We start from the raw sequence: 55597 nt of genomic DNA, 5'->3' as shown, positions 1-55597 counted from the left end.
TGTGCGCGCCGCGCCCGACACATCTGGCTCCCGCGGCGCTCTGGTACCCGGCGAATTAACCCAAGGCTCAAAGGGTAATCCTCTGCAAGCTGCAGTGTTAAATGTGAAGGGCGAAGTTGATCCCGACATGCACCGCGTACCGCTGCCTGCTGGTCCGACCAGCGGGGGAGCGGCTGCCACCACGGCGCAGGCCGTACCGCCCGCCCTTGGAGAAACTGCTTCGCCGCAACCGCCCGCATCGCAACCGCCCGGATCGCAACCCCAGGCCGCCGTTGTGCCTGCTGCAACCCAACCCAATGCGCCAGCGCCCGTCACTGACACCGGCGCTGTTTTCCGGTCAACACCGCAGCTCGAGAGCGCGATCGAACAGCTTGCCGAAACCCGCAGCGCGGCGCAGGCGAACAAGCCCGAATTGACCGTTCGCCATCAGGAATTTGGCGCAATTACGATGAGGCTTGATACCACGGCGGGTGATCTACGCGCCACGCTATCCGCGCGCGATCCAGGCTTCGTCCCCGCAATTCAGGCAGCGCTTGCGGAACGCAGCATTGCCGCAAGCAGTGATGCTGCGACCAGTAATTCCAGCAAAGGCGGTGATCAAAACGGATCGGGTTCTGATCCGCGGGGCAACCAGCAATCCGGCTCCTTTGCCGGGTCGTATGGACAAAACCATGGCCAAGGGTGGGGTTTTGGCGCCGGCTACGGGTCTTCCACAGGGTCGGGTCAAGGAACGTCTCAACCATACCCGGGGCAAACCGGTGACCGAGACGAAGAATCCGGTTCTGACCTTGGCAATCGTGGGATGGGCCTCGGGAGGGGCAGGGGCGATGGACCGGAAGGAGAGGGCGAAATCTTCGCCTGACCCGCACCAACATCAAAGCAGGAAATGACCTTACATGGCTGACGCAAAACCTGAAGAAGACGGCGACGCCAAAAAAGGCGGGAGCGGTATGAAGATGATCATCGGGATTGTCGTTGCCCTCGGCGTTGGGGCAGGCGGTGCCTATGGCGCCTTTGCCGCAGGCCTGATCGGTGATGGCGGTGATGGCGGCCCCAACCACCCTGAACTGGTGCGCAAAGGGGACGCGGAACCCTATCCTGTGCCAGGCGGTGACAAGGACGAAGGCCCCATCGTTTATGGCGAGGGCGGCAACGAGTTTCGCACCGCCTATTACACTTTCGAAGACAGCTTCACCTCAAACCTGGCGGATTCGGCGGGGCTTATTCAGGTGGAACTGGCCGCCTCGACCCAGCGCGACGGGCGGGTCCTCCAATGGATTCACAATCACCAGCTGGCGATTCGCTCTGCTATTCTGGTGCAGCTTGCGGCAACCGCTGAACAGGACCTCTACACTCTTGAGGGCAAGGAGGCTCTGGCCAAGCGCCTGACCAAAGCCATCAACACCGTGCTTGAGGAAAAAGAGGGTTTTGGCGGCGTTGAAAACGTCCACTTCAAGGGGCTCCTTGTCCAATGAATATGGCAGGCACCTTTGCGGATGATTTTGCCTTTGCGCGTCCCGTTGCCCGGCACTGCAACGAGCTCACATGGCGTGGCCCGCGCCCGGGAGAACGCGACGGCGTGATTTCGGCGTGGGTGCGCGATCTTGCAGGTGAACTGGCTCAGGAACTGGGACAAATCCTCCAGGGTGACAAACTCGAAGCGACGATAAACGGTCCGCAAGAGATGACGGGTACCGAGGTGTTCGAGAAAATCGGGCCGGTTGCCGTCAACAGCCTGCTGCGCATCGGCTCGCGCGACAAAACCGTCTTGCTCAGCCTCGATTATGCCAATGCTATTGCCCTGACGGACCGTTCCTTTGGAGGCGAGGGTTCGCTGCCTGACAATCCGCCATCGCAATTGCCGCGTTCGGCGGGCCTTCTCATTGAACAATTGGGGGCTCAAATCGCGCAGGTTCTGGATATGGCACGCGGCACAGGCGAGCCTGCGCGCGGCGATGTTCTGGTGCGCAGTGAAAGCGTCGTGCGTCTCAAACCCTTTAACGCCGAAGCCGGGATTTCGGTTCTGGAACTAACTTTGGCTCAAGGTGCATTTGCCGAATGGAAGATGCTTCTGGCGCTTCCTGGCGAACGGCTTGACGAGCTGTTGCCCAAGACAAATTCCAACCGGTCGAAGTCTGATGAAAAATCCTCGGGAAGCGGCGATCCTTACAGCGGCGTCCCGTTGTCGGTTGAAGCGGTTTTGAGCGAGTTTGAAATGCCTCTGGCGCGGTTGCAATGCCTTGCTCCGGGCGACGAGATTTCGCTCAATATCCCGCGCGAATTGCAGCTGCGTATTGGCGCAGATGTCTTTGCCTTCGGAGTGCCGGGCACACGTGAAAACCAAATGGCGCTGCGCCTGACCAGCGTGCCTCACCGGCATGCCGGACCACGCGTCTCGTCGATGGAGAGCGGATCATGAGCGCGCTAAGCCATACACTTAATCCGGCGCTGCAACGTCTGGGCGAGGTTTCGGTGCGCCTGTCGGTAGAACTTGGCCGCACGCAGATGGCGCTTAAAGACGTGCTTTCGCTTGCTGAGGGGAGCATTGTGTCTCTCGACAAGCTCACCGATGAATTACTCGATATTACCGCCAATGGTCAGGTGATCGCGCATGGCGAAGTGATCGCGCAGGACGGCAAATTCGCGCTTCGTATCGTCAGCCTTGCGGGCGGGGACGAAGTTGTGCGCCCACGCCACGGAACATCAACGCCCCGACCTGCGCCGGCCAGCGCTTCGGCGCACGATGCTCCTGCCAACTTTGCACCCGAAGTATCCTCGTCCAGCGCGCCGCGTGCCGCGGCTGGCGCTGAAGAGTTCGCGACAGCAGCGAATGGCGAGACAGTGCCCGCCGGAGATCCATCGAGCGAGCCGGCCTCTGCCCCTACCTCTGCACCTGACGCTAACACATCTGATCCTGGGCCTGATTCCGGAAAAGCCGAAGTCGACCCGCTGCTTGATGCCCTGGATGAACTGACAGATACGGTTCCGCCTGGGGAAGACGGCGCGGTATGATGGTCGACTATCTCCTGCGCCTCGCGCTTCTCTTGCCGCTTCTGGGGTTGATGATCTGGGGCAGCTTGAAGCTTACCCGCTATCTGCAAACGCGGCTTGTCGGCATGGGTAGCGGTTCGGGCTCGCTCGAGCTGGTGGAGACCAGCCTGCTTGCGCCCGGCCTCAAACTGGCAGTGGTGCGGTTTCATGGCCGCGAAATCCTGCTGGGATGTTCGCGTAACGGCATCGTCCGCCTCGGCGAAGCGCACGCTTCTGAGCGATGCGAAACCGCGCGCCTCCCGCAGAAATCGGACGTTTAGTCATGCACGCTTTCGCTCGCATTATCGGCGTCTTGGGCGTTGCTGCGTTAACCATGTTTTTCGCAGGCCAGCCCGCGCTTGCCGCAGTGCCGCTGGCGGAACCCGATAGCGCAGGCATTGGCAGCGCGATTGAGCGCGCGCTTGGCGCAGACGGGGCGGGCGAGGACACTCCCTTAAGCTTCTCGATCCAGCTGCTCATGCTGATGAGCCTCCTCACGATCCTGCCTTCGATCGTTTTGATGATGACATCGTTCCTGCGCATCCTGATCGTGCTCTCGATCCTGCGTCAGGCTTTGGGTCTGCAAGGGTCGCCCCCGACACAGGTGTTGGTAGGTCTCTCGCTTTTCCTCTCGCTTTTCATCATGGCGCCAACACTAGACATGGTGAACACGGTTGCGATCGAACCCTATGCCAGCGGCGCGTTGGAAGCCGATGATGCGATTGCGGCGGCGGGCGAGGCTTTCCACGAATTCATGCTGCGCCAAACGCGCGAGGCGAACCTCTTGATGTTTGCCGATATCGCAGGGGTGGGACAGTTCGAAAACGCCAAGGATGTTCCCTTCTCGATCCTGCTTCCCTCGTTTGTGACAAGCGAGCTTGAGACCGCATTTCAGATCGGCTTTATGATCTTCCTGCCGTTCCTCGTGATCGACCTTGTGGTGGCAAGCGTCTTGATGAGCCTTGGCATGATGATGTTGTCGCCGACCATCATCTCGCTTCCTTTCAAGCTGCTTTTGTTTGTCCTTGTTGACGGCTGGTCGCTCTTGATGGGCAGCCTTGCGATGAGCTTTGGATAGGAGCGGGGAGCGATGCAGGAAGACGCGCAGCTTTTGGCTTTGGCCGACCGCACCTTGTGGGTGACCGCTTTGATCGTGGGACCGGTTCTCGTGGCTGCTCTGGTCGTGGGCCTGATTGTCGGAATCATTCAGGCGGCGACTTCGGTGAACGAGCAAACGCTCACCTTTGTGCCAAAGCTTGCGATTACCGCGCTTGTGTTTGTCGTTCTGGGCGGCACGATGATGGCGCTTTTGGGAGATTTCACGGTCGAAATCTTCGCTCAGGTCGCTGGCATGAGCGGATAGGGCGAAAAGCGGCCCATGACCTTTCTCGATCTCGGCTTTGATACGCTTCTGGAGCAGTTGTGGCAGCTTCTTTTCCTCTCGATCCGGTGCGGGGCGGCGATGCTGGCCGCTCCCATGGTTGGCGGCATGGTGGTCCCCGCCACCGCGCGCGCCATGGCCGCCTTCGTCATTGCGGTCTTCGTAGGGGTCTGGATACCGGTGCCGCAGCTTCCCGATATGCTCAGCTTTGCAGCGATCCTTGCGGTGATGCAGGAGGTTGTCATCGGGGCAGCCCTCGGCTTTGTCCTGCAAATCGCCTTTGCCGTTCCGCTTATCGCGGCAGAGCAAATCTCGGGCACGATGGGCCTTGCGATTGCGACCTCGATTGACCCCGCAAGCGGCGCGCAATCGGGCGCATTGGGCAGTTTCTTCGGGCTGATCCTCACTCTGCTATTCTACGTCATCGGCGGGCATCTTTTGTGGTTTCGCCTGATCATGGAAAGCTACCGCTTGTTACCTGCGGGCAGCGGGGGATTTGGCGCGGTCGAGGCGCAGAGCATTGTGCTTTTCGCGGGCTATTGCATCGCAACGGCGGCCGCGATTGCATTGCCGGTGATCCTCGTCCTGCTGTGCGTACAGGTCATCACCGGCACCATTTCGCGCGCCGCGCCAGCCCTGAACCTGTTCGCTCTTGGCCTGCCCGCAGGCACTCTTGCCGGGATCGCCGCGATGATCGTTGCAATGCCGATCTTCGTTGAGCAATTCACTCTCGTCCTTCAGGCAGCGCTTGAGCAAACGGCGGCCATTTTCACGCCCGGTTTAAGCGGTGTCGGGCAATAGCCGATGGCTGAGGAAACCCCGGGCGAAAAGAGGTTTGATCCCACCCCGAAGCGCAAAGCGGACGCGGCGCAAAATGGCGATGTCCTGCGCTCCAAAGAGGTGGCTACGGCTGTTGCCATGCTCACCGGTATCTTCATGATGGCAACTACGGGCCCGTGGCTGATGGACAGCGTCAGGGCGGTCGCGCTTGCCAGCTTTCGGTTCGAACTTGATCGCAGCGCCGAATTTGATCCCGGCATCATCGCCTGGAATGCAGGCGCCGCTGTCCTGCCCCCTATTCTGGTCATCGGATTGACAGTGATGATCGTAACCCTCGCCACCCAATTGCTGCTGGGCGAAGGGCGATTTGTGCCCAAGAACATGAAGCCAAAAGGACAGCGCATAAACCCGCTCAACGGCCTTAAACGCATGTTCGGGTCGCAAGGGCTGATCGAACTGGGCAAGTCGATCCTGAAGCTGGGGCTGCTCGGCACGATTGCCGCCTATTGGATCGTGACCACGCTTGAAAGCCTGCTTGGTCTGGGGCGAGGGTCATTGCAGGCGCAGCTGGCCTTTGCCTGGGAAGCGGGCGGCTCGTTGATCGGGCTGCTGGTCATGGGCCTCGTGATTATCGCCATGATTGATTATCCCATTCAGGCGTTTCAACGAAACAAGCGCCTCAAGATGAGTTTTGAGGACCTCAAGAACGAGAACAAGCAGGCGGAAGGTTCGCCCGAGATGAAAGCGGCGCGCCGTCAAAGGCAGCGCGATCTTTCGCGTGGCAGCGTTGGCAAGGCGATGAAAGATGCGCAATTTGTGGTCGTCAACCCGATGCATTTTGCGGTTGCCATGACCTATGACCCCGATCTTGCGCCTGCCCCTGTTGTCCTTGCCAAGGGGCGCGGGGAAACCGCCTTGGCGATGCGCGAGTTGGCGGGCGAAATGGGGCTTCCCGTGCTCGAATATCCGCAATTGGCGCGCGCTGTGTACTTCACCACGCGGGTGAACCAGATGGTGCGCGAGGAGCTTTATGTCGCCATCGCCGCCCTTGTTGCATTTGTGCTGTCGTTGAAGCGCGGAGAGCGTGTCCCCATGCCGCAAATTGCCGTGCCCGAAGAATTGCACTTCGACACCGATGGAAAGCGTGAAAATACGCCTTAAGCAATTTTTCAAATGGCCGTCCTTGGGCACATGGAAAACCAAGGTTCATCGATCATCACCGCGCTTGGCGCTGGCAGCGGCATTGACTTCATTCAGCTTGCATCGGACCTGTCCGAAGCATCGTTTGAGCCGCGCCGCGCCAATCTGGAAAGTCGCAATGCAACGCTTGAGGCGCAGATTTCCTCGGCGGCCTTGCTGCGTTCCTCGCTCAATGAACTAGCCAGCGCGCTTGGCGACCGGGTGCGCAATGGCGATCTTTCGCCTCGGCCCAGCCTTGGCAATCCGGCGATTGCCGATGTTTCGACCACCACCGGCATTGCGCCGCAAGGCAGCTATTCGCTCGAAGTGACGCAGCTTGCCCAAAGCCAGACGCTTGCCTCGCAAAGCTATGGCGCGGGCACCGACCTGGTGGGCGCAGGCACACTCAACATCCGTTTTGGCACTATCGACGGGGCGAGTTTCACGGCGGATACAGATCAGGACGTTCTGGCGATTGATGTGACAGCCGATGACACACTCAATTCAATCGCCGCCAAGATTTCCAGCGGCAGCGATGGCAAGCTCTTCGCTTATGTGGCGCAAGGCTCAAACGGCGCGCAATTGGTGATCAAAGGAGAGGACGGCGCGCAAAACGGCTTTGTGCTGGAGCCTGTCAGCACTGGCACAGCCCCGAGCGGTGCGCCGGGCAATCTTGACTATCTGGGATGGACCCCTGCGACAGACGCAGGCGAACTGCGTCAGGCGTCGCAAGATGCGATTTTCAGCCTGGATACGGTCGAACTGACCAGTGCGTCGAACACCGTCACCGGCCTGCCGGAGGGCATTGGCCTCACCTTGAACCAAACCAATGTCGGCAATCCGACAACGCTCAGCTTTGACACCAATGATGGCGCAATTTCTGCGGTCATGACCGATTTTGTCGCGGCGTTGAATGACATCGTGCTCTTGCTGAATGAGGAGGCATCGGGCCTTGGCAGCACGCTTGGCAATGATTCAGGGGCGCGCGGACTTCGCGCCGACCTCTCCTCTCTTGCAAGCGAGATTGTGATGCCGGGCGCTGACGAAGGCGAGCCGCGGACGCTGGGCGATCTTGGCCTGTCGATCACGCGCGAAGGGACATTTCAGCTTGATACCGAGCGGCTGAACGCAACGCTTGCTTCGTCGCCCGATGGGGCAGCGGCCATGTTCACAGCCGGCGCTTTCGGCGTTTTTGCAACCATTGACGGATTGGCGCGCGACAACACATTGTTCAGCGATCCCGGCTCTTTGGGCGGGTCGATCACGCGCTATGAAGCGCAGATTGGCCGCAATGAGGAACGGCTCGCGCGTGTGGCCGACAATCAGGAATCCTTGCGCAATCGCCTGACGCGAAGCTTTATCGCAGCGCAAAGCAATGTGACCCAATCGCAGTCGACGCTGAGCTTCCTGCAGCAGCAAATCGACGCCTTTAACTCGTCTAACTAAGGGGGAGCCACGCGATGATCCCTTTGTCACGAGAAGCGGCAAGCGCCTATCGCCGGGTTGATCTGGATGCGCGGATCGAAGCGTCGTCCGGCGAGGATCTGACGCGCATCTGTCTGGAAGAGGCGATCGGCGCCTTGGGTCAGGCTTTGGCGGCGATCGAGCAAAGGCCGGGGCAGGTGCCGCAAGAGCCGCTGTCCCGCGCCCATGGCATCGCGATCTGGCTTGCCAGAGGCGTTTCGAAGGATAACCCGTTAAGCGGTCCGCTCACACAGTTTTACGGCGGGGTGGCTGCAACAATTGCGCGCAATTTGACGCGCAGTTCTCCGCTCGACCTTGCGCGGGCCAGAAATGATCTGAGCGATGTTCTGCGTGCGGCACGCGAGGTTTAACGCTCTATTGCCTCACGGATAATGCGGGCTGCATCATCGGGGTCCTGGAAGGGGTGGAAATGGGTCATGTCTGACCTATCCATATCAATCCCTTTGGGCATGCTGTCAGCAAGGCCCGGCCAGGTAGGCGAGCCTTTGAAGTCGCGTTCTTTCAACCGCATTGCGCGAACCACTGTGGTGGGTATCTGAACGCGGGTTGCCGCGTCCAATGCGGGCGCGCCGGACAGGCTCGACATATACATGCTCGCCTCCATTTCGGGCGCGCAGGAAAGCTCGAAACCGCCGCCTTCGAGTGCGGTGAGGCCGTAGCGGCAGTAGTTTTCAAACACGTCGCGGCGAAAAAGATTATAGGGATCGCGCGTCTCGAACCGCTCGATCATCTCTTCTGGCGAGGCAAAATCGCGCTTGCGCCGTGCTGCGGGATGCATCTGCCCTGCGCCAAACCCCTCGACGTTCATGCCATAGAATTCCGGTGACAGAACCACCGGATCGAACAGGATCAGCGAACGGAACGCATCTGGACGCTCGGCAGCGGCGCGAAGGATGGCGTGGCCGCCCATGGAATGACCCATCGCCGTACCGCCTGAAAGCTCCAAATGGTCGATCAGGTCGGTGAGCTCATCAACGACGATTTGCCATTCATTGAGTGGGCCGCCGGTGGACTGCCCATGGCCGTGCATATCAACCGCGATGACCCGGTGATGGGGAAAATGCGCAGCGATGGCGTCATAACAGCGGCCATGAAAGCCTGTCGCATGCGCGATCAGCAAGGTGGGTGCGGCCTCATCAGCGCACGGCCATTCGTGATAGGCAAGGGTGATGTCGCCCGCCTTTATATGGCGGGTCTCGGGCTGTTGTAACTGGCTCATATGTTCAGGCGCTTTGCCCGCTTGCCGCCTCTTCTGGCAAGCTCTCATCAGCGGCTTTTTCATCGGGAAGCGCGGATTTGAGCATAAAGAACCCAGCGAATGCTGCGACCAGCGATCCGGACAACACGCCCACTTTCACCGCATCAATCAATGCAGGGTCGGTAAAGGCGAGGTTGCCGATAAACAGGCTCATGGTGAAGCCGATTGCCGCGAGCAGCGATAGCCCGTGGATCTTGCGCCAGCCAACGCCCTCGGGAAGTTTTGCAATGCCTGCTTTGACCGCGACCCATGCAAAGCCGACGATGCCGATCTGTTTGCCGATAAGTAGGCCAAGCGCAATGCCCAGTGGCAGCGGTTCAAGCAGGTCTGCGGGTGACAGACCGCCAAGGCTTACCCCTGCATTGGCAAAGCCGAAGATCGGGATGATCACAAAGGCGACCCATTTGTGGAGGCCATGCTCCATATGTTCGAGCAAATGCGATCCGTCGCGCGCGACCATTGGCACCATCATGGCAGCTGTCACCCCGGCAAGCGTTGCGTGGACGCCCGATTTCAGAACGAAAACCCACATGATCACGGTTAGCAGGACGTAAGGGATCGACGAGGAAATCTTGAGCCGCCCGAGGACGAAGAGCAGAGCCAGCATGGCACCGCCTGCGCCCAGCATAGCGACGTCAATTTCCTTGGTGTAGAACAGCGCAATAACGGTGATCGCGCCAATATCGTCGATCACTGCAATCGCCAGCAGCAAAGCCTTCATCGCGACGGGTACTCGGGGGCCCAGAAGCGACAGGATACCAAGCGCAAAGGCGATATCGGTCGCCGCCGGAATGGCCCAGCCGTTGATGCTGTCAGGCGAATTCCAGTTAATCCCGACAAAGATCAGCGCAGGGATCGCCATTCCGCCAACGGCGGCTGCAAGGGGGAGAGAGGCCTTGTCCCAGCTCGACAATTGGCCGGTCAAAATCTCGCGCTTCACTTCCAGTCCGATGAGGAAGAAGAAAATCGCCATCAGGCCGTCATTGATCCATAGAATCAGGCCCTTGTTAATCTCGAAATTGCCAAAGGAGACATTGAGCTTGGTCGAGAGGGTGCCGAAATAGGCATCGGCAAGGGGGCTGTTGGCGATCAACAGCGCAAGACCCGCTGCCACGATCAGCACAATGCCGCCGGCGCTCTCTTGCTTCAGGAAGTCCTTGAGAGCTGTGCTCACCCGGTCGATCATCAAACTGTCCCCAAATTCAGGTTACTTGCATTAAATGTAATCCTTGAAGGCCATCTCGGTTCCAGATCGGCAAAGACAATAGGCTGCACGGCCTAGGCTTGTCGAAACTCTCAGGCAATTAGGGCGGGAACGGGGAGGCTCGCTAAACATTGACATTGGCACAGCTTGCGCCGAACGCGCTTGCAAATGTCCTGGCGCTGGCGAGGACCGGATTTTTACCCATCGGAGCCATTCTTTGCGCGACGTTCAAAACCAGACGCCGCCCACTCCAGCGGACTTTCGCAAAGCCATGGGGCAGTTTCCCACGGGCGTCTGCGTGGTCGCGCTTGAAACTGTTGCTGGCGAAATTGCCGCTATGACGATCAATTCCTTTGTGTCGGTCTCGCTTGATCCCTTGCTGGTGTGCTGGAGCTTGCACAACAATTCGGGCCGGTTTGACCTGTTCGCAAAAGCACAGCGTTTTTCGATCAGTGTTCTGGCAGCAGACCAGGGCGAGCAAGCTGTCGCCTATGCATCGCGCGCCGATTACAGCCCGCGTGAAACCGATTTCGAACGCACCGCCGAAGGGCTGCCCGTGGTTGCAGGCGCGCTTGCCAGCTTTGAATGCAGCGCTCATGCCAATCACCCGGCAGGTGACCACACCATGATCCTTGGCGAAGTCACCCGGATATCGGGATCGGTGGATAATACCGCACAGGCCCTTGGTTTTCACCGGGGCGAGTTTGTCAGCGTCCCGAAGGCCTGATGGTTCGGGCGTTTCAGGCGGGCGCGCTCTAATACAAGATCATCTGGGTGCAGCGAAACAGGGCGCATTTGCGGCCCGTTTCCTTATGCGTCACCGTCGAGGTCCACACCTGCGTTGTTCGGCCAAGGTGATCTGCTTCGGCCCGCCCAATTAAAGTGCCTTCGCTTGCGGTCCCAAGGAAGTTCGATTTGAGTTCAATCGTGGTGTAGCCCTTCGCCCCTTGAGGAAGGACATTGCCCGCAGCAAATCCGCACACGCTGTCCGCCAGAGCGATCATGGAGGCGGCGTGCAGAGCGTTTGCCCCGGACCTCAAGTGGTGTTGCCCGATGACCATCTGCGCCTCGAGCCAGCCTTCGCCCTCGTCAATCAGCGTGATCCCCATATGTGGGACAAGGCCGCCTTTTTCCGGATGAAAGCGCGGATCGTTCTCGGGGTCGCCCATGCACATTCTCCAATCATACGGGTGCCAACTACCGATACGATGGAAGCGGCCCAATAGAAAGGACGCAAAGTCTTGGTAGTGCGTGTGAGGAAAGCCTCTGCGCCGCGCAAAGACTATCCCATCACCGGCGACAGCGTTCGCATCATGACTTCAAATTAACTCTCAGGTTAGCAGAATTTTTAGTCATTCCTCCTATTGCCCTTCGTAGTGATGCGTAACCACGCCGCAAGCCGGTGTGAACTATGTTGAGGAATTCGAAATGAACACAGCCAGTTTTGCCAAATCCGTGCTGCTCACCGGGAGCGCCAGCATTTGCCTCGCCTTGTCAGCCGCCCCTGCAGCGGCGCAATCCGAGTGCGTGGTCGACACCGACGGCGACGGGATCGCCGATGGCGTGAACGGCGCTGACGCAACCCAGCCAGAGGCATTGGCATGCGGTGAGAACGCGGTGGCAACAGGGTTTGGAGCGATTGCAATCGGGACCAATGCGGGCGCTGTTGACGAATCAACGGTGGCGATTGGCGGTGATCAGGACAGCGATGGAACCGGTGCACAGGCCACGCAAGTTGGCGCTGTAGCCATTGGTGCCAATGCAGAGGCGACTGGTTTTGTCTCTACCGCGGTTGGATTTGATGCAGATGCAACGGGTACGTTTTCTGCAGCGTATGGGTTTGACGCTTTTGCTGAAGGAAATCATGCGGTTGCATTCGGATATCGATCCGAAGCTACTGCCGCTCTCGCGATCGCTGTGGGGGATAGCGCAGCTGCCTCTGCCAGAAATGCCATCGCTCTAGGCGGATTTTCACAGGCGAGCGATGAAAGCGCCATCGCGCTTGGCGCAGACCAGGACGGTAATGGCACTGGCGCCCTTGCCAATCAAGTTGGCAGCATTGCCGTCGGTGCAGATGCAGCGGCAACCGGATTTGTCGCAACGGCTGTCGGTTTTGACGCAGATGCGACCGGGACTTTCTCCTCCGCTTATGGTTTTGACGCAGAGGCAAGTGGCAACCACGCAACAGCCATTGGTTACAACGCGGCAGCGTCGGAATCTCTCACAACCGCAGTGGGCGAAAACGCCAACGCAGCCTTCCGTGGCTCCACAGCTATCGGTTCAAACGCAACAACGACCCGCGACAATCAGGTTGTCCTTGGCGGCGCTGGCAGTTCGGTCACGGTCGGGGATCTTGCCGCGAGTACTGCTGCTCAGACGGGAGATGTGTTTGTGGCCACGGTCGATTCTTCGGGAACCTTGGGCCAGGGCGTCAACGTCAATTCCTTCGCTAGCGCTGCCAATGTCGCAGCAAACGTGACAGCTATTGCGGGCCTCGACACACGGGTCAGCACCAACGAGACCGCGATTACCGATCTCGATACGCGTGTCGGCACCAATGAGGGCGCAATTGCTGCCAACACGACCGCTGTCGCCTCGCTTGACGGACGCGTTTCGTCAAACACGGCTGCGATTGACAGCAACACTTCTTCGATAGCGACAAACACTGCCGCGATTGCCAGCCTTCAGACGTCGATGGGCGCGAACTTTTCGTCGCAGATCGATACACTGTTCGGCGAGACTGCGGCCAACCGCGCCGCAATTGACCGCGCGAATGAGGGTGTCGCGATGGCGCTGGCGATGGAAAGCCCGGCTTTGCCCGCCGGCACCAGCTTTGCCCTTTCTGGCGGCGTTGGTGTGTTCGAAGGTCAAGGCGCAGGCTCAATGGCTTTGTCAGCTCGCATCGGCGAGAACGCTTCTGTTTCGGCAGGCGTCGGTGTTGGCCTTGATAGTGGCGAAGTCGGCGCGCGCAGTGGCTTCCAGCTTGCTTGGTAAGCCTTTGGCAGTCTAATCTATTGTCATGATGACAATCCGACTGAAAACCGCGGCGCAGACCGCCCCTGCATTGCATTTTGCGCTTCCTTGGGGCGTGGGCAGAACACTTTTGGGCTTCGCCCTGTTGATCTGCCTTGCGGTGAGCGCAGGGCCGGCGCTGGCTCAGCAGAGCGGAGGCCAAGAGCCGCCCCGGATCGACCGGCAACCGATGGTACAGGTGCCGCCTTCGATAAGGCCCACTCCTGGCCAGTTGGAGCTCTCCAAGCTGCTATGGTCGACGATCGCAGCGGTCGATCATGCCAACCAGTCAGGCAATTATTCGGTCCTTCGCGACATATCGGCGCAAGGGTTCCAGATCCAGTTCGATCCGGCGCGATTGGCCGAACTGTTTTCCGGATTGCGCCGCCTCAACGTCGATTTGTCGAGCGCCTTTCTCGTGCCGCCCACCTATTACGAAGCCCCGCAAATGGTCAGCGAAGACACATTCCGGGCAAGGGGCATCTTCCAATTGCGCCCGATCGCCATCCAGTTTGAGGCGTATTATCAATGGGAAGAGGGGCGTTGGAAGCTCTTCGGTGTCGAGCTTAAACCTCAAGAAATGGCAGTGTCACAGCCTACCGGATCGCAGTAACCGACCGCGACGATCATTGCGCCGTGCAAAAATAGGAGTGAGCTCAGCTTCATCCGTAATGGCGCGCTCCTGAGCGCACGGGGCGAGATCTCTTAAGTTCTTCGAGAAATTGGTGCGGTCGAGAAGACTCGAACTTCCACGGGCGTTAGCCCACAACGACCTCAACGTTGCGCGTCTACCAGTTCCGCCACGACCGCACTCTTTCAGGTAAAGGGCATCGCGTGCATTACGCTACCGCCCTTGGTAGGAGCGCGCCACTAGCAAGGGGTTTCTCCTCGCGCAAGGGCTTTGATGCATGCTTTTGTTGTGAGGCGCGCGATTAACCCGTTCTAGGGGCCTGTCCCGCAGCGGGATAAGGTTTCTGACGGAGTTGCGAATATGGTGAACGCGCGCGTAACCATTTCGCATGAGCCTCACCGCTGCCCTCTTGATTGTTACCCAAAGCGCTGCACCGCAAGCCGCTGAGGCGGCTGCACCAAGAGCGCGGCCAATTGCGGTTCAAGTGCGCGCCAGTGCCCGCGTTCTGCGGCCTGCCCGGATCGATTTTTCGCAGGCTTCAACCATCGCCGGGCAATCGCCTAACGCTGCGGTAAACGGCATCCAGCGCGAGCGCGATGCGGCGGGTACAGTCTGGGTGGAATTCAACTAGAGCCGCTTACCGGTCAATCGGGCGACACTTCGCGTGGTGGCGCTTAGTTGGGCGACCAGCCGATCTCTGCGGCTTGCGCGGTTGGAGGGATGTCTGTGATCGCTTCGGTAACATTCAGGCTTTCGCCCGGTGCAAGCTCGCGTTTGGAAGGGACGACCACCCATGAATAGACATTCTTCTCGCGCGCATCCCGGAACACGATCAAAAGGCTGGGCACGCCGACCGTTTCTTGTCCGACATTGCTGATCGAGCCGCGAACCTGAAAGATTTCCTCGCCGCTTTCGAGCACTTCCTTGCGCTGCTGCGTCGCGGGGAAATCGAGCTCCAAATCGGTTTTGCCAATGCCGAATTCGGGCCGCTGGATGGGAACCCAGTCAGGCAGGCCAAAGTAATTGGCCGCGACCACTGTGCCGGTTGCCAGCATCGCAAAAACCGCAGCTGCAATAGTCCACATCTTGAGCGAGTTGCGCGGCCGCGTGAAAGGCGGGCGATAATCAAAGCTCGACGCTTCGTCATCGTAATCGTCTTGGCTGTCGCTGTAGTCATCGTCTGAACCAAACGCGCTGTCGGCATCATCGAAATAGGGATCATCATCGTCAGAGCCGGCCAATGGGTCGGTGGCCTCTGCAACGCTCTCTTCCTCGGTCTGGTCAGCCGCAGGGGTTTCCGCAGCTTCGGCCGTATCCTGCGCATCGCTGCGCCAGTGATCCACGGAAGGTTTTGGGGCCTCTTGCGACGAGGCCACACCGGTCGCAGACGGTTCAGGTGAAGGATCAGCGGGGCTTGCTTCAGGTGCCGCCGTTGGTTCAGGAGCGGGAGCAGGCGCTGGCGTCGCTACTTGTGCTGCGCCAGTCTCTTTCCTCGGCTCTAGCGGTGCCGGGTCCTGGAACCAGCTGTGCTTGCATTTGGCGCACCGCACAGTGCGCCCTTCCGGCCCGATGGCTGTTTCGGGTACAGCATAGCGTGTTGCACAGGCGGGGCAGGAAATGATCATTGCGATAAATTGCATGAATCACACCGCCCCGCTTCACAAGGGTGTTAACCTGCGCAAGGAGCAAAACGGCCCCTTTTTCCACATAGAAGCACGTTTTGACCCTCGCTTTGCGAAATGCAGTGGGTTCGGCCCTTGCTTGGGCTTCCACAATCGGGGCCGCGCTGATAAATCCGCAAATTATGAGCGACAGGCCTTCGGAAATTGTAAAATTCGACAATGTGGGCCTGCGTTACGGCACCGATCCGGAGGTTTTGACGGATCTGTCGTTCACCCTTTTCCCGGGAAGCTTCTACTTCCTCACCGGAGCCAGCGGAGCGGGCAAGACGAGCCTTTTGAAGCTGCTTTACCTGTCACAGCGGCCATCACGAGGCAGTATCCGCATGTTTGGCAAGGACATGATCACATTGCCGCGCGGCCGCCTGCCCGATTTTCGCAGGCGTCTGGGCGTTGTGTTCCAGAACTTCAGACTGGTCCAGCACCTCTCCGCCTTTGACAACGTCGCATTGCCATTGCGGCTTGCGGGCACTGACGAGGCAAAAGTGCAGCGTTCGGTCACCGATATGCTGGAATGGGTCGGGCTATCCCACCGCTTGCACGCTATCCCGGAGACATTGTCAGGCGGTGAGCAACAGCGCGTCGCGATCGCAAGGGCGGTGATTGCCCGCCCGCAAATCCTGATCGCTGACGAGCCGACGGGTAACGTTGACCCGGAAATGGCGCTCAAACTGCTGCGCTTGTTCGAAGCGCTCAACCACCGTGTGGGCACAACCGTGATTGTCGCAACCCACGATGTGCATCTGCTTAAAAAAGTGCCCGAATCGCTGATCATGCGCCTCAACAAGGGACGTTTGTCCGACCCGACCGGCGCGCTTCGTTACCCGCCTGCTCCCAAAAACAGGCCTAGCGGCGATAGCCTTGGGGCAGGCAAATGAGCGACACTCCCTTTCCCGATGCAGGTCCGGGCATTGACGACCTCGCGCCTGCCAGGGACATTTCGGCCAAGCTTTCGCCTCCTGCAAGGTTAAGCGGGCCGATCCCGTGGGTCATCGCAATCCTGATCGCTCTGGTTGTAATCGCGGCAGCTGGCGGGCTTTCCTTGCGCAATCTGGCCGAGAATGCGCGCGCTGATCTGGCCGATGCCGTCACGGTTCAAATTATCGAAGCAGATCAGGAAACGCGCGGTGTCCAGGCGCAGGCCGCAGCCGAGGCGTTGAGCGCGCATCCGCTTGTGACTTCGGTGCGCGTGGTGCCCGAAGAAGAATTGCAGGCATTGCTTGAGCCATGGCTTGGCGGGGGCGCGGCGAGCGACAATGTGCCAATCCCGGCTCTCATCGATGTAGAGCTTTCGCGCCGCGCGTCCGGTGGTGAATTGGCCCAGCTGCAAGGTGCTCTCGATAGCGCGCTGGAACCGCTTGGCGGGGATGCGCGGGTCGATGCGCAGTCGCAATGGCTAAGGCCTGTTTATGACGCGCTGTCCGCCCTGCAATATCTGGCGCTTGCCCTCATCATCCTGGTCTCGCTTGCCACGGCGGCGGCGGTCTGGCTTGCCTCGCGCAATGCCTTTATCAACCATCGCGAAACGGTCGAGATTGTCCACTTGCTAGGCGGAACCGACCGCCAAGTGACCCGTATGTTTGAACGCGCCGTCATCCGCGAAGCTGCCTTTGGGGCTCTCATCGGGCTTCTCATCGGGCTTGCTGCTGTGTGGCTTCTGGGTCGGCAGTTTGCGAGCCTTGATAGCGGCATGGTGGGCGGCGGCGGGCTTGGGCCTGTCGACTGGGCCATCATTGCAGCCATTCCCGTCGGAGGCGTCTGTCTTGCGCTTGTCACGGGCCGCATCACGATCGGATACGCCTTGCGGTCCATGCTCTAAGGGTCGATGTTGTAGTCAGACATGAAAACGTTTCGCTATCTTGCAGCCGCCCTGTTTATGGTCTGGGCACTTGGTTTCCTGTGGTTCACAGTGTCATTGCCCCAGCCTGCAGGCGATGAGAAAACCGATGCGGTGATTGTGGCAACCGGCGGTGCAGGCCGCATTGCGCAAGGGCTTGCGGTGCTTGAGCGGGGCCTTGCGCCGCGCATGCTGGTGACGGGTGTCGATCCAGAGGTGAGGCCGGAGGAATTTGCAGCGCAGTTCGAGGTTTCGCAGGAACAGATGGATTGCTGTGTCGCGCTTGGATTTATGGCGGTAGATACCCGCGGCAATGCAACCGAGGCGGCTGCGTGGGTTGAACAAGAGCAGGTCTCCTCTGTCCGTCTTGTGACGACCGATTGGCATATGCGGCGCGCATCAGCCGAGGTTGCGCGCGCGCTGCCTGATGATGTTCGTATCGTGCGTGATGCGGTGCCTTCTGCGCCAAGTCTTGCAAGCCTGTTCCTTGAATATCACAAGCTCATCGCCAGTTTTATTGCAGGCCTTTTCGGTTATTGATTTCCCCTGCCCCTCCACTCGTTGTAATGTGAAACGTGAGCCTAATTCGAAGCCTTGTCTTTTACCCGCTCTTTTACGGGTTTAGCGCCGTACTGGTGATTGCATCAGTGCTGGCGATTCCTTTTGGGCGCGGCGCTTTGAAGAGGGTTGTCGCGCTTTGGGGCGATTGGCACTTTTGGTGCGTTGAAAATATCCTCGGCATTGCAATCATCCAGCAGGGCGTGATCCCTGACGAACCGGTCCTGATCGCGGTAAAGCACGAGAGCTTTTTCGAGGCGATCGATATGCCGCGCCTCTTCAGCTTCCCCACTGTTTTTGCCAAGCGCGAATTGTTCTGGATTCCGGGATGGGGATTTTCGGCCAGGGTTTACGGCCTTGTTCCGGTTGCCCGAGATAAAGGCGCGCGCGCTTTGCGCGAGATGATTGCAACGGCAAAATTGCGCGTGGCCGAAGGGCGTCCACTCGTCATTTTCCCCGAGGGCACCCGTGTTCCGCATGGCAAAGAGGTGCCTTTGCAATCAGGTTTCGCCGGGATTTACAAACTGCTTGGCCTGCCGGTTGTACCGGTCGCGGTGAAAAGCGGGCCGTTCTATCACCGCATCATCAAACAGCCCGGCACGATCATCTACCGCGTGGGCGAAACGATCCCCGCCGGCCTCCCGCGCGCCGAGGTTGAGCGCCGCGTGCACCGCGCAATCAATGCTTTGAACAATGGTGAGAGCGTGGCTGCAGGCGGTATCCCTGCAAGCGCCTGAGCCCGACTAACTATGATCCTTGCGTCCGAAGTCGGGGCGCTCGTCATCCTGACCTTGATCGATCACTTCGCGCCTGATCGCGCGGGTGCGGGTGAACAGGTCGTGGAGCGTATCGCCGTCGCCCGAACGGATGGCACGCTGAAGAGCGGTCAGGTCCTCGGTAAAGCGGCCCAGCACTTCGAGAACCGCACCCTTGTTATTCAGGAACACATCGCGCCACATCACCGGATCGGACGCAGCAATCCGGGTGAAATCGCGAAAACCGCCTGCGGAATATTTGATGACTTCAGAGCGGGTGACCTCTTCCAGATCGCTTGCCGTGCCCACAATCGTGTAAGCGATAAGGTGCGGAATATGGCTGGTCACGGCCAGCACCAGATCATGGTGGCCTGCATCCATAATCTCGACTTTTGCGCCAAGCCTGGTCCAGAAGTCCGACAGGGCAGACACAGCCTGTTCATCTGCGCCCTCTGGCGGCGTCAGAATGCACCAGCGATTGGTAAAAAGCGACGCAAAGCCTGCCTCTGGCCCGCTTTGCTCGGTCCCTGCCACAGGGTGGGCAGGGATGATGGTGTGACCGGGAAGGGCTTTGGCAAGCGCCTTTGCCACGCTTTCCTTGGATGAACCCACGTCGGAAATGATCGCGCCGTCTTTAAGATGCGGGGCAAGCTCTGATGCAGCCGCTTCCATTGCGCCCACCGGCACGCACAAAATGACGAGGTCCGCATCGCAGACAGCCTGAGCAACGGTATCGCAAATTGTGCCCGCCAGCCCGCGCTCGGCGGCCCGCGTCCGTACATCGGGATCGCGGTCATATCCGTTGGTGGTGATCGCGCCTGCGTGTTCCTGAACCGCGAGGCCCACCGACCCGCCAAGCAATCCCAGCCCGATGATCGCAACGTTTTCAATGGTCATGCGCGCTCTCCGCCGTGTTCGGCGCAAAGCGAACGCAGGCAATCGACAACCTTCGCCATATCCTCGCTTTTGCCAATCGTGATGCGCAGCGCGTCGGGCAGCCCTTGGGACGGCAGATGGCGTACAGCATAGCCTGCATCGCCAATCGCTTTGAGCGCAGTTTCCGCCTGCACTTCGCCTTCGAAGCGGACGAGGACGAAGTTTGCCTCGCTTGGCACTGCCGAAATTCCGTGATTGCCAAGGGATGCGATCGCTTCGACAAATTTCGCGCGCTCGGCGGTGTTGTGCTCGCGGCTCATGCGGACAAAGTCCTGGTCGTCGACCGCTGCAAGGGCGGCCTTTTGGCCAGAGGTCGTCACGTTGAATGGCCCGCGAATACGGTTGAGCGCGTCGATAATATGCGGCGCCCCTGTCGCCCAGCCAATGCGTTCAGCAGCAAGGCCATAAATCTTCGAGAAAGTGCGCGTGACCAGCACGTTGTCATGGTGCTCTGACAGATCAAAACCGACCACCTGAAATTCGGGCGCGAGATACTCGCCGTAAGCCTCGTCAATCACAAGAAGGACGTCTTTAGGCAGGCCCGCATGCAACCGCTCGACCTCATCTGGCGCAATCCATGTGCCGGTGGGGTTGTTGGGGTTGGCAAGGAACACAACCCGCGTTTTCTCGGTCACTGCCTCGAGCAGCGCATCGACATTGGCGGTGAAATTACTGTCCGCCACCTCAACCGGCGTCGCCCCGCAGCGCCGTGCAGCGATGTCGTAAACCGCAAAGGAATGGCGCGAAAACACGACTTCATCGCCTGCCCCTGCAAAGGCCTGCGCCGCCAGATTGAGAAGCTCGTCCGAGCCTGTCCCGCAAACGATACGGGCCGCGTCCAATTGATGCAGGCCTGCCAGAGCATTCCTCAATTCCTTGGAATCGGGATCGGGATATGCTGCTGCCCCGGCTGCAAAGCCGCGCGGTGTTTCAAGCGCTTCCATTGCAGCAATCGAAGAGCCCAGCGGGTTCTCATTGGCGGAAAGCTTGATCAGCGGCTTGCCGTCTTTGCCGCTCGATTTGCCGGGCACATAAGCGTGAATGCCCATGATATAGGATTTGGGTTCGGGGCGCCCGGTTGCTGTCTTTGTCATAGCGGTGGGGCGATAACCGCTCACGGCGCGGCTGAACAGTCTAATTGACATGTTGCAGGCGCTTCCCCAAGTCGCGTTGCAATCATGACGAACGCCTATCCTTCCAAAGTCTATGCAGTTCCCGAAGCACTGCCGCTTGATAGCGGGCAGGAGTTGGCATCTGCCCAGATTGCGTATGAGACATATGGCGAGCTCAATGCTGACAAATCGAATGCGATCCTTTTGTGTCACGCGCTGACGGGTGACCAATATGTGGCAAGCAATCACCCGATTACCGGCAAGCCCGGCTGGTGGGAGCGTATGGTTGGCCCGGGCAAGCCGATTGATACAGACCGCTTTCATGTGATCTGCGCCAATGTGATCGGGTCTTGCATGGGCTCCACCGGCCCTGCGTCAATTTCGCCCGATGGGGAGCCTTATGCGATGCGGTTTCCGGTGATCACCATTCGCGATATGGTTCGCGGATTGGTGGCTTTGCTGGATGGCCTAGGAATCGGGAGACTGCACGCGGTTGTGGGCGGTTCGATGGGCGGAATGCAAACGCTTAGCCTTGCGGCCAATTGGCCTGATCGGGCGGAGCGGGTGCTGGTCCTTGCCTCCACCGCGCGCCATTCGGCCCAAAACATCGCTTTCCATGAACTGGGTCGCCAAGCAATTATGGCCGATCCAAATTGGCAAGACGGCGATTATTACGGCGGGGAGGCAAAGCCCGATAATGGCCTCGCGGTTGCGCGCATGGCGGCGCACATCACCTATCTTTCCGAAGAAGGGCTGACCGAGAAATTCGGGCGGCGATTACAGGACCGCGATGCCAAGAGCTTCGGGTTCGAGGCCGATTTTCAGGTAGAAAGCTATCTTCGCTATCAAGGGAGCGGTTTCACACAGCGCTTTGATGCCAATTCCTATCTCTACATCACCCGCGCAATGGATTATTTCGATCTCGCCGAAGAGCATGGGGGAAAGCTGGCCGATGCGTTCGCGGGCACAACGGCGCGTTTTTGTCTGGTGAGTTTCGACACTGACTGGCTCTATCCCACAGCAGAAAGCCGCCATGTGGTTCATGCATTGAACGCTACATCTGCAAAGGTGAGCTTTGTCGAACTCAGCGCCAATGCTGGCCACGACAGCTTCCTTTTGCCCCACGACCAACTCGACCGCGTGGTGCGGGGATTTGTCGAATGACGGCCTTACGCTTCGACCTTGCGGCCATTGCCGACCAGATTGGCCGAGAAAAACAGGGCGCGCGTGTCCTTGACGTAGGCTGCGGCGATGGCGCTTTGATGGCGGCGTTGGAGGCCGATCACGGCGCAGATGTGCGCGGGGTTGAGCTTGATCCGGTGAAGGTGGAGCGCTGCGTGTCGCGCGGGCTTTCAGTCATTCAAGGCGATGCCAATACCGACCTTGCAAACTATCCGGACAAAGCCTTCGATTTCGCCGTGCTTGCCCGCACGCTGCAAACCACCAACCGCCCGGATCAGGTGCTCGAAGAGCTCTTGCGCGTCGCCGATGTTGCTTTTGTAAGCTTCCCCAACTTTGCCCACTGGGGCACCAGAGCAGCGCTCATGTTTGGGGGCAAAATGCCGGTCACCAATGCCTTGCCGGTAAGCTGGTACGAGACCGAAAACATCCACCATGTGACGGTCGAAGATTTCCGCGCACTTGCTGCCAAAAAGGGCGCCAAAATCACGGCTGAATGGAACTTTGCAAATGAGCGCGCCATCGGCCCTGTGGGAGCCAATTGGCGCGCTGAATATGCTGTGTTTGAATTAAGGCGGTAGTTTTTTGGGGTCTCGCTCACGCGAGACGCAGCCGCCGCCCACCTCCCCGCCCGGCCACTATAGCCTAATGGTTTTATTGGTGGCCGGGCGGGGAGGCGTGCGGCGGTTGCCTCTATTTAAGAAGGCCTATGGATGCCGCAGATTTTGTGGCCATCAGGATCAGTGAAATAGCATAGGTACATCGGGCCCATAGAACCTTCACGAAGGCCGGGAGGGTCTTCGCAAGTGGTGCCGCCATTGGCGACCGCGACATCGTGAAATTCCTGAATTTGCTCTGGCGAATCGCAGACAAAGCCAAGGGTAAAGCCGTTTGACGGTTCAGCAGGCTTGCCGTTGATGGGCTCTGAAATCGAGAATGTGCTGCCGTTGTGCATGTAAAACAGGCGGGTCTGGCCGGTGTCGTTAACGTGGGCCATTGGCTCACCTGCACCAAGAACGCCAAGCGCGGCGTTATAGAATTTCTTGGACTTCTCGATATCGTTGGAACCGATCATCACGTGATTAAGCATGGAATGTCTCTCCTCTCATGCGTTGGACATGGCTGGAGGTAGGTTGCAAATAGAGACGCGGCAAGGTCAAACTTTGGCTCGAGCGGCGCTGGTCTGTAAACTGTAGTCGCAGGTTCAGACGCATCGGGTTAAGGGAAGCCCATGACCCTATCCCTCATTGCCGCGCTCACTGCGCCTTTCGCGCTTCAGGCGGCGACACCTGCGCCTGCACCCGCCAAGCCTTCAACTTTTGCCGATTTGTCGATCGAAGAGGCAACCGCGCCGCGCTGCGGTGTGGCATTTGCGATTGTCCAGGGTTGGCAGGGGGCAGGTGACGGGCGCGGCGGCGCTTGGCCAGATATGCAAGAAGCGGGCGCGCGCGAGTTTTTCCTCAGCGCCATGGTGCGCCTGATCGACAGCTACAGCCTTGAGCGCAGCGATGTGGTGCAGCTTGTTCAGGCCGAACGGGCCCGCCACCAGGCGACCGATTTTGCCAGCGTCGAGACAATGATGCCGGGCTGTTTAATCCTTTTGGGAGGCGTCGCGCCCCAAGATGGGTGATAGTGGCTTGCGCTGCTTTTAGACTTGTGGCTTTTGCATCAGCTTTAAGGCATGACTGAACGCGCAATGTGGCAAATCTATCAATTTCCTTTGTGTCCGTTCTCGCGCAAGATTTGCCTCCTTATGGGGGAGAAGGGGATTGCCTATGATCTTGTGCGCGAAGACCCTTGGGCACCGTCCGAGATGTTCCCCAATCTGAACGCTGCGGGCACGACGCCTGTGGTGGTGCATGAAGAGAAGAAAATCGTCCTTGCCGACAGCCGGGCGATTGGCGAATATTTCGAGGAAACCGTCGACAATTCACCCATGATCAACGGCACTGCGGCGAACCGTGCGGAAATCCGGCGGCTGGTCGCTCTCTTTGATGAAAATTTCTACCGCGATGTCACCGCCCCTTTGTTGATGGAGCGGATGAAGAAGCGGCTCATCTACAAGCAACCTCCCAACAGTACGGTCTTGCGCGATGCGATGAAGAATGCGCACGGACACCTGGACTATATGGACTGGCTGATCGACAACCGCCCTTGGCTGGCTGGCTCTACCATGAGCCTTGCGGATTTGGCGGCTGCTGCCCAAATCAGCGTCGCGGATTACCTTGGCGGAATTGACTGGAAAGGCCACGAACAAACGCGCGGCTGGTATTCGGTCTTCAAAAGCCGCCCAAGCTTCCGCCCGCTTTTGTCCGAGCGTATGGACGTAATCAAACCGCCAGCGCACTACGCGCTGGTCGATGGGTAAGCCTTTTTGTGTTCCGCACGCCCATCCGGGCGCGCATCCTCGCTAGACGTCCTTCCCCCGGACGATGTCCGGGGTACAGACCCGCTGCGGGCGGGTGGTCACCCTTGCGGATCATCCTGAATGATCCGATATAAGCGTTTAGAAAGAGAGCTTCCATGACCGATGATCCCAAGGCCGTAACCGAGGAAGAATGGCGCGAGCGTTTGAGCGCGGAGCAATTCCACATCCTGCGCGAGGCAGGAACAGAGCGCGCCTTTACCGGGAAATACGACAAATTCTACGAGAATGGCGAATATCTGTGCGCGGCGTGCGGGACACGGCTTTTCATTAGCGCTGCGAAATACAACAGCGGCTGCGGCTGGCCTGCCTTCACCAAGCCTGCTGATGCAGAGGTGGTGGACGAACACCGCGATGTCTCTTTTGGCATGATCCGTACCGAGGTTCGCTGTGGCAAATGCGATGGACATCTGGGCCATGTGTTTCCCGACGGACCGCCGGAAGAAGGCGGACTTCGCTATTGCATCAACTCCGCTGCACTTGAATTCGCACCGGAATAGCGCGCAAAACTTGGGAAATCGCGCATCTTATGGGGATGAGCGCGGGCTTGCGTGTTCACGCCTCGTTACAACTTGCCTACACATAGCGGATGGTCGAGAAGGTGCTTGCGGTTTGAAAGTGCGAACAGACTAGATGTCCAAACGGGGTAATGACCTCCAGAACAAGGGCCCGAACCAGGGTAAGCGGGGTTCGCGCCGTGCTGCGGCTGAACGTGCGTCTTCCGGTAAGACGAAAAGCAAATCCTCCAAAACCAAGTTGAAACGCGAAGGGGCTCCATCGCCTTTCTGGAAATGGACCAAGCGTTTTGCCGTTTTTGGCACGGTGGCCGCGCTTTTGGGGGCGGTTTTTCTTGCCTTTGCGGTGGGTTTTGCCGCCCGTTCGCTTCCCAGCTTCTTCCAGCTGAAAGCCAGTCAGGCGGGGCAGACCATTCTGGTGCGCGCGCGCGACGGCAGCGAAATTGTCGAAATAGGTCCGAGCTTTGGCGAATGGCTCTCCTATGAAGACATCCCCGAAAACATGCGCAACGCCATGGTCGCGGTCGAGGACAAGCGTTTCTATTCGCATTACGGTATTGATCCGATCCGCACGACAGGTGCGGTTGTCGAAGGCTTTACCGGCGCGCGGTCTCGTGTTGGCGGGACGTCCACGATCAGCCAGCAACTGGCGCGCAACCTCTTTCTAAGCTCCAACCGGACCTTTGACCGTAAAGCGCGCGAAGCGATCCTTGCGATGGCGCTGGAATGGAAGTTCTCCAAAGAGCAAATCCTCGAGCTTTACCTCAACAAGGTGTATTTTGGCGGCGGCGCATATGGCGTCGACAGCGCGTCTCGCAAATTCTTCAGCCACCCGGGAAAAGAACTCAGCGTTGCCGAGGCGTCGATCATTGCAGGGTTGGTAAAAGCGCCAAGCCGGTATTCCCCCACGGCCGATGTTCAGGCTGCGGTTGAGCGCGCCGAGGTCGTGCTGCGCCTGATGAAAGAGCAGGGGTATATCACCGCCGACCAGGCATCGGTTGATGTGGATACGGTCGAATTGAAACAGCAGGCGGGACAAAACTCGGTGCGCTATTTCACCGACTATGTGCTGCCCCAGCTCGACATTATCCTGCCCGAAACCAATGCGCCTCTGGAGGTGTTCACTACTCTCGACATCGGGATGCAGCGCGCAGCGACCGCTGCGGTGAAGGCCAATTCGCCTGATGGCGCGCAAGGGGCATTGGTCAGTCTTGACCGCGATGGTGCTATCCTCGCTCTGGTCGGGGGCACGGACTATGTCGAAAGCAATTTCAACCGCGCGACCGACGCCTTGCGCCAGCCCGGCTCCTCGTGGAAGTTGTTTGTCTATCTGGCGGCGCTTGAGGCGGGATATACGCCCGATGACAAGGTGGTCGATACGCCGGTGACCATCGACGGGTGGAGCCCGCGCAATTCCAATGGCCGCAATGTGGGCGAGACCAGCTTGCGCACGTCATTTGCCTATTCGATCAACACGGTCGCGGCGCAATTGGGCAATGAAGTGGGCTTTGGCACTGTCGCCTCGATGGCAAGGCGTTTCGGGATCAGTTCGCCGGTTTCAACCTTCCCTTCCATGGTGCTGGGCGCATCCGAAGTGCGCCTTCTGGAGATGACTCAGGCTTTCGCCGGTATCTCGGCACGCGGCATGGCGGTGGAACCCTATGGTATTTCGAAGGTCGTGACCTCTGACGGAGAGACGATTTATCAGCGCAAGAAACCGCGCGAGAACAAGCTGGTGCCCGATTATGTGGCCGCTGGCATCACCGATCTTCTGCAGGCAGCCGTGCAAACCGGTACGGGGCGCGCAGCGCAGATCGGGCGGCCTGTTGCGGGCAAAACCGGCACGACAAGCTCGAACAAGGATGGGTGGTTTGTCGGCTTTTCAAGCGGGATCACCACCGGAGTCTGGATGGGCCGCGATGATGCAAAGAAGGTCTCTGGCCTTCAAGGTGGCCGCGCGCCTGCAAGGGCCTTTGCCGCTTATATGCGATATGCCGTTAAAGACCGCGCGGTCGAAGAGTTCGACACTGAACTCAACCTGCCCGAATGGCGGCTTGAGCCTGACGAAGAGGCGCTGTTTGGCGATCCTGATGATTATTACTTCATCGACGAACAAGGCAATCTGATTGAGCCGGGTCGCCGCGACCCGGAAAGCCCGGCCTTCGATGTTGACGGTGAGCGTCCGCTTGGGCCCGTAGAAGAGCCGCCAGCAGCCGTAAGCGACGACTTTCTGGATGAGGCCATAGGCGGTGAGCCGCGTTCACCGCCGCCAAGGCCAACACCAAGACCGGCGCCAACCAGATCAGTCTCAGACCCCGGTTTCCTGCGCGAGGATCCGCCCGGGTAGCCGGGAAAGTTAGAGCCCTGACCCCAAGAGCCCAGACGAAACAGCCCCCGCGAGCCGATCTGGCTGCGGGGGCTTTTCTGTAACCGGGTTTAGCTCTTCAGCCTTTCGGGTCCTTGACCCCTAGTTGCTCCGAAGTCGGACCGGCAGGAAGCGTGGCGGCTGACCGCGGCGCTGGATACGCAGCAGAACCGCGTCACGGCCATTGGTCTCGGCTTCAGTGATTTGTTCACGCAGAGCCTCGATCGTGCCGACCGTGTTGTAATTGGCAGACAGGATCACATCACCGCGGCGAAGGCCCTTGCGCCCTGCATCGGAGTTCGGATCAACCGCGCCGATCACAAGGCCGACGGTGTCGGTGTCAACGCCAAGACTACGCGCGATCTGCGGGGTCATTTCGAGCACTTGGAGACCCAGCTTCTCAGCGATCTGGTCATCCATTTGATCCGGGTCCATCGGTTCTTCTGAATCGGGATCAAAGTTTTGCTGTTGCTGAGCCAGCTCTTCTGCACTTGGCCGTTTGGCAAGTGTCGTATTCAATTCAACCCTGCGCCCTTCGCGAAGGACGGTGACAGGAATGCTCTGTCCCGGGTTGATATTGGCAACGAGGAAAGAGACCGTCTGATCAGAAGAAACCGCATTGCCGTTGACGCTGACAATGATGTCGCCCGGTTGCATACCGGCCTGCTCGGCAGGGCTGTCATCGGTGACAAGCTGCACAAGCTCGCCGCGATTGCGTTCGATGCCAAGCGAGTCGGCAAGGTCATCGTTCACTGGCTGAAGCTGTACCCCAAGATAGCCGCGCTCGATTTCCTGACCCTGCTTTAGCTGGTCGACGATCGGTGCCGCGATCTCACTCGGAATCGCAAAGCCAATGCCGACGCTGCCGCCCGATGGTGAGAAGATCGCATTGTTGATGCCGATTACGTTGCCGCGCATGTCGAACAGCGGACCGCCCGAGTTGCCCCGGTTGATGCTGGCATCGGTTTGGATAAAGCGGTCATAGGCGCCGCCCTGGCCGGTGTTGCGATAGACTGCCGAAATAATCCCGGAGGTGACGGTTCCGCCAAGACCAAAGGGATTACCGATCGCAACGACCCATTCGCCCACACGCGATTCGGCGCTGTTGCCAAAGGTCACGAATGGGAACGATTTGTCCGATTTGATTTTCAGAACCGCGAGATCAGAATCAGGGTCCGCACCGACCAGCTCGGCTTCGTATTCGGTACCATCAGGGAACGTGACGGTGATTTCTTCCAGGCGCGCACGGTTATCAGGAGCGACCACGTGGTTGTTGGTGACAACAAAGCCATCGGCGCTGATGATAAAGCCCGAGCCCAACGACTGAGCCTCGCGGCGCTGTGGCTGATTACCGCCGCGGCGGTTGAAGAGTTCGGCAAACGGTGTGCCTGCAAACGGGTTGCGGTTCACCTCGACCGATTGGCGCGTGGCGATATTGACCACGGCGGGCTGCAATTGCTGTGTCAGGTCCGCAAAGCTTGCGGGCGCTCCGGCAACCGGCACCACTCGGTCCATCACGCTTGTGTCATTTTGGGCGACCTGCGCTCCTGCCGGGATACCCGTCATGAGCGAAACCGCTGCGCCTCCAACCAGAAGCGCGCTCGTCAGTCCATAAACATACCGCACGTTGCTCACGTCCTCTCATTCCTTCCTTGCATACAGGTGCCCGGGCAAAGCCGGGGACCTCAAGATACCTTAAGTTACGCCTGCCTTTAGGCCTTAGACGCACTTAACCGCGATTGAACACGGATGTAGTCGGTAGTCCGAAATCAGCCGTTGGTCGGTTACGCGGCCCGCCATTCGCCGGACCGCGTGCACCTGTCATCGACCGTTGAACTGGTTGAAATACTCATTGTCCGCATCAAGCACCATGGTGCTGTCACCCTCACCATTGATGAAGGTCTGGCGATAGCTTTCCATAGCGCGGTAGAAATCGTAGAAATCCGGGTCCTTGCCATAAGCCGCCGCATAGGTGTTTGCGGCCTCGGCATCGGCCTGTGCCCGGATGATCTGCGCGTTCTTGCGCCCCTGTGCACGGATGGTTTCGGCCTGTTCCTGCCGTTCGGAAATCATCCGTGTGAAGGCAGCTTGCAACGGCGTGCCTTCGGGCAGGTCAGCCGCCTTGATCCGCACATCAATGATCTGCGCGCCGTATTCGCGTGCCTGTGTGTCAAGCGTTTCGCGGATTCGTGTCATGGCGCTGCCGCGTTCGGCGGTCAGAAGGCTGGCGAAGGTCCGCCGGCCCAGTTCCTGACGCAGAGCCGAGCGAAGGATCCGCGCAAGCTGCACATTCAGGCGCGATTCGTCACCGGCACGCTCGATCATGGTGACCGGTTGAATGATGCGATAACGCGCATAAGCATTCACGCGAAGGCGCTGCTGGTCACTGGTGAGCACCTGCTCGTTGTCCATATCGAGATCAAGCACGCGGCGTTCGACCATTTGCACACGGTCAACGAAAGGAATGCGCCACCAAATGCCGGCGCCCGTTTGACCAAAAGGCTCATCCGGATCGAACATATTGACGATGGCCTGCGGCTCACCTGTGCGGATGATGACCGCTTGCTTTGTTTCAGGCGTCACGAACAGGGTTGAGGCAATCGCTACGATTGCAACGACCCCTGCAATGATCGGAAGACGGAAACGGGTCCAGACATTTTCCATGTTACTGGCCTCCTGTTGGTGTAGCTGCGGGCTCGGCCGAGCGACGCTCAACCTCGCGAAGAGGCAGGTAAGGGGTCACGCCATCGGCATCGATAACGGTTTTGTTTGTCCGGGAAAGAACGGCTTCCATTGTCTCGTAATACAGCCGTCGACGGGTCACTTCCGGAGCAAGGCGATATTCGCTGTAGATCTGGTTGAATTGTTCAGCGTCACCTTCGGCGCGGGCCAGAAGGCGCTGCGAATACCGGCGGGCACCGTTCAATTCACGTTCGGCATCCTGCTGCGCGGCAAGGACGTCGTTAAATGCTTCGACCACGCTTTCAGGCGGGTCAGTCTTGTCGACTTCGATACCGAGCACGGTGATCCCTGCACCATAAGTATCGAGGATACCCTGCATCCGGGTTTGAACATTGGCCTGAATATCGGCACGGCCTTCACCAGAGATAACCGTGTCGAGGGTCTTTTCCGCAACCGATGAACGCATGGCGGTCTCTGCTGCCTCACGCACGGTTTCAATCGGGTCTGCCAACTGGAATTGGAAAAGCGAAAGGTCGTTGATGTTCCAACGCACCGAATAGCTAAGGTCAACAAGGTTCTGGTCGCCTGTCAGGATCAGCTTGCTCGGCACTTCTTCAATCCGGGCCGCTTCTACATTTTCCACTTCGACTACGCTGATCGGATAAGGAAATGACCAGTTCGTCCCCTGGTCGAAGGTTCCGACAAATTCTCCGCCAAAACGGGTTACGGTCGCTTGCTCGCCCGGTTGGATAAAGTGAACACTTGAGAAAATCAGCCAGACGGCTGCGACGCCTGCTCCAAGGATTGGCAACCAGCTGCCACCGCCAGGACGTTCCGGCATGCGGAAGGTGGGGCCGCCACCACCGCCTGCGCGGCGCGGGCCTTCGGGGCCTCTGTTCTTGAAGATGTCCTCGATGCTGGCCGAACGGCGTTTGCCGTCATCGGAACCACCGCCGCCGGGAAGCCACGGGTTTCGCGGTCCTTCTTTTCCGGGGCCATCGGATTTGTCGCCGGAAGAATCATCTCCGCCGCCATCTCCGCTTCCAGTGGGTTTACCCCAGGGATTTTTCTTGCCAGCCATCGCGAGGCCAATCTGTTGTCTAAAACCGTCAAAAATTCGCATGTTCTTTCTATAGGATGCGTTTGCAGGAAAAACAGGGGTTGAAACACGGATTTTGATGATAGAGCGGTTTCATTATGAGCGACAATGACACCGACAAGCCCGATCTGGACCAGGCCGAAGCCCTTTTGAGGGGCGCTTTGCCAGTGGAAATTCAGGGGCGAATTCGCTCTGCAAGGTTGAAAGAAGGCCGTGCAATTGTCGTGGCCGAGGCAGGTGACCTTGGCGCAAAGGCGCGCGAAGAGCTTGAAAAGCTAATCGAAAATGCTCTGGTAGGATTGGCCGAGGTCGATGAGGCGCGGGTTGCGTTAATCGCAGACCGCCGCCGCCGCATGATCATTGCAGTGGGTTCGGGCAAGGGCGGTGTGGGCAAATCCACGCTCACGACCAATCTTGCGGTGGCTTTGGCAAAGATGGGGCGCAAAGTCGGCGTCATCGATGGCGACATCTATGGTCCAAGCCAGGCACGCCTGCTTGCAACCGAGAAGGCGAAGGCAGAGGCGGACGGCGAAAAGCTGATCCCGATCGAAAGCCCGCACGGGGTCAAGATGCTCTCGATGGGCAATTTGGTTGCGCAAGGAAAGGCGCTTGCATGGCGCGGTCCGATGGCGGGTAAGGCGCTAACCCAGATTGTCGATGCGCATTGGGGCGATACCGAGCTTTTGCTGATCGACCTGCCGCCGGGCACAGGGGACGTGCAGATTTCCATGATGGCCGATAACAAGCCCGATGGCGCGATTCTGGTCTCGACCCCGCAAGATCTGGCGCTGCTCGATGCGGCGCGCGCTGGTCAATTGTTCGAGGATGGCAATGTGCCGATCATCGGGCTGGTTGAGAATATGTCGGGCTATGCCTGCCCTGACTGCGGCCACGTCTCCAACCCGTTTGGCGAAGGCGGCGTGAAGAATTTTGCTGGCGCGCTTGAGATACCCTTCCTTGGGCGCATACCTCTGACGATGGAAACGCGCATTGCCGGGGATGCGGGCAAGCCGCCTGCCTTGGGTGATGATGAAGGAGCAAAGCCGTTCATAGCTATTGCCGAGGCGCTTGATCGCTGGACCAGGAACGGCAAAGTCTAACCAGCATGGAGATAACCCGGCACCTGACGCGAAGGGGAGTGATTGGAGGCGCTGCTGTTGGCGGCGGGCTTTTGATCGCGTGGTGGGCATTGCCGCGCAATTATCCCAATCCCTTAACCCCAGCACGCGGCGAACACGTTCTGGGTGCATGGCTCAAGGTCGCCGAGGATGGCGTGGTCAGCGTTGCCGTGCCTCAATTGGAGATGGGGCAGGGGATCACCACACTGATCCCTCAGATCGTCGCAGAAGAATTGGGGGCGGACTGGCGGCAGATCGCCGTTGAGCCTGCTGCTGCTGCCGCCGCCTATGCCAATGCGCCGCTGGCCGAGCGTTGGATCGGTCTATGGGACCCGATGAGCGCTGGCCTGTCGCAAAGCACCGATGAAATGCTGGCAGAACGCTTTGCCACATCGCAGCGTTTCACCGCGACCGCCGATGGCACGTCCCTTGCCGCCTATGAACAGCCCGTTCGCGAAGCCGCCGCAGCAGCGCGGGCCATGTTGGCCATGGAAGCGGCATCGCGATGGGGTACGTCATGGGAGGAATGCGAGGTTGAGGGTGGCATTGTCTCCTTTGGCGACAACCGCGCAACCTTTGGCGAGCTTGCCTCTGGTGCCGCCGGGCAATCGCCGCCTGACCCTCCGCCCCTGCGCCCCGAAGCGTCAGGCGCAAACCCTCTATCGAGCCAGACCGGCGGCACGCTTTCCGAAGCCTTCCCGCGCATCGATCTGCCTTCCAAAGTCGACGGGTCACACCGGTTCGCAGGCGATGTTCGGCTTCCCGGAATGGTCTTTGCCGCGATCCGCCATGGCCCCAACAATGGCAGCGAGCTTACCGACTTCAAGGTGGACGGCGCAAAAGGCATCAGTGGCATAGTCGGCGCTGTAAGAACCAAGCGCTGGCTTGCGGTGGCGGCAACAACCTCTTGGGCAGCGCAGCGCGCAGTGGAGGCGATGGAGCCGCAGTTCACCACCGCTTATCCCGTAAGCAGCGATGACATAGCCGCGCGGCTCGACACGCTTCTGACCTCGGGCGACAGCTTCAAGACGCACGAAACGGGCTTTGGCGAAGAGGCGATGACCCGTGTTGATTTCGCGCGACGGTATGAAGTCGAGGCATTCCACGCGGCTCCCGTTGAAACAGCAAGCGCTGCTGCACGATATGCCGACGGCCGGCTTGAGCTCTGGATCGCCTCGCAGGCACCCGAACAGGCAAGAGTTGCCGCTGCCAAAGCGGTTGGCTTGGCAGTCGAGGATGTCGCGCTTTATCCCATGTCCGCAGGGGGCAGTTTTGATGCGCGGCTGGAGCATGACCATGCCATCGAGGTCGCGCATATTGCCAAGCAATTGGGAAGGCCGGTTCAGCTCACCTGGTCGCGGCGCGAGGAGATCGTGCGTTCAAGGCCCTCTGCGCCGGTATATACGCTGATCGGTGCGCAATTGGCTGGCGGTGGAGGGGCAAGTCCGCTTCAAGGTGCTTCGGGCGGCGTCATCGACGCGATCAAGCTGCGCATTGCAACACCGCCTTCGACCCATGAATTTGGCAAGCGCCTGTTCGGCAATCTCACGCCATGGGCCGCGATCCGCGAGACCACGGGGCAAAAGGACGAACTTGCTGTCGAGGGCGCTGTTCCCCCCTATGATCTGCCTAGCGTCACCGTGCGCCATATTCCGGTTGAAACGGGCTATCCGGCGGGTCGCGTGCGCGGCAATGCCCATGTTGCCGCGGCATTTGGCACAGAGAGCTTTGTTGATGAATTGGCGGCGGAAAGCGGGCGCGAACCCTTATCCTATCGCATGTCGATGCTGGGCTCTGATGTCCGGCTTGCCGCCTGTCTTCAACGCGCGGCCAGTCTGGCGCAGTGGGATGGCGGTGCCGATCAAAGCGGGCAGGGCCTTGCCTGTTATCGCATAGGCGATGCAGCTACGGGAGGCCGGATCGCGTGCGTCGCAACGGCGCGTCGGGGCGAAGGCGGCCTTCGGGTCACGCGTCTTTCGGCAGCGGTTGATATCGGGCGGATCGTCAATCTTGATATTGCGCGCCAGCAGATCGAGGGCGGACTTCTCTTTGGTCTGGGCATTGCACTTGGCAATTCGCCGCAAATGCGCGGCGGGCTTCCCGAAAGCTTCGAGTATAGCGATCTTGGCCTGCCCAAACTTGCCGATTGCCCCGAGATCGTCGTCGATTTCCTGCCCAGCAGCGCACCCTATGCCGATCCCGGAGAATTGGGCGTCGCGGTTGCCTCTCCGGCTATCGCAAATGCATTGTTTTCGGCTACAGGCTTGCGCCTCAGACGACTGCCCCTACTTTCAGGGGGGCTTTAGGCCGTAAACTCATATCATTGGCGTGCGGGATCACGGCGGGTTTTTCGTAAATTTGTCGGCGCGGCTGGACCCGAAATTACTTTTGAAGCGTTATCCCGACCGAAATGACCCAAATTCAATGACCTGGCAAAAACAACTCCTTCCCAACGAGCACCCCCCTGTATCCAGCGGGTCTGTCGGCGTGCTGCTCGTCAATCTGGGAACGCCTGATGCGCCTGATCCAGGGTCGGTGAAGCGCTATCTCAAGCAATTCCTGTCCGATCCGCGCGTCATCGAAATCCCGGCCATTGCCTGGCAACCGATTTTGCGTGGCATAATCCTGAATACCCGCCCTGCGAAAAGCGCGGCTGCCTATTCGAAGATATGGACCGATCGCGGATCGCCTCTGGCCGATATCACCTCGCGTCAGGCCGAAGCGATCGAGGGGCGTTTTGGCGAGAATGTGATTGTCGATTACGCGATGCGTTACGGCAATCCTTCGATTGAAACACAGCTCAACAAGCTGACTGAAAAAGGGTGTGATCGCATTTTGATCGCGCCGCTTTACCCGCAATATTCCGCCGCCACGACCGCGACCGTATTCGACGAGGTGGCGCGCGTGCTCAAGGGCCTGCGTTGGCAACCGGCCTTGCGCTTTGTCCCGCCCTATCACGATGACGAGCTTTACCTAAATGCACTTGCCGATGATTTGACCACGCAGGTCAGCGCATTATCGTTCAAGCCTGAAGTGATGCTGTTAAGCTTTCACGGCATGCCGCAGCGCACGCTTGAAAAGGGCGATCCCTACCATTGCCATTGTCAGAAAACCTCACGGCTTTTGCGCGAGCGTTTGCAAGGGCGGCCCGAATGGGAAGGCGTGCGGTTTGAAACCTCTTTCCAGTCGCGCTTTGGCCCTGCCCAATGGCTCGAACCTGCAACCGACGATACGCTGGTTGGTGAAGGCGAAAAGGGCACCAAACGCCTTGTTGTAGCAGCGCCCGGTTTCTCGGCTGATTGTGTGGAGACACTTGAGGAACTTGCGCTTGAAGGGCGAGATGAATTCCTTGAGGCAGGCGGCGAAGAGTTTGCGGTTCTCGATTGCCTCAACGTATCGGGTTCTGGCATTCAAATGCTTGAAGCAATGGTCGCCCGCGAGCTTTCCGGCTGGGCCTGATGCAACGCATAAGGTTGGAAGCGGGCCAATGAAGGGTTTTCCTACATTGAAGTGGGCCGTTATCCCTGACTGAGGCGCTGTTTGCATGGAATCGGTGGTCGATTTTTTAAAGCAAAGTGTCTCATAGGATTTTCCATACAAAGCTATGTATTTCAATATTTTGCTCGGATTTTCCTACAGGCCTATGAGACACATGTGTCTCATAGGGTTCCCGGAGCCCGGATGCTTACACGGGACTTGGCGGCGGGTTTACAATTATGTAAGTTGCAAGAAGCATACCCACAATTGGTGCATTTTCGGAGCTGACTAAACCATGGCAACCCTGGCCGAGCCTAACGCTGTAAAAAGCGCCCATACCCCGAGCTTCTCCCATTGGAGCGAGGGCGTGCCGACCGAGGCCGATATCGCGCATATCCCCGGCGATGCAGGGCTGCCTTTGGTGGGCAATACCTTCCGCCAATTGGCCGATCCTCATGGTTTTACCAAGCGGATGATCGAAACCCACGGCAAGGTGTACAAAACGCGCGCCTTTGGCGGGTGGAATGTTGCCTTGATCGGGGCAGAGGCGAACGAGCTTGTATTGTTCAACAAGGACAAGATTTTCTCGAGTGAGCAGGGCTGGGGACCGGTTCTGGATCAACTGTTCCCGCGCGGGCTTATGCTGATCGATTTTGATCACCACCGGATTGATCGCCGCGCTCTTTCCATCGCGTTCAAGCCTGAACCCATGCGCCATTATTGCGGGTCCTTGAATTCCGGCATCGCACGCGAGGTTGCAGGCTGGGAAGGGCCGATGCGCTTTAACCCGGCAATCAAGAAACTGACGCTTGATCTTGCCGCCGACAGTTTCCTTGGCATTCCGTGGGGACCGGAAGCGGACAAGATCAACACCGCTTTTGTCGATATGGTTCAGGCCAGCGTTGCGCCGATCCGCAAACCGCTACCCTTCACCAAGATGAAAAAGGGCGTGGATGGCAGAGCCTTTATGGTCGACTATCTCACCCGCGAAACGATCAGGCGGCGCGACCAAGGCGGCGGGCAGGACATGTTCAGCCAGTTTGCAACCGCCACCACCGAAGACGGCGAACTGTTGCCCGTCGATGCCGTGGTCGACCACATGAGCTTCCTTTTGATGGCAGCGCATGACACGATCACCTCATCGGCGACGTCCTTCATGTACTATCTCGCAACCGAGCCGGAATGGCAGGAAAAACTGCGCGAGGAGATTTTCGCAGTCACAGGCGGGCCGGATGCCGATGGGAACCCGCGCCCGCTGTCTTACGAAGACCTTGGCAAGCTTGAGCTGACCGAAATGGCGTTCAAGGAAGCCTTGCGGATGATGCCGCCGGTGCCTTCGATGCCGCGCCGCGCGCTTAAGGAATTCGAGTTTGGCGGATACCGCATTCCGGCCGGGCAATTGTGCGGGATCAATATCTATTGGACCCACCATTCAGACGAATATTGGGACGATCCCATGACCTTTGATCCGATGCGCTTTACCCCTGACAAAGTGAAGGCGCGGCACAAATATGCCTGGGTCCCGTTTGGCGGGGGCGCGCACATGTGTCTGGGGCTGCACTTTGCCTATATGCAGGTGAAGATCCTGCTCGCGCAATTGCTGCAACGATACCGGATCGAGGCAGAAGCGGGCTACAAGCCGGAATGGCAACCATGGCCGATCCCGCAGCCCAAGGATGGTTTGCAGATCGAATTCAAGAAGTTGTGATCGAACGGCGCCTATGGCGTCGCAAGCCCGACCGGGCGCCCGCAGGTGCCCCGGAATGAAATGGAGGGATTAGCGCCGTGGATGCACCCGCGGATGCGGGTGCGCAAAACAATCCTTAAAAGTCCCACGCGATGCCGTCTTTCTCCCAATCGCCATAGCGTGTGGGGGAAAGATCGCGGGGTTCATCCTTTAGAGGATCGACCGCTTTGGGCTTGGGCGCTGGATCGTTGCTCCAGTGCTTGGGCTTTTGAAAGGCTTTCGCGGTTTCGGATTTCTGTTTGGTCATAATGATAAAATGCGCGAGCTAGCGCTTGGTTTCAAGGAAGAGTAATTACCCCCGCCAATGGCACAGCCTTCAGGAATTCACGCGCGCCGCGCCGCGCTCAAAATGCTCGATGCGGTGCTGCGCCGGGGGGAGACCCTGGAACAGGCGGCGCCCGGCGCCTTGAGGGATGTTCGCAAGGCCCCCGACCAAGCATTGGCAAGGGCGATAGTGGGTGAGGCGCTGCGGTGGCTGACCGATTTGGACGCTCTGATCGATAGTGCGACGAAGAAACCGCTTCCCGACGATGCCAAACCGCGCAGCGTGCTGCGATTGATGTTGGCGCAGGCCTTAAGGCTCGAGACGCCGCCCCACGCGGTGATTGCAACGGGACTACCGCTGCTGTCCGGCGGGCCAAGGCGGCTGGCACACGGGGTGTTCTCAACCCTGATGAAGCAGGAGGCCGCATTGCCCGCGATGCCGACCCTGCCAGAGCGGTTTGCTGGAAGGTGGGAGGGTATGGCCGAGGGCCTTATCCAGCCGCCCGAGGTTGACCTGCATTTGAAGGATGAGAGCCAAACGGATCAATGGCAGGCCAAACTTGGCGGGGAGAGTTTCGCCCCCGGTCATGTCCGCATGCCGCGCGGGATCCCGATTGAGAAGATCGAAGGATATGACGAAGGCGCATGGTGGGTACAGGATCTGGCCGCGCAATTGCCGACGCGCCTGCTAGGAGACGGGGCGGGCAAGCACGCACTCGACCTGTGCGCAGCGCCGGGCGGCAAGACTATGGCGCTCGCGGCGAGCGGATGGAACGTCACCGCGCTCGACCTTTCAAAGCGGCGCTTGGGCGTTCTCAAAGACAACCTCAAACGCACCGGGCTCAAAGCCTCTCCGTTGCGCGCCGATGCGCTGACATGGGAGCCCAAGCATGCTTTTGACGCGATCTTGCTGGATGCGCCGTGCACCGCGACAGGCACCTGCCGTCGCCACCCCGATGTCCTCCACCGCATCGGCCCGCGCCAGATTGCAGAAATGGTGGAGATACAGCGCGCTCTGATCGGAAAGGCTGCGGAATGGCTTAAACCGGGCGGGGTGCTGATCTATGCGGTGTGTTCGCTTGAACCCGAAGAAGGCGAGAGCCAAGCCGCATGGATCGACGCCAACCTTGGTCTGACGCCGGTGCCCATCACGGCGAACGAACTTCCTGCTGGCCTTGAACCAACGCCCGAAGGCTGGCTGCGCACCCATCCGGGAATGCTGACCGAGAAAGGCGGGCTCGACGGGTTTTTCGTAGGCCGCTGGACTAAAAGCGTAAGGTGATTGAGGCGCAAGGTTTTCCTACTTGCTCCAATTCGAATATTGCGCTGTTTTCGCCAACTTTCGCGACATTGAGCCTCACCGGTGCGCCCAATTCAACATAACGCTTCATCGTCATCTCGCCGCTTGTATCAATGTCGGTCCGCCCTTTGATGAGGAAGAGAGCCTGACGGGCAAGTTCGTGCAAGTGGGTTGAGTTCACATGGTCGCCTGATCCGCCGATAAAGACATTGCCGGGAGGAAATCCGTTTTCAGCCGTTACCAAAGCCTCGACATAGCCCTTGGCGGGATCAAATGGCGCGACGAATACCTGTTCGCCCCCGATCAATCCGAGTGCTTTGCGGTTGGCATAATTGAAGTCTGTGGCCGAACTAGTCTTCCGGACTGTCTGCTTGGTGCCTTTGCGCCAATCTTCAAAATTGCGATTGTGAAAGATCACACCGCGTCCGCGAAAGGAGACCACTGCCGTGCCGCCAGCGGTGAAAAGTTCGATCAAATAGCCAAGCTTTCCTGACTCGCTATCGATGCCGTAGATCCCATGAGTTGCATGGCCGCCGCTGGCATCGCCAAGCTTCCAGTCAATCCAGGTGAGGGCAGTCCATTTATTTTCGTCCCATTTTCCGAGAGCGCCTGCCCCTCCGACAGCGGTCCAGAAAGCCTGCGTCTGGACAACCACCGGATGATGCGGGGGCAGGGCTAACCATGGGTTGGCCTTTGCATCCAAAGAGCAGGCGAACGCCACCGATCCATCGCCGCGCACCTCATGGCCGGATGAATAGGGATTGGACGGATGCTGGGGAGCCATCGGCGGTTTCGCCTTTAGCTCTTCACATATTTCTGAAAGCTCTTGCGCAGTTTCATGATTTTGGGCGGGATCACAGCAAGGCAATACGGATTGCGCTGCCCTTCGCCGTCCCAATATTCCTGATGGTAGTCCTCTGCCGGATACCACGGCGCGGTTTGCGCGTCGCCTGTCAGACCCTCGATGGTGGTGACAGCCACCTTGCCATTGTCTGCATTCCATCGCTCGATTGCGGCCTTGGCTTCTTCACCCTGCGCCGCGCTGAGCGGGAAAATGGCGCTGCGGTATTGTGTGCCGATATCGTTGCCTTGGCGGTTCAGCTGGGTCGGGTCATGCGTGCCAAGGAACACGTCATAGATTTCCGCGATGCTGATCACATCCGGATCATAAGTCACACGGATCCCTTCGGCATGGCCGGTAGAGCCGGTGCACACTTGCTTATAGGTCGGATCGGCTACGCTGCCGCCGATATATCCGCTTTCAACCTCGCTCACGCCGATGACATCGCGGAATACGGCTTCGGTGCACCAAAAGCACCCGCCTGCGATAATTGCCTGTTCCATAAAATCTCCGATCATTCGTTCGCAACAGACATAGGAAGCGACAGGGATTTGCGAAAGAGCCAAGCTATTTGGAAAAGAGATAGCGCGCCTCTCTTGTCATGTGCCCATCACACCCTAGAATTAGGGTCAGTCTCACCGAGAGAGGATCCCGACACATGAAATTCAATTCTTTTGCACCACTCGCCCTGCTTGCTGCTGGCTCGGCCATGGTTACGTTTGCTGCCCCTGTTGCAGCGGACGATCACGCCGAAGCGGCAGCGCCTGCCATTGCAGATGTTCTCGCGCATGAACGCCGCGATGGTGACCGCGAGCGTGACCAATATCGCAATCCTGCCGAAACCCTTGCCTTCTTCGGTGTCGAACCGACCATGACGGTTGCCGAATATGGCCCGGGCGGCGGCTGGTACACCCGCGTTCTTGCGCCCTATTTGATGCCGGCTGGCACTTATATCGCATTCAACGGTGACAGCGATGCGCGCACCTACCGCAACCGCGCTCAAGAAGCGCGCGCCAAGGGTTGGACGGAAAGCTTTAAAGACGGAATAGCCGAGGCGATGGGCGTCGAAGCCGATAGCGTCATGGCATTTGAAGTCGATGAAATGCCGGAAGACGCCGCTGGCACTGTGGACCGCGTCCTGATCTTCCGTTCGATGCACGGGCTGAACATTGGCAACAATGCCGATGACATCCTGAAAGCTGCCCGCATGATGCTAAAAGATGACGGCATGGTCGGCGTCGTGCAGCACCGTGCCCCGGAAGGCGCAAGCTACGACGATTATGGCGCTCGCCAGCGTGGTTACATGCGCAAACAGGATGTGGTTGCAATTTTTGAGGCCAACGGGTTCGAACTCGCTGCCGAGAGCGAAGTGAACGCCAACCCGAAAGACACAGCCGACTATGAAGGCGGCGTCTGGACGCTTCCCCCTTCGCTTGGCTTTGGTCGCCAAAGCGAAGAAGAAATGGCCAAGCACCGCGCCATTGGTGAGAGCGACCGTATGACCCTTCTGTTCAAGAAGGCTGACTGAGTCTAAAGGCGGCGATATGAGCACTCTCACTGTCGCCGCCTTACAACTTTCGCTCGGCTCTCCCGAAGAGGCCGAGAATATCGCGGCCGTTGGCGCCTTGGTCGAAGAGGCCGCCTCAAAAGGGGCCAAGGTGATTTTGCCGCCAGAGCTCTTCTCCGGTCCATATTTTTGCAGCACCGAGGACGAGGCGCTGTTTGCGCTGGCCCGTCCTACAGCCGACCACCCCAGCGTCATCGCGATGCAAGGGCTTGCAGCGCGGCTCAAGGTCACAATCCCGACCAGCTTTTTCGAGCGCGATGGGCACCATTATTACAACACACTTGCCATGATCGGCCCGGATGGAGCGATCATGGGCACTTACCGGAAAAGCCACATTCCAGATGGGCCAGGCTATGAGGAAAAATTCTATTTCCGCCCTGGCAATGATGGCTTCAAGGTTTGGGACGTGCCCGGTGATGAGGGTGCGAGCGTGCGCATTGGCGTCGGCATTTGCTGGGACCAATGGTATCCTGAATGCGCCCGCGTGATGGCGCTGAAGGGCGCAGAAGTCCTGCTGTACCCCACGGCCATCGGGTCAGAACCCTATGACGCCGACCTCGACACAAGCCGCATGTGGCGCCGCGCAATGGTGGGGCACGCGGTTTCCAATTGCATGCCGGTGATCGCGGCCAATCGCATCGGTACGGAAGGCGAGCAGAGTTTCTACGGTCACTCTTTCATCACCGACGAATGGGGTGATTTGGTCGAAGATTTCGGCGCTGGCGAAACCGGCGTGCTGGTCTCTGCCCTCGACCTTGGGCGCGCTGCCAAGCACCGTGCCGGCATGGGCTTCTTTCGCGACCGCCGCCCGCAACTTTACGGCCGCATTGCCGAAGATATCTAGGCGCGCTTTGCATGAGTAGCTCGTACCTCATCGCGCTGGGTTCCAACCGGCGGCACCACGTGTTCGGGCGCCCGCGCGATGTTGTGCGCGCTGCGATGGAAGAACTTGCCGTGATGGGCACTGTGACCGCGCGGTCAAAGATCATCACAACCGACCCCATCGGCCCGGCACAGCGACGATTTGCTAATGCTGCCTTGGTGATCACAAGCGAATACGATCCGCAGGCCATGCTTGCCGGTCTGAAGCACGTTGAGCGCGAGTTCGGCCGCCGCGAAGGTCAGCGCTGGGGCGACCGTGTTCTCGACCTGGATATCGTGCTTTGGAGTGGAGGCGTTTTTTCCTCTCGCACACTCACCATTCCGCACGGCGAATACCGGTCGCGCGCTTTTGTGCTGAAACCGGCACAGATGATCGCGTCCGATTGGCGTGACCCTGTTACCGGACGCACTGTGCGGCAGCTATCGGCCCGGCTTTAGACGCCAGATACGGGAAGGGCGCCCCGCCGGTTTCCCGACGACGCGCCCTTATTACTTACAGAAGGACCAGTTCTGTGAGACTAACCTCTTAGGCTGCAGCAGCCTTGAGGCGGCGGCGACGGCGACCAAAGCCGAGAGCCACGAGAGCAAGGCCGAAGAGGCCAAGTACCCCAGGTGCTGGGACGTCAACAACACGGTAGTCGGAAATGCCGCGAACATAATCGCCTGCAACCACCGGGTCGCCCCACCATGACCAAAGGTTGATCTTTTCGCCGTTGTTCTTTGATTTCAACATCCATGGGTGGAAGCGGTTGCCGTTCTGGCGGGTCGGTGTGTACTCGACGCCGCGAATGGTGCGGGTACCGGTCATGTTCGACAATGTGAACATGAAGCTTGGGTTGTCGCCGCCCTGGAAAGACCTGAGCTCGTCGCCTTCAAACGATACATTCATGTCATCACCGATCCATGTGCCGGTGCCGGTGTCGGTGTTGATCGTGAGGATGTCGCCATCGCTCATCTCGTATTCGAAGATTGCTGCCGATGCAGGAGCGGCTGCCGCCATGGTGGTTGCGGCCATTGCGATTGCGGCGGTTTTGATCGCGTTTTTCATGCTTAATCCCTCGGTCTTTTGGTCACTGGAAGCGAAGCGTCGCAACCCCGACCAGCGTTTGTTGATTGGTTACCGCCAACTCTGCAATCAACGTGCCAAATCCAACCAAAGCCCTGTTTTGAGGCAATCTATTGGTTAACGCAGACTCCCGATTTTTGAGGGTTGTCAATTTTTCCGACGCTTTGCGGGAGAACAAGAAGCCGTTAACTCCTGCCTTGTATAGCGGCCGCCATGAGTGTTCGCTTTAATCTACTTCATCTTGGCGGTGCGACCGCCGCTTTGCTTCTGACCCCTGTCCTTGCGGGATGTGACACCGGACCATCTGACCCCTTTGCCGCTGCACAAGAAGCGTTCGCGACAGGACAGCCGCGCACTGCGCTTGATCTTGTCGGGGAGGCAATTGATGCCCAGCCGAACAATCCTGCGGTACGCATGCTTGCAGGGGACGCGGCTATGGCATTGGATAATCCTGACCGGGCGATCGCCGAATATGAGCGCGTTTCCGAAGATGCGCAGCAGTATTCCCTGGCACGTGCGAAGCTCGCCGAAGCTCAGGTGATGGGCAACTATCTGGAGGCTGCTCGCGAGACGATCGAAACACTCACAATGGACAATGCGCACGCCTACACCGCGACAATCGCCTATCACCTCGCGCGCGGTGAGCCTGTGTTGGCCTATGATGCTCTTGATATAGGTCTTGCAAAGTTCCCCGATGACCCGCGCCTTGTGACCGTCGATGCCGAGCGGCTTTGGGCGCAAGGTAAGGCAGCGGAGACTTTTGACCGCCTTGCCCCGGTTCTCAAACTGGAGCCAGCGGTCAGCCAGGCTCATTTGTTCGCGGGCCAATTGCGCCTTGGTATGCGCGATGCGAAGGAGGCTCAGAGCCATTTTCAAAAAGTCCTGAGCGTTCGCCCGATGCACCAAACCGCGATGCTCGCCATGGCAGCCATCGCGCGAGATGCCGGTAACACGCAGGAAGCGGGCAATTGGATCAACAAGGCCAATGACGCAGGGCAACCTCACCCCGTAGGGTTGTTGTTTGCAGCGCAGATGGCGTTTGATGCAGGCGATCTGAACCGTGCATTCGAGCTGATCGAAAAGGCTCCCGCTTCCGTCGTCAACGAACCCGAATTTGCGCGATTGCGCGGGATGATTGATGCAGGCCGCGGTCAAGATGCTATGGCAGCGCTTGCGCTTGGTGACTATGTCGAGGCCACGGGCGGAGACCCGTTTGCGCGGCAGGTCCTTGCAAACAGCCTTGCTGCCCAAGGCAAATTTGATGAAGCATGGAGCGCTATTGTCCCTGTCATCGACCACCCGCAATCGGATGAGAAAGCTCTGAGTGTCGCACTGGCTCTTGCTGAGAAGACGGGCAAAGGTGATCCTGCATCAATCCGGGCCAAGATTGAGCAAAAGAAGAACGCTCCTTCTATAGATGAGGAAATGCGCAAGGCGGCGGCAGCAATTCGAGCCAGTGACTGGGCCAAGGCAGACGGGATTTACGCTCCGCTGACCGAGGACGCCGGGAAGACAGACCCGGGCCTTCTGAACAATGCAGCGGCGGTGAAGACCAAGCTTGGCGATCATGATGAGGCGATTGCATTGGCACGCCGCGCTTTGGCGCAGGCTCCGACCAGTCCGGAGATCATGGACACTTTGGGCTGGGCCTTGTGGCAAGGCGGCGGCGACAAAGCCGAGGCGCGAGAACTTCTCCAAAAAGCCCGCGAGGGCGCACCTGCAAACCGTGAAATCGCAGAGCATTGGGCGATTGCAAACGCGCTCTAGCCGGATCGCGGCACAATAAAGTGCAACAATCGCCATGCAATCCTACAGTGATGGCTTGACCGACCGCCTTTGCCTGCCTAGTGGGGCGCTTCTGCGAGCAACATGAGATTCTCGCACATACCGAGACACCTCGTTTGTGGGCCCTTAGCTCAGTCGGTAGAGCAACTGACTTTTAATCAGTAGGTCGCTGGTTCGAACCCAGCAGGGCTCACCACCTTTTTTCTTGAAAAGACGATATCGCATGCCTTTGTGCGTGCACCGGTTATGCTTGCGATCCACCTTCGCTGCGGACGGCGCGGCGACATCCTTGAGATTTGGATGCGGCATGGCTAAGAGGGGTTTCCAAATGGGAGTGGGTTTGATGAACAACTAAGCAATTTGATCGTCCAGTTCGGCAACGGCAATGCTTGGTTTATCCCATGTCTCACATTCATTTAGACGGCGTCACAGTTGGCGTCGCTGGCAAATCTCCCCTCTTTCCACCCCTAACACAGGGGGTCTCGCATGAGATTGTCGGCCTGTTTGGTCGCAATGGCTGCGGAAAAAGCACTCTTCTCGCTACAATCGCAGGGAAACGATCGCCGCTTCAGGGCACAATCACGATCGACGGTCGTATCGGCATGATGCAGCAAGGTGCGTTCGCGCCCGGGGTTAGCATTGCCGGTGCGTTGGGCGTGCATGAAGGTATTGAGCGGCTTGATCGCCTTGAGGCTGGATTGGCGCTTGAGCAAGATTTCGAAGAGGCCGATTGGGATCTACCCTCGCGTCTTGAACGGGCGATGATCCGCTTTGATTTGTCCAGCTTTGCTCTCGACCAAGCGGCGGCGCTCCTAAGCGGCGGCGAGCAAGCGCGTGTCAAATTGGCAGCGCTTCTTTTGGCTGAGCCTGACATTCTTTTGCTGGATGAGCCGACGAATGATCTCGATGACGAGGGTCGCGCGTTGGTTGCCGATCTGCTCAGACATTGGGAAGGGCCCGCACTTGTCGCAAGCCATGACCGCGAATTGCTGGAGGAGATGGACCGGATTGTCGAGCTTTCCCCTGCCGGTGCCCTGAGCGTCAGCGGGGGTTGGAATGCGTTTAAAGAGCAACGCGATGCGGCGCGCGCGCAAGCGAAAATCGCACTCGAGGATGCCGAGCAGAACGCGCGTAAAGCGCGAAATCTCAAGCAGGCACGATCAGAGCGTCAAGCACGGCGGAGCAAACAGGGCCGAATGACATCGGCGCGAACGGGTGCGAGCAAGCTTGAAATCAACGTACAAAAGAGAAGGGCGGAAAGGACCTCCGCCCGAACCAGGGCATTGGGTGAGGAACAGGTCTCACAAGCGAGCGATGCGCTGGGCGAGGCGGCTAAGCTCGTAGAGCGCGTTGTCCCTGTGAGCATCGCGCTCCCATCTTCCGGCCTGCAAAGCGGGCATATTTTGGTGGAGGCGCGCAGCATTTGTGTTGATGCGGGGGGACGGCGCCTTGTTGGTCCGTTGGACTTTGTTGTCACCGGCCCGCAGCGCATTGCACTTACGGGTCGAAATGGCAGCGGCAAAAGCAGTCTTGTGCGGGTCATATCCGGAGAAACGCAGCCGGCATCTGGGACCGTGCAATCGGATGCGGCGCGTATTGCGGTTCTCGACCAGCACCTTTCGCTTTTGGAAAACGCGGAACACGCGATTGCTGCAATGAAGCGGCACAATCCAACTCTGGATGATCGCGAGGCACATGCAGCTCTTGCAAGCTTTGGCTTTCGCGCGGACTGGAGCGCGCGGGTCGTGGAAACCTTGTCCGGCGGCGAAAGGGTTCGGCTGGCGCTGGCATGCCTTTTCTCCGGTCCCGTCCCCCCGCATATGCTGATCCTGGACGAACCCACCAACCACCTCGACATCTGCGCGATCGAGCTGTTGGAGCGGGCTCTGCAAGAATATGACGGGGCGATTGTGTGCGTCTCGCATGACCGGGCTTTTCGCGATGCCTTGCAGCTTACCCGTCAGATTGAGTTGCCGGGCTGAACCCTTAGCCGACCCAAACATCGAGCAGGTATCGCTCTTCATCCATAATCGTGTCGATCCAGGCTTCTGCAGCCGCTTCGTCGCAGCCTTTTTTGTCCATGCAAATTCGGGTGAGAGTTCTGCGTACATCGGGCTCCATCCGGGCGCCGTCGCCGCATATGTAAATGTGCGCGCCTGCCTCTATCATATCCCAAACTGTGTCTGCTTGTTCAGCGATCAGATCCTGAACATAGGTTTTTTTGCCGTTATGGCGCGAAAACGCTGTGTGGACTTCGGCGATGCCCCGTTCATGGAAATCTTCCAGCTCATCGCGGTACATATAGTCGTGATCGGGATGGCGACAGCCGAAGAAAAGCAGGGCTTGTCCGAGTTGCTCTCCCTGCAGTTGCAGATGATCGCGTTGCTGCAAGAAGCCTCGGAACGGAGCGATACCTGTGCCAGGGCCCACCATGATGATCGGGGTTGCGGGGTCTTGGGGAAGGCGAAACTTTGCGGTGGGTTTGCGCACGGCCGCCTGGAACCGGTCATCGGGCGAAAGCCGCGCGAGATAGTTGGAACACGTGCCTTTAAATTCGCCCTTGCCCGATAGTGCTGGCCCTTTGACCACGCCGACGGTGATCGAGCAGCGATTGGGCGTCTTAGCAGGAGACGAAGAGATCGAATAATAGCGCGGGGCAAGGAAAGGTATGAGCTCGAGAAAGACTGCAAGAGGCAGATCGCAGGCGGGATAGTCTTCGAGAATATCGAGGACCGACTTGCGCTTTTGGAGCACTTCGCTCGTGTAGAGATCGGTTCCATCCTCGGTAGGTGGTGCAGCAAGCGCTTCCAGCCCTGACTTGGAGTTTGGACATTCAACAAAACGGGCAAGCGTCGCAATGTCCTTGCGGGTAGCCACCGCCTGCAATTCCCCCGCCGTTCTAGCGAGGTTCAGCACAGAGAAGGTGCTTCCGCTGGGGAACGGACCGCGCATGTCGCTGCGCGATTCAATCCGGACGTAGGTGTCTGCATCGAGGTTGAACCGCCTGAGCAATCGTTCGACCACGGCGCTGTCATTGACCGGAACCACGCAAAGGTGATCGCCCGGTTCGTACTCCATGCCCTCTGGCAGTTCGACTTCGATATGCCGGGTTGAACGGCCGTCATCCTTAGTAGTGTCTTTAAGCTCGCGCGCGCTCACCAATGTGACTTCGCGAGTGCCAACGCGCTCGGCAACCGTGTTGGCCGTAATGCTTTTGGTGATCTCGACCGAATAAAGCGGCTCGGCCATGGCATCCGCATTGTCTTCAAGGTCGAGTCCGAAATGCTCACCCAATTGCGGGACCAGTGCATCAAGCCAGTCATGAAACTGCGTATCGACGTCGGCCCGTGCATCCAGTTCAGTGCTACTGACGATCCGCTTTGCGCCCAAAGCTTGCAGCCGCGCGTCGATCTTGCGCGGGACCTCCTGAAAAGTGGCGGCCCAATCGCTATTGCCGCAACCGAGCATGAAGTATGAAACGCCTTCCAATCCGGCAGAACCTGCGTCTGCTTGATCCAGCCAGTCGACGAATTTGGCAGCGTTATCGGGCGGCATGCCGTTGTACGACGCGCAGGCAATCGCCACTGCGCCTTTTGCCGGGAGTTTGCCGGCAAATGCGTCAAGCGGTGCAAGCGTCACATCGAAGCCCCCAAACTCGGCCCTTTGGGCAAGCTCTCTTGCAAATCCTTCGCTCGAACCAAGGTTTGATCCGAAGAGCACCGTCAAAGGCGTGCCGTGTTTGGCCACGCGAACGGCGCTTGATCCGCCCTCATTGCTGTCGGCGTCTTCAGTGTCGGTTCCAAGCCGCTCTACATTATCGCGGAGCCGCGCCTTGATTGTGAACTCATTGGGCTTGATCGACAGGGTTTCCTTGATGTCGAGCTCGTAATTGGAATGATCGAACAGCTCGAAGCGCTGCAAGATCATGGATAGCACCAGGATCGATTCCTGGATTGCAAACTGCCTGCCGATGCATGCGCGTTGGCCATTCCCGAATGGCTTGTAGGCGGCAGGATCGCGCGCGGCTTCTGCTTCGGCGGAGAAATTGTCAGGATTAAACGCCTCGGGGTCATCGCCCCATACCGATTTGTCGCGGTGCAGCGACGGGATCACCACCGTTGTAAAAGTGCCCTTGGGGATCGCATATTTGCCCGCCAGCACTTCGTCCTTGAACGGCGCCAATCCGAACGCTGGAGCGGTGGGCCACAGGCGCAAAGCCTCAAGCAGGATTGCGCGGATGTAAGGCATGCGCCCGATCTGCTGTAGCGTCGGTGGCTGGTCGATATTGCGCCCAAGCACCTCGTCCACTTCGGCATAGGCGCGCGTCAGAACATCGCGGTTCTTGAGCAGGTAGTAGATCGTGAAGGACAAAAGGCCCGATGTCGTTTCGTGTCCGGCAATCAGGAAAGTGTTGATCTGGTAGCGGATGTTTTCATCCGATAGCCTCTCGCCCGTTTTCGCATCGCGCCCCGAGAGCATGAAATCGAGCAGATCCTGCGGGCCGTCGCCGCCCTGACCCCGCCGCTCGCGAATAATCTCGTCGACCAGATTGTTCATATAGGCCGCATCGCTGTGCAGCTGCTTGATCTGCGCGCCCTTCACCAGCTTTTCACCGGGAAGCCCGCGCATATTCTGCGTCGTACTAAGAGTGCGGTTCAGTGCTTCGATGAAGGGGTGAAAATCCTCGCGATAGAAGGAATTGAAGCGATATCCGAAACCGCAAACCCCGATCGTATCGAGCGTTAAACGGATCATGTCTTTGGGAACGTCGATGACATCGTCCGAGTTCATCCGCTCCCATTTGAGCATCAGCTGGCTCGCAATGTCCTGCATCATCGGCAGATAGCTGCCCATCGCTTTCTGACTGAAGGAGGGAAGCAGGATGTTGTGCGCTTTGGACCAATTGGGATCATCGGTATCGCCCGTGAATAGACCATCGCCCGCGATCAGGCGAAGGCGTTTGAGGGGCCCGCGAACCGTTTTGTCGAAACGTTTTTCGTCACATACTTCAGCGACCAGATCCGCGCCCGAGATAAACACAAGAGTGTTCCCCATCACCTCCAGCTTGAAGATCGGTCCATATTCCTCGGACAATCTCATCAATTCCTGGATCAGCCGCGTTGAATCGACTGTAAAAGCGTTGCCCAGAACCGGCGCTCCGGGCGGCTGCGGGATGGGGCTGAGCTCGTTTGAGGTTACCATAGCGCGTGATCATGCCAGACGAGGCGGTGACATGAAAGAGCCCGCGACGGGTCCTTAACTCGTGCGCACTGCCGCGATGATTTGCGAGATTACGCCAGCATCCTCAATCGTTTGGGGGACAGAGTAATCCTCTCCATTCAAGATGGCTCGCAGGAGATTGCGCAAAATCTTGCCCGAGCGTGTTTTGGGCAGCGCGCTGACCGAAATGATATCTCGCGGACTGGCGATTGGGCTGATCTGGCCGCGCACGGCATCGCGGATTTCATTCGAAGCCGCGGTGTCTTCCTGTGCTCCGGCGCTACGAACGTAAAAGACAACCGGGACTTCGCCTTTGAGCTCGTCATGGCCCCCGATGACAGCGCATTCGACCACGGCCGGGCAGGATGAGACGACCTCTTCAATCTGTCCTGTCGATAGCCGGTGCCCCGCGACATTTATGATGTCATCGGTCCGCCCCATGACGCGGAACGCTCCGTCTTCTCCCAGCTCACCGGCATCGCCCGTCGCATAGTAACCAGGGAATGTGGTGAAGTAGCTGTCGAACCCTTCCTGATTGCGCCAAAGGCTGCGAAAACTGCCCGGTGCAAGAGGTTCTTTGATGCAAAGATTGCCGGTTTTTCTAGGATCAACTTTGAGACCATTTTCGTCAAGCACTTCAAATTTGAAGCCTGGAACGGGATAGCCCGCTGCACCAATTGGCGCAGGCTCGCACCCCAGCCCGATGCACGATGCAAGCGCTGGCCAGCCAAGCTCCGTTTGCCACCAATGGTCGACCACCGGGCGGTCAAGCGCGTTTGCGATCCATTCAACCGTGTCAGGGTCTGCCCGCTCTCCGGCGAGGAATAGCGCGCGCAAGGATGAGACATCGCTTTTTGCCAGATATGCCGCGTCCGGGTCAGCGCTGCGAATAGCGCGAATGCCTGTGGGAGCGGTGAAGAGAACGCTGACCTTGTGCCTCTCGACAATCCGCCAGAATTCGCCAGCGTCCGGCGTGCCGATGGGTTTGCCCTCATAGAGGACTGTCGCATTGCCGTTTAGAAGCGGTCCGTAGACAATGTAGCTGTGGCCAACCACCCAGCCGATATCGGACGCGGCCCAATATGCCTCTCCTGGCTGAACCCCGTAAATGCTGCCCATGCTCCATGCGAGCGTGACGGCATAACCGCCGGTTTCGCGAACAACGCCCTTGGGTTTGCCGGTCGTGCCGGAGGTGTAGAGAATGTAGAGCGGGTGATCTGACCGTACGCTTACACAAGAGCGGGGCTTGGCTGCTGCAAGAAGACTGGCCCAATCGTGGTCTGCGGGTGAATGAAGCTCGGCCAAGCACATTGCGCGCTGCAGGACCACGACATGGTCGACCTGCGCAGATGCTGCGCTCAAAGCCTCGTCGACAATCGGCTTGTAGGGGATGACCTTCTTGCCTTCGATTCCGCACGATGCAGTCAGCAGGACGCGCGGTTCGCAATCATCGATCCGTTTGGCCAGTTCTGCTGCCGAGAAACCGCCGAACACAACAGAATGGATCAGCCCGAGCCGCGCGCAGGCGAGCATGGCAATAACGGCTTGTGGCACCATCGGCATATAGATCAGAACGCGGTCACCCATCTGTGCGCCAAGCTCCGCAAGCATCCCGGCTGTTCGCGCTACCTCATCCTGAAGCTCGCTGAATGTGAAAGTCTGACGCGTGCTGGTGACCGGGCTTTCGTAAATGAGAGCGCGGTCTTCGCCTCGTCCGCCAAGCACATGCCGATCCACCGCATTGAAGCAGATGTTGAGATGGCCGCCCGGAAACCAGCTTTTTCCATCCTCGCCCAGACCGGCCGATGGCGCTTCGTTCCAGTCGAGCAGGCCAGCAGCATCGAGCCAGAAGCCATCGGGATCGGCAATGGAGCGCTGATATTGCGAGAGATACTCCTCGCTTATGCCTTGCGCTTGTGCAGCTTTGGCCCCGTGCTTGCCCGGATCCGTCATAAATGTTCCTTCAGATATCGCGCGGCGCAAATGCTATAATTGTCCGCCATATCAGCTATCTTATCGAATGTGAGACGCCTCACCAGAGAACATTTACTAGCGCTCATTCCATTGTTGATCCAAACGCTTTCAGGGTGATCATGGCTGAAGACTTGCTGATCGCGGCGCTGCGTATGCGGCCTGATCGGATCATTCTGGGTGAGCTGCGCGGGGTGGAGGCCTTCACCTTCCTTCGCGCGGGGCTTCACCGGGCATCCCGGCTCCATGACCACCATCCACGCCGACACACCTGCGAGAGCCCCATAATTTGGGCCATCGAGCAGCTTGCCCTGCTGGTGCTGCAAGCAGGCTCCAAGCTCAGCCGCGAAGACGTGCGACACTATGTGCGCCAGAGCGTTGATGTGTTTGTCCAATTGGAGAGACGTGGCGGCAAGCGGCGGGTTTCTCAAGTTTTGGCGGCGGCATGATGGAGGGCGCGGTGTTGAAGCAGCTGGCTGTGCAGCGGAGCTTGTTTGAGCCGAGCGGTGCCTCGCCATTGCAGGGCGCTATGGGGTGGATCACCGAGCTTATGCAAGGGCCGCTGGTGATTGCGCTTTGTGTGATAGCGGTGGCGCTGGTGGGGTTTGCGGCGCTGGGTGGGCGTTTACCTGTGCGCATAGGCGCAAAAGCGGTGCTAGGGTGCTTTGTCGTGTTGGGCGCGCCGGTAATTGCTTCTGCTCTGATGTGGCAAGGTGAAGTGCATACGCCCAAAATGGTTTACCAAGCCGAGAATGTGGCGAGCGAACCCGCAAGGCCCGAGCTGCCACCTGCCGACTATGATCCATATTCGGGGGCGTCGCTTAGGCGGGAGTAAGGCACCCAGAGGAAGTAGATAGTGCGTCTAAAGCAGACAGGACTGCCTTGCGGTCTGCGGAATATATTCTCCAATCTGGACCTACTTTTCGAAAAGACTGTTGGGTCAGTGAACAATCATGGAAGAGTATCTCAGCAAGTAGCACCCTCGTTCAATGGGAACACCATAGGCTTACAACAACTTCTCTCCGTACGAACTAGAGCTACCTAATCAAGTAAGTGTTCTCGTGTCGACCATTTCGGTCGTATTCATATGTGATTCCTCTTTCGCAATCACGCTCACGTAACCGCAAAGTACGCCTCTCTCGAATTTCGTCCTGGATGACGAGAGCCGAAAACAACATTCTGTTCTCAGACTGATCAAACACAATTTCGTAACATTGCTCGTTGTGGTATTTGGCTTCCAATCTCGACAAGAAATCGATCATTGCAAGAGACCAAGATCTAGATACTTTCAGGTGATCTAAACATCCATTGTCCGCTGCTATCATGCATTTGTGAGATGTCATACCTGCTAGGGGGACGTTTGCAGCCTCGATTGATTCAATCGGGGTGAGATCTTGAGGCAGACAAGCGCAACTCGAAAGACTGACGGCGCACATCGCTGCGATCTTGGTAAATTGCATTTTATCTTCGACTCCTCACTATCGTTCTACCACTCGGTGTCCCGGTCACGCTTACATATCTTTCACCTCTCGCCCGTCGGGCTGTTCTTGTATGTTTTGCAGCTTCCCGTGTCTTTCTAAGATCGCCCGGGTTAGTACGGTCGGAATTGAATTCATCGCGTCTCTTGTTCGTTCGAATCGCGTCACCATTACGTCCCTCACGAGAATAATCACCGTGTGTATGATAGTCGCCAACAGTAGTATCAGAGTCGATTGGTATGTCCACGTTTCTACCATTTTCTCGTCCCTTGATCGGTTCGGTTGCAAAATATTTCACAGTTTCGACGGTTGTTGTCTCTCCAGTTTCTGGATCAACCTTTTCTGTTGTCGTAACCTCACGCTCAATACTCCCGCCGTATTCAACATTTTCTTCGATCGATTTGGAATTAATGTAGTCGACTGCATCCCTTCCAGCATCTTCGGGGTCTTCAAATCGGTCACCTGGTTTAAGTCCCAGAAAGTCAATTAAGTTTATCGGGTCATTATCCGCATAGGCATAAATATTGATTCCTCCCTCATACCCGATGGGATCGGTTTGGAGGAACCTGCCCAGCGTCGGCGAGTATATGCGGGCTTTGTAGTAATACATGCCCAGCTCTGGCAGCCACGCCTGCGCTTGCTTCTCGAAGTGCCCCCGGCACTTGCTGCGAGGCGCGCTATACCGAAACCGCCCCTTGGTCGCGATGTCATTGCCGCTGGTAGCGGTGTCCGGAATGCCGTACTCATCGTAGGAGTTGGTCGCGATGGAATTGCCTTGGTAATCGGTGACCGCAACAATGCTACCGCGAGGATCGGAATGCACAAAGCGGCGGCCCGTGCCGGAACCTTGTGCTCCTTCATACCAAACCAACGGATCGTCTGCTTCTACATTGGAGCCATGGATACTGAAACCAGTTCAGCACAGGCGACGCGCCGCAGCACCTGGCCCGATGCACCAATCTCCACCGCCAGCGCATTGCCATCGTAAAGGAAATGCGTGGTGCCTTGCCGGAAACGGTGACACGGTCTCTAAGGTGATCCCCAACCGCAACGAATACCGTTTGACGAGGGAGTGAGCCAGTTGCGGACTGTCAGGCGAATTCGTCGGCCTGCTGCGCGGTGGTCTTTCTTGTATCCAGCCACTGCGCGGTTTTCACCCCGAAAGTGATAAGGAACGGCACCAGAACGATGCTAAGCGCCACCTTTGCGATCACCTGTCCGATCAGCAGGTTCATGATCGGGAACAGGCCGTAGAAGGCAAGCGTGATGAAGATCACCGAATCGAGCGCTTGGCTAAGCGCGGACGCCAATGCGCCGCGCGCCATAAGCCCAAGGGTGGTCGCTTCGCCTGAACCTTTAAGCTTGTCGAAAATCCAGATGTTGAGGAGCAGCGAGACAATATAGGCCGCAGGGCCCGCTGCCCACACGCGCCACACGGTGGAGTGCACGCGCTCGAACGCGGCCAGATCATCGGCGCGGCCACCCAGCATTTCTGGAGAAGCGGGAAGGTTCAGGACCAGTTGCATCAGCAATGAGGCGATAAGCAGCGGTAAAAATCCCCACCAGACAATCCTTGTTGCCATCTGTTTGCCGTAGAGCTGTGCCAGAGTGCTGGAAATTACGACCAGCAGGAGGAAGGCAAATATGCCCGATTCCACGGCCAGATCGGTCGGGACCAATTGCACCTGCTTATAGGCAAGAACGCCTGCAAGGACTGTCATCCCGCCATATAGCAGGGTGAAAACGAACAATCCCAAGGGCATGGAAATGGTCGCTGGA

55 protein-coding genes and 2 tRNA genes (2 of these 57 cut by a window edge) are annotated in these 55597 nt (G+C 58.5%); 38 read left to right on the top strand and 19 right to left on the bottom strand.

The window, feature by feature from the left end:
* The 11 genes in view from AC0V6Q_RS09955 to AC0V6Q_RS09905 are tightly spaced (at most 34 nt apart) and all read left to right on the top strand, a layout consistent with a single transcriptional unit that may run on beyond the window.
* Positions 1–862, top strand: partial view of a hypothetical protein gene (locus AC0V6Q_RS09955; RefSeq protein WP_486168224.1) — the final stretch only. 1031 nt of this gene lie to the left of the window's left edge; 862 of the gene's 1893 nt are visible here — the last part of the coding sequence; its start codon lies beyond the left edge, outside the window; it ends in the stop codon at positions 860–862.
* 34 nt (positions 863–896) lie between these two features.
* Positions 897–1475: a flagellar basal body-associated FliL family protein gene (locus AC0V6Q_RS09950; RefSeq protein ID WP_486168223.1), complete on the top strand. Its 579-nt coding sequence runs from the start codon at positions 897–899 to the stop codon at positions 1473–1475.
* Positions 1472–2419 carry a FliM/FliN family flagellar motor switch protein gene (locus AC0V6Q_RS09945; protein ID WP_486168222.1) on the top strand — a complete coding sequence of 316 codons (948 nt, stop codon included), beginning with the start codon at positions 1472–1474 and terminating at the stop codon, positions 2417–2419. The genes AC0V6Q_RS09950 and AC0V6Q_RS09945 overlap by 4 nt, the downstream gene beginning before the upstream one ends.
* Positions 2416–3012, top strand: a complete 597-nt coding sequence (locus AC0V6Q_RS09940; RefSeq protein ID WP_486168221.1) for a flagellar motor switch protein FliN — start codon at positions 2416–2418, stop codon at positions 3010–3012. The genes AC0V6Q_RS09945 and AC0V6Q_RS09940 overlap by 4 nt, the downstream gene beginning before the upstream one ends.
* Positions 3009–3311: a flagellar biogenesis protein gene (locus AC0V6Q_RS09935; RefSeq protein WP_486168220.1), complete on the top strand. Its 303-nt coding sequence runs from the start codon at positions 3009–3011 to the stop codon at positions 3309–3311. The genes AC0V6Q_RS09940 and AC0V6Q_RS09935 overlap by 4 nt, the downstream gene beginning before the upstream one ends.
* A gap of 2 nt (positions 3312–3313) precedes the next feature.
* Complete coding sequence (gene fliP / locus AC0V6Q_RS09930) at positions 3314–4108, top strand: flagellar type III secretion system pore protein FliP (RefSeq protein ID WP_486168219.1); 795 nt, start codon at positions 3314–3316, stop codon at positions 4106–4108.
* 12 nt (positions 4109–4120) lie between these two features.
* Positions 4121–4393 carry a flagellar biosynthetic protein FliQ gene (locus tag AC0V6Q_RS09925; RefSeq protein WP_486168218.1) on the top strand — a complete coding sequence of 91 codons (273 nt, stop codon included), beginning with the start codon at positions 4121–4123 and terminating at the stop codon, positions 4391–4393.
* A 15-nt stretch (positions 4394–4408) separates the two neighbouring features.
* The gene (locus AC0V6Q_RS09920) at positions 4409–5212 is read left to right on the top strand and encodes a flagellar biosynthetic protein FliR (protein ID WP_486168217.1); all 804 of its coding nucleotides are present in this window, start codon (positions 4409–4411) and stop codon (positions 5210–5212) included.
* Positions 5213–5215: 3 nt separating this feature from the next.
* A complete protein-coding gene (locus AC0V6Q_RS09915) occupies positions 5216–6352 on the top strand; it encodes an EscU/YscU/HrcU family type III secretion system export apparatus switch protein (protein ID WP_486168216.1) in 1137 nt (378 codons plus the stop codon).
* A 12-nt stretch (positions 6353–6364) separates the two neighbouring features.
* Positions 6365–7816, top strand: coding sequence for a flagellar filament capping protein FliD (gene fliD / locus AC0V6Q_RS09910; protein ID WP_486168215.1), 1452 nt, complete (start codon positions 6365–6367; stop codon positions 7814–7816).
* Positions 7817–7830: 14 nt separating this feature from the next.
* Positions 7831–8205, top strand: a complete 375-nt coding sequence (locus tag AC0V6Q_RS09905; RefSeq protein ID WP_486168214.1) for a hypothetical protein — start codon at positions 7831–7833, stop codon at positions 8203–8205.
* Here the strand turns inward: AC0V6Q_RS09905 and AC0V6Q_RS09900 are convergent.
* A complete protein-coding gene (locus AC0V6Q_RS09900) occupies positions 8202–9074 on the bottom strand; it encodes an alpha/beta hydrolase (RefSeq protein WP_486168213.1) in 873 nt (290 codons plus the stop codon). The two genes, AC0V6Q_RS09905 and AC0V6Q_RS09900, sit on opposite strands and share 4 nt — an antisense overlap.
* Positions 9075–9078: 4 nt before the next feature.
* On the bottom strand, positions 9079–10299 hold the full coding sequence (gene nhaA / locus AC0V6Q_RS09895; protein WP_486168212.1) for a Na+/H+ antiporter NhaA: 1221 nt from the start codon (positions 10297–10299) through the stop codon (positions 9079–9081).
* A gap of 235 nt (positions 10300–10534) precedes the next feature.
* Between nhaA and AC0V6Q_RS09890 the strand changes: the two genes are divergently transcribed.
* Positions 10535–11044: a flavin reductase family protein gene (locus tag AC0V6Q_RS09890; protein WP_486168211.1), complete on the top strand. Its 510-nt coding sequence runs from the start codon at positions 10535–10537 to the stop codon at positions 11042–11044.
* Positions 11045–11072: 28 nt separating this feature from the next.
* Here AC0V6Q_RS09890 and AC0V6Q_RS09885 read toward each other — a convergent pair whose 3' ends face one another.
* A complete protein-coding gene (locus tag AC0V6Q_RS09885) occupies positions 11073–11486 on the bottom strand; it encodes a PaaI family thioesterase (protein WP_486168210.1) in 414 nt (137 codons plus the stop codon).
* A 259-nt stretch (positions 11487–11745) separates the two neighbouring features.
* On the opposite strand from AC0V6Q_RS09885, the gene AC0V6Q_RS09880 reads away from it, so the two are divergent.
* On the top strand, positions 11746–13311 hold the full coding sequence (locus AC0V6Q_RS09880; protein ID WP_486168209.1) for a YadA-like family protein: 1566 nt from the start codon (positions 11746–11748) through the stop codon (positions 13309–13311).
* A gap of 25 nt (positions 13312–13336) precedes the next feature.
* The gene (locus tag AC0V6Q_RS09875; protein ID WP_486168208.1) at positions 13337–13942 is read left to right on the top strand and encodes a hypothetical protein; all 606 of its coding nucleotides are present in this window, start codon (positions 13337–13339) and stop codon (positions 13940–13942) included.
* A 110-nt stretch (positions 13943–14052) separates the two neighbouring features.
* On the opposite strand, the gene AC0V6Q_RS09870 is transcribed toward AC0V6Q_RS09875, so the two are convergent.
* Positions 14053–14139: transfer RNA gene (locus tag AC0V6Q_RS09870), tRNA-Leu, on the bottom strand.
* Between the two features lie 209 nt (positions 14140–14348).
* On the opposite strand from AC0V6Q_RS09870, the gene AC0V6Q_RS09865 reads away from it, so the two are divergent.
* Positions 14349–14591: a hypothetical protein gene (locus AC0V6Q_RS09865; protein ID WP_486168207.1), complete on the top strand. Its 243-nt coding sequence runs from the start codon at positions 14349–14351 to the stop codon at positions 14589–14591.
* A gap of 43 nt (positions 14592–14634) precedes the next feature.
* On the opposite strand, the gene AC0V6Q_RS09860 is transcribed toward AC0V6Q_RS09865, so the two are convergent.
* Positions 14635–15600, bottom strand: coding sequence for a zinc-ribbon domain-containing protein (locus tag AC0V6Q_RS09860; protein WP_486168206.1), 966 nt, complete (start codon positions 15598–15600; stop codon positions 14635–14637).
* Between the two features lie 164 nt (positions 15601–15764).
* On the opposite strand from AC0V6Q_RS09860, the gene ftsE reads away from it, so the two are divergent.
* The 4 genes from ftsE to AC0V6Q_RS09840 are packed head-to-tail and all read left to right on the top strand — an operon-like array spanning position 15765 to position 18771.
* The gene (gene ftsE, locus AC0V6Q_RS09855) at positions 15765–16517 is read left to right on the top strand and encodes a cell division ATP-binding protein FtsE (RefSeq protein WP_486168205.1); all 753 of its coding nucleotides are present in this window, start codon (positions 15765–15767) and stop codon (positions 16515–16517) included.
* The gene (locus tag AC0V6Q_RS09850; protein ID WP_486168204.1) at positions 16514–17458 is read left to right on the top strand and encodes a cell division protein FtsX; all 945 of its coding nucleotides are present in this window, start codon (positions 16514–16516) and stop codon (positions 17456–17458) included. The genes ftsE and AC0V6Q_RS09850 overlap by 4 nt, the downstream gene beginning before the upstream one ends.
* A gap of 21 nt (positions 17459–17479) precedes the next feature.
* Positions 17480–18016 carry a YdcF family protein gene (locus AC0V6Q_RS09845; RefSeq protein ID WP_486168203.1) on the top strand — a complete coding sequence of 179 codons (537 nt, stop codon included), beginning with the start codon at positions 17480–17482 and terminating at the stop codon, positions 18014–18016.
* A gap of 35 nt (positions 18017–18051) precedes the next feature.
* Entirely contained in the window at positions 18052–18771 is a 720-nt protein-coding gene (locus AC0V6Q_RS09840) for a lysophospholipid acyltransferase family protein (protein ID WP_486168202.1), read from the top strand.
* 6 nt (positions 18772–18777) lie between these two features.
* Here AC0V6Q_RS09840 and AC0V6Q_RS09835 read toward each other — a convergent pair whose 3' ends face one another.
* Together AC0V6Q_RS09835 and hisC are read right to left on the bottom strand one after the other, a co-directional pair.
* Complete coding sequence (locus AC0V6Q_RS09835; protein WP_486168201.1) at positions 18778–19686, bottom strand: prephenate/arogenate dehydrogenase family protein; 909 nt, start codon at positions 19684–19686, stop codon at positions 18778–18780.
* Positions 19683–20819 (bottom strand): histidinol-phosphate transaminase, encoded by a 1137-nt coding sequence (gene hisC / locus AC0V6Q_RS09830; protein WP_486169291.1) that lies wholly within the window; start codon positions 20817–20819, stop codon positions 19683–19685. The genes AC0V6Q_RS09835 and hisC overlap by 4 nt, the downstream gene beginning before the upstream one ends.
* Positions 20820–20903: 84 nt before the next feature.
* Between hisC and metX the strand changes: the two genes are divergently transcribed.
* Positions 20904–22001, top strand: coding sequence for a homoserine O-acetyltransferase MetX (gene metX / locus AC0V6Q_RS09825; RefSeq protein WP_486168200.1), 1098 nt, complete (start codon positions 20904–20906; stop codon positions 21999–22001).
* Positions 21998–22597: a methionine biosynthesis protein MetW gene (gene metW, locus AC0V6Q_RS09820; protein WP_486168199.1), complete on the top strand. Its 600-nt coding sequence runs from the start codon at positions 21998–22000 to the stop codon at positions 22595–22597. The genes metX and metW overlap by 4 nt, the downstream gene beginning before the upstream one ends.
* 116 nt (positions 22598–22713) lie before the next feature.
* On the opposite strand, the gene AC0V6Q_RS09815 is transcribed toward metW, so the two are convergent.
* The gene (locus tag AC0V6Q_RS09815) at positions 22714–23106 is read right to left on the bottom strand and encodes a VOC family protein (protein WP_486168198.1); all 393 of its coding nucleotides are present in this window, start codon (positions 23104–23106) and stop codon (positions 22714–22716) included.
* Positions 23107–23247: 141 nt separating this feature from the next.
* On the opposite strand from AC0V6Q_RS09815, the gene AC0V6Q_RS09810 reads away from it, so the two are divergent.
* The 4 genes from AC0V6Q_RS09810 to AC0V6Q_RS09795 all read left to right on the top strand — a co-directional run bounded on the left by AC0V6Q_RS09810 (position 23248) and on the right by AC0V6Q_RS09795 (position 27303).
* Positions 23248–23646 (top strand): hypothetical protein, encoded by a 399-nt coding sequence (locus tag AC0V6Q_RS09810; RefSeq protein WP_486168197.1) that lies wholly within the window; start codon positions 23248–23250, stop codon positions 23644–23646.
* Positions 23647–23712: 66 nt separating this feature from the next.
* A complete protein-coding gene (locus AC0V6Q_RS09805; RefSeq protein ID WP_486169290.1) occupies positions 23713–24384 on the top strand; it encodes a glutathione S-transferase family protein in 672 nt (223 codons plus the stop codon).
* A 155-nt stretch (positions 24385–24539) separates the two neighbouring features.
* Complete coding sequence (msrB, locus tag AC0V6Q_RS09800; protein ID WP_486168196.1) at positions 24540–24941, top strand: peptide-methionine (R)-S-oxide reductase MsrB; 402 nt, start codon at positions 24540–24542, stop codon at positions 24939–24941.
* 133 nt (positions 24942–25074) lie between these two features.
* Entirely contained in the window at positions 25075–27303 is a 2229-nt protein-coding gene (locus AC0V6Q_RS09795) for a transglycosylase domain-containing protein (RefSeq protein ID WP_486168195.1), read from the top strand.
* 120 nt (positions 27304–27423) lie between these two features.
* Here AC0V6Q_RS09795 and AC0V6Q_RS09790 read toward each other — a convergent pair whose 3' ends face one another.
* The 3 genes from AC0V6Q_RS09790 to hflK form a co-directional block, all read right to left on the bottom strand.
* A complete protein-coding gene (locus AC0V6Q_RS09790; RefSeq protein ID WP_486168194.1) occupies positions 27424–28956 on the bottom strand; it encodes a Do family serine endopeptidase in 1533 nt (510 codons plus the stop codon).
* A 186-nt stretch (positions 28957–29142) separates the two neighbouring features.
* Positions 29143–29985: a protease modulator HflC gene (gene hflC / locus AC0V6Q_RS09785; protein ID WP_486168193.1), complete on the bottom strand. Its 843-nt coding sequence runs from the start codon at positions 29983–29985 to the stop codon at positions 29143–29145.
* 1 nt (position 29986) lies between these two features.
* A complete protein-coding gene (hflK, locus tag AC0V6Q_RS09780; protein ID WP_486168192.1) occupies positions 29987–31126 on the bottom strand; it encodes a protease modulator HflK in 1140 nt (379 codons plus the stop codon).
* 74 nt (positions 31127–31200) lie between these two features.
* Here hflK and AC0V6Q_RS09775 point away from each other — a divergent pair, with 74 nt between their 5' ends.
* The 4 genes from AC0V6Q_RS09775 (at position 31201) to AC0V6Q_RS09760 (ending at position 37405) form a co-directional block, all read left to right on the top strand.
* On the top strand, positions 31201–32202 hold the full coding sequence (locus AC0V6Q_RS09775) for an Mrp/NBP35 family ATP-binding protein (RefSeq protein WP_486168191.1): 1002 nt from the start codon (positions 31201–31203) through the stop codon (positions 32200–32202).
* Between the two features lie 5 nt (positions 32203–32207).
* A complete protein-coding gene (locus tag AC0V6Q_RS09770) occupies positions 32208–34526 on the top strand; it encodes a molybdopterin cofactor-binding domain-containing protein (RefSeq protein WP_486168190.1) in 2319 nt (772 codons plus the stop codon).
* Between the two features lie 118 nt (positions 34527–34644).
* Entirely contained in the window at positions 34645–35679 is a 1035-nt protein-coding gene (gene hemH, locus AC0V6Q_RS09765) for a ferrochelatase (RefSeq protein WP_486168189.1), read from the top strand.
* 313 nt (positions 35680–35992) lie between these two features.
* Positions 35993–37405, top strand: coding sequence for a cytochrome P450 (locus AC0V6Q_RS09760; RefSeq protein ID WP_486168188.1), 1413 nt, complete (start codon positions 35993–35995; stop codon positions 37403–37405).
* Positions 37406–37520: 115 nt separating this feature from the next.
* Here AC0V6Q_RS09760 and AC0V6Q_RS09755 read toward each other — a convergent pair whose 3' ends face one another.
* The gene (locus tag AC0V6Q_RS09755; protein ID WP_486168187.1) at positions 37521–37691 is read right to left on the bottom strand and encodes a DUF1674 domain-containing protein; all 171 of its coding nucleotides are present in this window, start codon (positions 37689–37691) and stop codon (positions 37521–37523) included.
* Positions 37692–37748: 57 nt separating this feature from the next.
* Between AC0V6Q_RS09755 and AC0V6Q_RS09750 the strand changes: the two genes are divergently transcribed.
* Positions 37749–38990, top strand: a complete 1242-nt coding sequence (locus tag AC0V6Q_RS09750) for an RsmB/NOP family class I SAM-dependent RNA methyltransferase (RefSeq protein WP_486168186.1) — start codon at positions 37749–37751, stop codon at positions 38988–38990.
* On the opposite strand, the gene AC0V6Q_RS09745 is transcribed toward AC0V6Q_RS09750, so the two are convergent.
* Positions 38974–39792, bottom strand: a complete 819-nt coding sequence (locus tag AC0V6Q_RS09745; RefSeq protein ID WP_486168185.1) for a hypothetical protein — start codon at positions 39790–39792, stop codon at positions 38974–38976. The genes AC0V6Q_RS09750 and AC0V6Q_RS09745 overlap by 17 nt on opposite strands.
* A 14-nt stretch (positions 39793–39806) precedes the next feature.
* Positions 39807–40352: a peptide-methionine (S)-S-oxide reductase MsrA gene (gene msrA, locus AC0V6Q_RS09740; protein ID WP_486168184.1), complete on the bottom strand. Its 546-nt coding sequence runs from the start codon at positions 40350–40352 to the stop codon at positions 39807–39809.
* Positions 40353–40507: 155 nt separating this feature from the next.
* On the opposite strand from msrA, the gene AC0V6Q_RS09735 reads away from it, so the two are divergent.
* The 3 genes from AC0V6Q_RS09735 to folK are packed head-to-tail and all read left to right on the top strand — an operon-like array spanning position 40508 to position 42736.
* Positions 40508–41377: a class I SAM-dependent methyltransferase gene (locus AC0V6Q_RS09735; protein WP_486168183.1), complete on the top strand. Its 870-nt coding sequence runs from the start codon at positions 40508–40510 to the stop codon at positions 41375–41377.
* Between the two features lie 16 nt (positions 41378–41393).
* Positions 41394–42260, top strand: coding sequence for an N-carbamoylputrescine amidase (gene aguB, locus AC0V6Q_RS09730; RefSeq protein WP_486168182.1), 867 nt, complete (start codon positions 41394–41396; stop codon positions 42258–42260).
* Between the two features lie 11 nt (positions 42261–42271).
* Positions 42272–42736, top strand: a complete 465-nt coding sequence (gene folK / locus AC0V6Q_RS09725) for a 2-amino-4-hydroxy-6-hydroxymethyldihydropteridine diphosphokinase (RefSeq protein WP_486168181.1) — start codon at positions 42272–42274, stop codon at positions 42734–42736.
* 88 nt (positions 42737–42824) lie between these two features.
* On the opposite strand, the gene AC0V6Q_RS09720 is transcribed toward folK, so the two are convergent.
* Positions 42825–43346: a PEP-CTERM sorting domain-containing protein gene (locus AC0V6Q_RS09720; RefSeq protein WP_486168180.1), complete on the bottom strand. Its 522-nt coding sequence runs from the start codon at positions 43344–43346 to the stop codon at positions 42825–42827.
* Positions 43347–43577: 231 nt separating this feature from the next.
* Here AC0V6Q_RS09720 and AC0V6Q_RS09715 point away from each other — a divergent pair, with 231 nt between their 5' ends.
* The 3 genes from AC0V6Q_RS09715 (at position 43578) to AC0V6Q_RS09705 (ending at position 47131) form a co-directional block, all read left to right on the top strand.
* Complete coding sequence (locus AC0V6Q_RS09715) at positions 43578–45131, top strand: tetratricopeptide repeat protein (RefSeq protein WP_486168179.1); 1554 nt, start codon at positions 43578–43580, stop codon at positions 45129–45131.
* A 138-nt stretch (positions 45132–45269) separates the two neighbouring features.
* Positions 45270–45345: transfer RNA gene (locus AC0V6Q_RS09710), tRNA-Lys, on the top strand.
* A 205-nt stretch (positions 45346–45550) separates the two neighbouring features.
* The gene (locus AC0V6Q_RS09705) at positions 45551–47131 is read left to right on the top strand and encodes an ABC-F family ATP-binding cassette domain-containing protein (protein ID WP_486168178.1); all 1581 of its coding nucleotides are present in this window, start codon (positions 45551–45553) and stop codon (positions 47129–47131) included.
* A 4-nt stretch (positions 47132–47135) separates the two neighbouring features.
* Here the strand turns inward: AC0V6Q_RS09705 and AC0V6Q_RS09700 are convergent, their stop codons facing one another.
* Both AC0V6Q_RS09700 and AC0V6Q_RS09695 read right to left on the bottom strand, forming a co-directional pair.
* On the bottom strand, positions 47136–50351 hold the full coding sequence (locus AC0V6Q_RS09700) for a bifunctional cytochrome P450/NADPH--P450 reductase (RefSeq protein ID WP_486168177.1): 3216 nt from the start codon (positions 50349–50351) through the stop codon (positions 47136–47138).
* A 54-nt stretch (positions 50352–50405) separates the two neighbouring features.
* Complete coding sequence (locus AC0V6Q_RS09695; protein ID WP_486168176.1) at positions 50406–52322, bottom strand: AMP-binding protein; 1917 nt, start codon at positions 52320–52322, stop codon at positions 50406–50408.
* Positions 52323–52462: 140 nt separating this feature from the next.
* Here AC0V6Q_RS09695 and AC0V6Q_RS09690 point away from each other — a divergent pair, with 140 nt between their 5' ends.
* Both AC0V6Q_RS09690 and AC0V6Q_RS09685 read left to right on the top strand, forming a co-directional pair.
* The gene (locus AC0V6Q_RS09690; RefSeq protein WP_486168175.1) at positions 52463–52789 is read left to right on the top strand and encodes a hypothetical protein; all 327 of its coding nucleotides are present in this window, start codon (positions 52463–52465) and stop codon (positions 52787–52789) included.
* A gap of 11 nt (positions 52790–52800) precedes the next feature.
* Positions 52801–53175 carry a TrbC/VirB2 family protein gene (locus AC0V6Q_RS09685; protein WP_486168174.1) on the top strand — a complete coding sequence of 125 codons (375 nt, stop codon included), beginning with the start codon at positions 52801–52803 and terminating at the stop codon, positions 53173–53175.
* A gap of 626 nt (positions 53176–53801) precedes the next feature.
* On the opposite strand, the gene AC0V6Q_RS09680 is transcribed toward AC0V6Q_RS09685, so the two are convergent.
* Positions 53802–54689, bottom strand: coding sequence for an RHS repeat-associated core domain-containing protein (locus AC0V6Q_RS09680; RefSeq protein ID WP_486168173.1), 888 nt, complete (start codon positions 54687–54689; stop codon positions 53802–53804).
* 220 nt (positions 54690–54909) lie between these two features.
* Positions 54910–55597: the 3' portion of a queuosine precursor transporter gene (locus AC0V6Q_RS09675; RefSeq protein ID WP_486168172.1), read on the bottom strand. Its footprint extends 44 nt past the window's final position; the window shows 688 of its 732 coding nt (coding positions 45–732); its start codon lies beyond the right edge, outside the window; the stop codon is at positions 54910–54912.

This window comes from Erythrobacter sp. S227 (assembly GCF_057364925.1).
The sequence above is the reverse complement of the archived record's forward strand: the minus strand, read 5'-3'. Positions and strand labels throughout refer to the sequence as shown.

Bases quoted from the DNA above. Each gene is read 5' to 3' on its own strand.
- AC0V6Q_RS09900 (WP_486168213.1), bottom strand. From the start codon at position 9,074: ATGAGCCAGTTACAACAGCCCGAGACCCGCCATATAAAGGCGGGCGAC.
- hflC (WP_486168193.1), bottom strand. From the start codon at position 29,985: ATGGAAAATGTCTGGACCCGTTTCCGTCTTCCGATCATTGCAGGGGTC.
- AC0V6Q_RS09940 (WP_486168221.1), top strand. From the start codon at position 2,416: ATGAGCGCGCTAAGCCATACACTTAATCCGGCGCTGCAACGTCTGGGC.
- ftsE (WP_486168205.1), top strand. From the start codon at position 15,765: ATGAGCGACAGGCCTTCGGAAATTGTAAAATTCGACAATGTGGGCCTG.
- AC0V6Q_RS09925 (WP_486168218.1), top strand. From the start codon at position 4,121: ATGCAGGAAGACGCGCAGCTTTTGGCTTTGGCCGACCGCACCTTGTGG.
- AC0V6Q_RS09850 (WP_486168204.1), top strand. From the start codon at position 16,514: ATGAGCGACACTCCCTTTCCCGATGCAGGTCCGGGCATTGACGACCTC.
- AC0V6Q_RS09920 (WP_486168217.1), top strand. From the start codon at position 4,409: ATGACCTTTCTCGATCTCGGCTTTGATACGCTTCTGGAGCAGTTGTGG.
- AC0V6Q_RS09755 (WP_486168187.1), bottom strand. From the start codon at position 37,691: ATGACCAAACAGAAATCCGAAACCGCGAAAGCCTTTCAAAAGCCCAAG.
- fliD (WP_486168215.1), top strand. From the start codon at position 6,365: ATGGCCGTCCTTGGGCACATGGAAAACCAAGGTTCATCGATCATCACC.
- AC0V6Q_RS09770 (WP_486168190.1), top strand. From the start codon at position 32,208: ATGGAGATAACCCGGCACCTGACGCGAAGGGGAGTGATTGGAGGCGCT.
- hisC (WP_486169291.1), bottom strand. From the start codon at position 20,819: ATGACAAAGACAGCAACCGGGCGCCCCGAACCCAAATCCTATATCATG.
- metW (WP_486168199.1), top strand. From the start codon at position 21,998: ATGACGGCCTTACGCTTCGACCTTGCGGCCATTGCCGACCAGATTGGC.
- AC0V6Q_RS09705 (WP_486168178.1), top strand. From the start codon at position 45,551: ATGTCTCACATTCATTTAGACGGCGTCACAGTTGGCGTCGCTGGCAAA.
- metX (WP_486168200.1), top strand. From the start codon at position 20,904: ATGACGAACGCCTATCCTTCCAAAGTCTATGCAGTTCCCGAAGCACTG.
- aguB (WP_486168182.1), top strand. From the start codon at position 41,394: ATGAGCACTCTCACTGTCGCCGCCTTACAACTTTCGCTCGGCTCTCCC.
- AC0V6Q_RS09795 (WP_486168195.1), top strand. From the start codon at position 25,075: ATGTCCAAACGGGGTAATGACCTCCAGAACAAGGGCCCGAACCAGGGT.
- AC0V6Q_RS09745 (WP_486168185.1), bottom strand. From the start codon at position 39,792: ATGGCTCCCCAGCATCCGTCCAATCCCTATTCATCCGGCCATGAGGTG.
- AC0V6Q_RS09720 (WP_486168180.1), bottom strand. From the start codon at position 43,346: ATGAAAAACGCGATCAAAACCGCCGCAATCGCAATGGCCGCAACCACC.
- AC0V6Q_RS09945 (WP_486168222.1), top strand. From the start codon at position 1,472: ATGAATATGGCAGGCACCTTTGCGGATGATTTTGCCTTTGCGCGTCCC.
- AC0V6Q_RS09845 (WP_486168203.1), top strand. From the start codon at position 17,480: ATGAAAACGTTTCGCTATCTTGCAGCCGCCCTGTTTATGGTCTGGGCA.
- AC0V6Q_RS09885 (WP_486168210.1), bottom strand. From the start codon at position 11,486: ATGGGCGACCCCGAGAACGATCCGCGCTTTCATCCGGAAAAAGGCGGC.
- AC0V6Q_RS09835 (WP_486168201.1), bottom strand. From the start codon at position 19,686: ATGACCATTGAAAACGTTGCGATCATCGGGCTGGGATTGCTTGGCGGG.
- AC0V6Q_RS09865 (WP_486168207.1), top strand. From the start codon at position 14,349: ATGAGCCTCACCGCTGCCCTCTTGATTGTTACCCAAAGCGCTGCACCG.
- AC0V6Q_RS09860 (WP_486168206.1), bottom strand. From the start codon at position 15,600: ATGCAATTTATCGCAATGATCATTTCCTGCCCCGCCTGTGCAACACGC.
- msrA (WP_486168184.1), bottom strand. From the start codon at position 40,352: ATGGAACAGGCAATTATCGCAGGCGGGTGCTTTTGGTGCACCGAAGCC.
- AC0V6Q_RS09690 (WP_486168175.1), top strand. From the start codon at position 52,463: ATGGCTGAAGACTTGCTGATCGCGGCGCTGCGTATGCGGCCTGATCGG.
- AC0V6Q_RS09760 (WP_486168188.1), top strand. From the start codon at position 35,993: ATGGCAACCCTGGCCGAGCCTAACGCTGTAAAAAGCGCCCATACCCCG.
- nhaA (WP_486168212.1), bottom strand. From the start codon at position 10,299: ATGATCGACCGGGTGAGCACAGCTCTCAAGGACTTCCTGAAGCAAGAG.
- AC0V6Q_RS09880 (WP_486168209.1), top strand. From the start codon at position 11,746: ATGAACACAGCCAGTTTTGCCAAATCCGTGCTGCTCACCGGGAGCGCC.
- msrB (WP_486168196.1), top strand. From the start codon at position 24,540: ATGACCGATGATCCCAAGGCCGTAACCGAGGAAGAATGGCGCGAGCGT.
- hflK (WP_486168192.1), bottom strand. From the start codon at position 31,126: ATGCGAATTTTTGACGGTTTTAGACAACAGATTGGCCTCGCGATGGCT.
- AC0V6Q_RS09805 (WP_486169290.1), top strand. From the start codon at position 23,713: ATGTGGCAAATCTATCAATTTCCTTTGTGTCCGTTCTCGCGCAAGATT.
- fliP (WP_486168219.1), top strand. From the start codon at position 3,314: ATGCACGCTTTCGCTCGCATTATCGGCGTCTTGGGCGTTGCTGCGTTA.
- AC0V6Q_RS09735 (WP_486168183.1), top strand. From the start codon at position 40,508: ATGAAATTCAATTCTTTTGCACCACTCGCCCTGCTTGCTGCTGGCTCG.
- AC0V6Q_RS09695 (WP_486168176.1), bottom strand. From the start codon at position 52,322: ATGACGGATCCGGGCAAGCACGGGGCCAAAGCTGCACAAGCGCAAGGC.
- hemH (WP_486168189.1), top strand. From the start codon at position 34,645: ATGACCTGGCAAAAACAACTCCTTCCCAACGAGCACCCCCCTGTATCC.
- AC0V6Q_RS09700 (WP_486168177.1), bottom strand. From the start codon at position 50,351: ATGGTAACCTCAAACGAGCTCAGCCCCATCCCGCAGCCGCCCGGAGCG.
- AC0V6Q_RS09750 (WP_486168186.1), top strand. From the start codon at position 37,749: ATGGCACAGCCTTCAGGAATTCACGCGCGCCGCGCCGCGCTCAAAATG.
- AC0V6Q_RS09950 (WP_486168223.1), top strand. From the start codon at position 897: ATGGCTGACGCAAAACCTGAAGAAGACGGCGACGCCAAAAAAGGCGGG.
- AC0V6Q_RS09715 (WP_486168179.1), top strand. From the start codon at position 43,578: ATGAGTGTTCGCTTTAATCTACTTCATCTTGGCGGTGCGACCGCCGCT.
- folK (WP_486168181.1), top strand. From the start codon at position 42,272: ATGAGTAGCTCGTACCTCATCGCGCTGGGTTCCAACCGGCGGCACCAC.
- AC0V6Q_RS09875 (WP_486168208.1), top strand. From the start codon at position 13,337: ATGATGACAATCCGACTGAAAACCGCGGCGCAGACCGCCCCTGCATTG.
- AC0V6Q_RS09905 (WP_486168214.1), top strand. From the start codon at position 7,831: ATGATCCCTTTGTCACGAGAAGCGGCAAGCGCCTATCGCCGGGTTGAT.
- AC0V6Q_RS09915 (WP_486168216.1), top strand. From the start codon at position 5,216: ATGGCTGAGGAAACCCCGGGCGAAAAGAGGTTTGATCCCACCCCGAAG.
- AC0V6Q_RS09810 (WP_486168197.1), top strand. From the start codon at position 23,248: ATGACCCTATCCCTCATTGCCGCGCTCACTGCGCCTTTCGCGCTTCAG.
- AC0V6Q_RS09815 (WP_486168198.1), bottom strand. From the start codon at position 23,106: ATGCTTAATCACGTGATGATCGGTTCCAACGATATCGAGAAGTCCAAG.
- AC0V6Q_RS09775 (WP_486168191.1), top strand. From the start codon at position 31,201: ATGAGCGACAATGACACCGACAAGCCCGATCTGGACCAGGCCGAAGCC.
- AC0V6Q_RS09935 (WP_486168220.1), top strand. From the start codon at position 3,009: ATGATGGTCGACTATCTCCTGCGCCTCGCGCTTCTCTTGCCGCTTCTG.